Below are 57,671 nucleotides of genomic sequence, written 5' to 3' on the forward strand. Positions count from 1 at the left end.
GGTGCATTTTTTTTTCGTCTAATTCGCGATGAATGTGGGTAACGCCCGAACTGAGTATGGCGGGGCGCATTTTGGCGTTGTGGATAACATAGCGATAGCGGCGATGGGTAGCTGAAAAACGTGCGTGGAAATCATCAGCCACATTTTTTGCCCATGTAACGGCAACAGAGTTTGGTAAATTAGCATTTACACCTAACGTCCATGCACGCTCTGACCGTGGTGCGTCACAGTTAAAGTGAACAACTTGGCCAGTGGCGTGAACACCTGCATCAGTGCGTCCAGCGCATTGCACCTCAATAGGCTCATTGGCCACCGTTGATAATGCTTTCTCAAGATGCTCTTGAACACTGGGTACCTCCCGCTGGCGTTGCCAACCGTAAACAGCAGCCCCATCGTATTCAATCCCTAAGGCAATTCGCCCCATGTCTGTGTTACCCCTTCGCTAAAAAGGCGCTAAGTGTAGTCATCTCATTAGCAACTTGCAACGACGTGACTACCTAAAAGCCCCATATAAAAAGACCGGTATACCGTAAAAGTAAACAGGCCGATATTCATTAATTTTTTAAAAACTATTGTCCGCTATACGATTTTAGCCAGTATGGACTCCGCTTCCTGCTTTTGCTCTTCACTACCCTCTTTTATTACTTCGTCAAGTAACTCTTTTGCCGCTTCCACATCTTCCATTTCTATATAAGCTCGCGCCAAATCAAGGTTAGCGTTCTGACCTGCGTCTTTATCAATATCAATAACAGTATCCTCATCAGATACGCCTGTGAAATCAGATAAACTCACGTCAAGGTCTAGCATTTGGCTGTCTGGGTCTATTGTATTTCCATCATCACCGTCATCCATTAACGATTCTACGTCTAGAAAATCTTCAGGTGGCGTTTGCGAATCACCTTCACTTTCTCCGTCACTTAATAATGCCGCTAGGTCTAAGTCAGGGTTATCAAGCTTCAGGTCGTTCTCTTGCGTTTCAGAGCTTTGTGCTTCTTCTGACAGCGGCCCATCGGGCTCGACCTCAGATGGCGTGGCGATATCTAAATCAACGTCATCTGGAATAGCAAGATCATCTAACTCGTCTGTGTCGTTCTCAAGCTCGAAGGTGTCTTCGGCTTCGTCATCTTGCTCTAGCGCGAAGGTATCTTCGGCCTCATCATCTTGCTCAAGCTCAAAGGTATCTTCAGCCTCGTTATCTTGCTCTAGCCCGAAGGTGTCTTCGGCTTCGTCATCTTGCTCTAGCGCGAAGGTATCTTCGGCCTCATCATCTTGCTCAAGCTCGAAGGTATCTTCAGCCTCGTTATCTTGCTTTGGCTCAGAATCCGTGGATTCATCTTCATCATCAATATCAGCAGGTTCAGCTAAACCGTCCGACTCAAGACTTTGAAGTAATTCATCAAACTCTGCGCTATCTAAATCGTCCAGTATTTCATTGTCGTCCACCGAATCGTCATCGTCTGAACCAGTTAACCAATCATCAAGGCCTGGTACATCGTCAAGCTCGTTAAACTCGCTTTGTTTACTATCCTGAACGCTATTTTCATCAATTGGGTTTTCTTCGTCTGAACTTGCAGCAGCAGGAGTTTCTTCATCTATTGAAAGCGCATCATCTTCGACACTTTCTTCTGATTGTGGCGCTTCATCGTCAACAACACCATCAACTTCCTGTTCAAGTTCAAAACTGTCTATGTCATCAAACGCCGCATCTAACAAACTATCGTCATATTCATCCTTATCGGAAGACGGCTCATCTTCGATAGGCGTATCTTGTTGTGAGGTACTCTCTTGCGCTGAGCTAGTATCTTCTTCGTCAACAGCATCAGTATCCATCTGACTAAACGATGGAATATCATCCATCATTTCTCTTTCAAACGCTTCAATAGCATCATCTAGTGGATCGCCAGATGTTTCACCTTGTTCCTGCGCTGGCTCTAACTCTGCTTCTTCATCTGCGGCCTCGCCTGCTGATTCGTCTTCTTCGAGCATTGGCTCTAGCTCTACTTCATCACCTGCGACTCCGCCTGCTGATTCGTCTTCTTCAAGCGCTGGCTCTAACTCTGCTTCTTCATCTGCGGCCTCGCCTGCTGATTCGTCTTCTTCGAGCGCAGGCTCTAACTCTGCTGCTTCATCTGCGGCCTCGCCTGCTGATTCGTCTTCTTCGAGCGCAGGCTCTAGCTCTACTTCATCACCTGCGGCTTCGTCGCTGTCCTGTACTGCGTCTGATTCGAGTTCCGCCAATAATTCGTCGGTTAGTAGGTCTACATCTTCGCTACTTTTCGACTCTTCCGCTTCCAGTTCCGCGAGTAGTTCGTCAGTTAATGGGTCGCTAAAGTCTGCTTCATTATCTTCGCTGCCTTCATTGTCTTCACTTTCGGTACTTTCGGCATTGTCCGTATCTACACCGTCTGAAATGTCTATACTTTCGTCATCAGACTCAGGACTAACCTCAGGCTCTTCTTCTAATTCAGCTTCAAGTTCAGCAAGTAATTCATCGGTAAATGGGTCTTCGAATTCACCATCATCGCTTTCAGACATTGGTTCCGACACATCCGAAGGGGCGCTTTCTTCTGACGGGGCGTCAGACGTAAGAGGCTGTTTTTCCGCTGAAGGCTGTTTTTCCGCTAAAGGCTGTTTTTCCGCTAAAGGCTCTTCACCATCCGGTTCAGCAGCTTCATCCTCGGCCTGTAGCTCTGCAATAAGATCGTCGGATAGTGGGTCGCTAAAATCAGCATCCAACTCTATCTCGTCACTATCAATTATCTCATCGCTATCAAATTCATCTAAATCATCAGTGATAGCGTCAAGGCTTTGAATAGACTGCGGCGAAGGAGACGTTGTCGTTATTTCTTCATCAAAATCGTCATCTTCATCATCGTCACCGAGACCGCCCATCATCTCTATCTGCTCAATTTCATTAAGCAAATCGTCGGTTATTTTGTCTATTTCTTTGTTCTGCTGATTAATCTCGTCATCAAGCTTACTCAGCATATCCTCGTTAATGAGGTCATCATTACTATCTAATTCATCGGTAAGCCCCGCGTCAACGCCATGCTCTTCTAGCAAGTCGTCAATACTTATCTCGGGCTTATCATCCTCATCTTCCACACTCGGAAGCGAGGTTAGGCTTTCGCTTTCTTCTTTATCATCAACGTCGTTTTCAACCTCTTCCACAGAGCTTGCTAGTAACGCGTCAATATCATCTTCATCAACGTTACCTGATTCAGATGCTTCATTGACCTCATTTAAAATCTCATCAGGGTCTATATCATCGACATCCGCCAGTTCGTCGGTATCTGGCTCATTCGCTTCTTGGCTCTGCACATCGTCGAGTAAGTCATCGATATCGAAGTCTTCAACGTCATCGCTTGCTAATTCATCGTCAGATTCGCTTGATTCCTGCTCGCTACTGTCGTCGCCGCTCTCTTCGAAAACATCGTCATCGCCTGATAAGTCGAAACCTTCTAGGTCATCATCATCGTTATCATTTAAGACTTTATCTGATAAGTCATCGTCATCGAACAGGCTGTCTAACTCACTTTGGTCCAACTCGTCGTCACCGGCCTCAAATAGATCGTCGCCGCCATCATCTGGCACCAACATGTCGTCTTCAAGGTCTGCAAACGTTTCAAGTTCGTCATCCAAGCTTTCCTCTAAATCAGATGTCAGTACGTCATCAAGTAAATCATCGTCGTTAAATAAATCATCGTCTGACAACTCTGCGTTATCGTCTAAATCTGGCGCAAGAGCACTTGAAAGATCGCCGATATCCGCGTCAGGCACAGGTACATCATCACTTTCGGAAGTAATCGTAGGGCCGGGCGAAGGTTCTTCTTCCGGTTTGCTATTGCGTTTCAATAGCCACATGATTAAGCCACCCACGAGCAATAGCGAGAGCAGCGCCGAACCGGTTATTAAACTAATTGGGCTAGTTAGTGCTGAAAGAAAAGATGACTGCTTCTCTGCTTCGCGCTGTGCTTGCTCGGCCTTAATCATATCCAGCAACTCTTGCTGCAGCGCTACCTGCATATCAAGCTGTGATTTTACGTCGCCTTCAACTTGCCCTCGTAGTGATTCTAGCTCCCCATTCACTGCTTCAACGCGCTCGTACAGCCGTCTGTTTTCGTTAAGAATGGCTTCTACGTTTTCCAATGAAGCAGCAAATTGCATACGCAACTCATCGAATTGACGTGTTTGCTCTGCATCTAAACGGGTTATCTTCTGCTCAATGTCAGTTTGTGTTTGGGTAAGGTCTTGCTGATTAACTAAAGGAGACGCCGGTTTAATGTTTTTGACACTGCTGCCAGGCTGGTTAAGCATTTCTGCAAATGCCCTATCGTCCTGTTCAGCGCGCATTTGGGCTTTTTGCTTATCAATACGAGCTATGTAGCGTTCTGATGGCAGCTTCAAAACAGCACCATCAACCAATAGGTTTAAATTGCCGTTTTCAAAAGCGTTGGGGTTAAGTTCATAAATGGCAGCCATCACCTGATAAACACTCAGGTTATTATTCTGGCGGTAACGCTCGGCAATTCGCCACAGAGTGTCGTTGGCATCTATAGGGCCATATTCCAACCCTGAAAATTGGTCGGTAGCGTCCTTAGGACCTTTTAGAAAGGTAACACGTTCCTGTGCATCTACAGTAATAATAGGGCCAGACAAACATAGTGTGAGTAAAAGTAAGCCCGTCAAATGCAATTTCATAGCAGTCCTATATGCCCTCAAGCGTCTTTACCACCCGTGACCTGTGGGCGGATTTTTTAGCCAATCAGTACTGAAGAAAATATTGGCTTTTATTTTTATTCTGAAGCCACCTTGTCGTGTTTCTCATCAAGTTGGCGTTTAACAGTTGTTATGACCTTGGCGGTAAGATTTTTTTGCGCTTTTAAGTGTTCTTACACTTTGCCTAAGTGTCTGACTGTCTATTGTTTTTTAACGTTGTTTTGTTCCTAACTTTACAAACTATAAACCAGTTATCAAGGGTGATCTAGTTTGACGACAGTATTGCCTTACTATGCCCCTTAAGTTAACCGTCTATGTTACTTCAATAACATCCCTTTCATTGCGTATCGGCAAGCACAGAAAAATATTTACCTTTTCCTGTGCTTAGCCGAACAAGCGGCTAAAAAATTAACCGCTTTTACTAACTATAGATAGTCGCGAATCAAGGTCTCTGCGATTTGAATGCTGTTTGTCGCTGCGCCTTTACGGATGTTGTCAGAAACAACCCATAGGTTTAAACCACATGGATGGCTAATATCGTTGCGAATTCTTCCAACGTGCACGATATCATTGCCGCTCGCGCTGCTTACCTGAGTAGGAAACTGCTCGTTTCCGTCATAAACAGTAACGCCGGGAGCATCAGCTAATAGCTCTTTGACATGCTGCGCATCAATGGGTGAGCTAGTTTCTAAATGGATTGCCTCAGCGTGCCCATAAAACACGGGTACACGTACCGCTGTCGCGTTCACCAAAATACTTTGATCGCCCATTATCTTCTGCGTTTCCCACACCATTTTCATTTCTTCTTTGGTGTAGTCGTTGTCTTGGAAGACATCGATTTGAGGGATAACGTTAAACGCAATCTGACGGCTGAACGCTTCATTTTTAACTTCTCGAGCGTTTAGCAAGCCAGCGGTTTGTTTAGCCAGTTCTTCCATTGCTTCTTTGCCAGCACCCGATACTGATTGATAGGTACAGACGTTAATGCGGTCGATACCTACAGCATCTTGAATAGGCTTTAACGCAACCATCATTTGAATGGTCGAGCAGTTAGGGTTGGCAATAATGTTTCTATTGCGAAATTCTGCCAGTGCATGCGCGTTAACTTCTGGCACTACAAGAGGGATATCTGGCTCGTAACGAAACTCTGAAGTATTGTCGATAACGATACAGCCTTCCTCTGCGGCTAGCGGGGCAAATTTTGCAGAAATACTGCCACCCGCTGAGAAAAAGCCGAACTGCACTAATGACCAATCGAAGTCATCAGCATCTAACACTTCAATGTCTTCGCCTTTAAACGATACGGTACTACCAGCTGAACGTTTACTGGCAAGCGGATACAAACGGTTTACCGGAAAGTCTCGCTCTTCTAATAGTTCAATCATGGTTTGGCCCACTAAACCTGTGGCGCCAAGTACCGCGACGTCAAACGCTTGCGACATAATGCTTTATGCTCCTAATTTATATATAACTAAACCAAGCTTACCTGAAAGCCAAGCTCGGTGAATGTGTTTTGAATTTGCTTACTGGTGTTCTGTGGCAAGTGTAACGCATAGGCGCTGCACTCGCGACGCACTCTGTATTGCTTGCGCAGTGCCGAGAACGTATTCGCAATGTGTGCGTCTGGCGTTTCATCATGGCCCGACGTTAACGCAAATGCGTTTCGCGTTATCTCATCGTCTATGGCAACGTCATACACATTGTGGAATACGGCAATGAGATCATCAACCGACAACCGCGTTGCCTCGGGCGAATTTAACGCAGCTTTGATCGGGTTGGTCTTCTCTAAAAAGTCGCTAAGCGCTTTGTTTGGTGCTGTACCCACTACCTCACAAATTTGTTCGTAAATCATTTGCGTACCGCGAACTTTGCCTTCTACAGAATGACCCGCAATATGTGGCGTAACAAACCAAACATAATCAAATAGTGCTGTGTTTATGGCAGGTTCATTATCGAATACATCGAGTACTACCGTTGGCGATTTTTCCCCTTGAAGTACGCTAAGCAGTGCTGCTTCATCGATAACCTCGCCTCGGCATGCATTGATAAGCAGTTGGTTTGACGTTAATCCTTCCAGAAATGTCTTGTCGATCATCTGATAGGTGGGATAATCGCCGCCTTTAATAAAAGGCACGTGAAGCGAAATAACGTCGCACTGTGCTATTTGTGCTAAATCTACAAATGACTGCCCGTTATGCTTCGTTTTACCAGTACCGGCTAACGCTTGCTGTAGCGGAGGGTCGTACAAGCAGTGTTCAATGCCAACTGCCGTTAAAATACGTGATAGTGCAGTCCCCACATTACCAGCGCCTACTATTCCCACTGTCGCATTATATAAATCAAGCTTTTGGGCTTTTTGCGCGTGCAGCAAAGCACTCAACACGTATTCGGCAACCGCTACGGCATTACAGCCTGCTGCACTGCTATGCATAATACCCACGCTATCTAAATGCGTTTTATCTAGATGATTTATCCCCGCCGTTGCCGTAGTAACAAACTTGAGCTTGCTAGCGCTGATCAGCAGTTCAGGGGTAACCTTGGTGGTAGAACGTAGCGCAAGAATATCTACATCGCGCAGCATTTCAGGCACAAGAGATTGCCATGCATAGGTTTCAACCTCACCTACGCTATTAAGGTAATCGGTGCCAAACGGAATGGTATCTTCAAGAAGTATTTTCATGGCGCTAAGTGTACCTTAACTTAGGCTTTTAGTAACCCAGCGCCCTTGATTTATCTTGTCGGTGATTCGTTTAATTTACGTCATTTTGATGCACGTTTGGCCGCAACATTAAAGAGACGGCCGAAGTTCATACAATCCTTTAAAACGGGAACGCTTAGAGCAAACCGCTTTAGCTCACGTTTTTTGTCCACTTCATCCGTTGCGATCATCGTATTAGATAACGTTAAACTTCACGCCGTTACTTGTCATATCCAGGGAAACGGCGTTCAACGCGTCGTTTAATACCCGGCCATGCTAACGAACCACCAGCCTGCCGGGTGACTTGATCGGCCTGCATTCGAATGCCATCTAGAATTGCCGAATGAATTGGAATAAGCGGTTTGCCTGTGGCCTGCGCTTTTAACTGAATTTCACAGGCGCGCTGCATAATAAACATAAACAAGAATGCATCGGGAATATTGTCTGCACAGGTTAAAAGCCCGTGATTGCGCAAAATCATAAATTGGGTATCGCCAAGGTCGCGAACCAATCGCACTTTTTCTTCTGGGTTTAGCGCCACGCCTTCGTAGGCATGATAGGAAAGCGACGCCAGCGGAAAAAGCGACTGTTGCGAGTATGGCTGCAACCCTTCTTCTAAAATGGATACCGCCACACCTTCTGCTGTGTGCAAATGCAACACACATTTTGCATCGTCTCTAGCCTCATGTACAGCGCTATGAATAGTAAAACCTGCTGGGTTAATGTCGTACTCACTTTCCATTACCTTGTTACCGTGAAGATCAACTTTAACCAAGCTTGATGCAGTAACTTCATCAAACATTAAACCGTAAGGATTAATCAAGAAATGATGGTCAGGCCCAGGAACACGGGCAGAAATATGGGTGAAAATAAGGTCGTCCCAACCATACATAGCAACTGCGCGATAACATGCGGCAAGGTCAACACGGGTTTGCCATTCTTCACTGCTAACTTTCGACTTTACTGAATCTGTCATAGCTTTACTCTTTTAATGTACAAATTAATTTCATTTGAGGCGGGAGAGCCCTAGGTGGAAGGCTCGCTACCTTGAGCGTTTCAATAAAACTTCCACTTACTTTTTCTTACCGCCTACATTACGCGCAGTAATTGCTATACACTGTCGGATATACGACATTGTAAGAAATTTGTTAAATGGAAAAATTTAAACCTGTTCTCGCTAGCTCTACATGGTTCGGCGCGCTTCCACCCTATTTGCAGGAAGCCATGTTCGACAAGATGCGTCTAAAACACCTAAAAGCTGGGCAGCAACTGCATGCCAAAGGTGAAGACGGTGTCGGTTTTTATGGGGTATGCGAGGGCCGTTTAAGAGTTGTTACAGTGGGCGTAGATGGTCGAGAGATGCTATTTGCGCTACTGGGCCCCGGCACCTGGTTTGGTGAGATATCGATGTTTGACGACCTCCCTCGTACTCACGACAACTTCTGCGAGACAAATTGCACCGTGGCGATTATTCAAAAGAACGCGTTTAAAGCACTGCTTGAGCAATATCCTGAACTCTACCCGCATTTTACTCGCCTTTTATGCACACGGGTGCGCAGTGCTTTTCAGTTTATTGACTCGAGCGCAGGGCTTAGCCTTAAGCACCAACTGGTAAAACGGCTTTTAATGCTTACCACCAGCTACGGTCAGCACTTACCAAGAAACAATGCGATTACCCTCACCCTTTCGCAAGAGTCTTTAGCGCAAATGATAAACAGCAGCAGGCAAACGGTTAATCAGCTTTTAGGTGAGCTTGAAAGTGAAGGTTTACTGAAACGGCATTATGGGAAAATCACTATTCCCGAGCCAGAAACTCTGTTTAGTCGTTACCAGTTTAATTGACCGAAATAATTAGCGGAATCGCTCATTTACTGTAGTGATTGTTGCTCGAAATAAATGAGCAGACATTTAATGAGTAATTTGTTTCTCTATTTGACTTGGCACTTTCGCCGCATTACTAGGTCTTTCCTGAGAGTTTCAATCGGATAGATGCATAGAGTATTTCATTTGTTGATGAAGCACCCTAATGACGAAAATACCATCATCGACTTTTTTATAGAAGACCATGTGCCTATGAACTGGCAGTTGAAAGTAAGTCTTTCTGATATCCTCTGCTGAAGTACCGATACTAGGGTTTTCCGCCAAAATAACGAGAGCTTCGTGTAGGGCAACAAGATAGGCTTCAGCTTGAGTTACGCCATGAATATTGGCTGAATAATCGTAAATCACGGAGATATCTTCCTCTGCTTTATTAGAGAGGGTATATTTATTCATTCTGAGGCTCGGGTTTTCTTAGCTTGAATAATATCTAAAACATTCTTATCACTTTTCCCACTCAATTCACCTTCTATGAGAGCTAAGCTAATTGCCTCTCGCTCACTCTGATTGCGACGTACTAAATCGCGAATATAATCACTAGCATTAGCAAATTTGCCAGTTTTTACTTGTTCATCAATCCACGTACGCATTTCGTCAGGAAGCGACACATTTAAAGTTGCCATTGTCTATTTCCGAATGTTCACCACCCTCAAATTATGGCAGATATTGGCAAAGACTGCCAATGAAGTGATAAAAGTTTGGCTTAACAGGTGGCTCCAGAGCACTTCGTTAAACGACTAGTTTAGCGCCACTCGAAACACTGCACTTAATCAAAATCCGACCTTCTGCTTCACGTACACGTCGGCCCCTCAAAATCACTGGCTTCAAAAGACAAAAAGTGGCCTAACACTCAAATCAGCCATGACCGGTATCGAGCAATCTTATGTTGTTTGAGAAGTAGCAAGTAGCAAGTAGCAAGTAGCAAGTAGCAAGTAGCAAGTAGCGCAAGGATTGCGTAAAAGCAGCTGTCGAACAAAAATCGTGTGTTATATTTGAGTCACTGCCTTATTATGCGGTTTAATAGCTTTTGCGTTTTTCTACAGCGTATTGACGTTTGCTCTTCGTCGGAAAAAATTGAAAATAAGTGATAACAAGGAATCGTTAAAATGCCTAATCTTGCAGCGCGTCTAGTCATTAGTTTACTACTATTGATTGGTTTAAGCGCCTGCCAACCATCTTCAAAACCTGAAAAGCCTCTTAATGGCCCTTCACAACAAACACTCGAGTTTGACCGGCTATTTACCCAATTCGATGATATTAATAAGCCAGGGGCCTCAGTTGCAGTAATGCAGGATGGAGAGATTATATTTTCAAAAGGTTATGGCAGCGCAAACCTAGAATACGATATACCTGTTACGCCAGAAACTATGTTTCACGTTGCATCTGTATCGAAGCAATTTACCGTATTCGCCATTCTTCTACTTGCTGAAGAAGGTAAGTTAAATTTCGATGATGACATACGACAATACATTCCAGAAGTACCGGATTTTGGTCACACTATAACCTTACGACACTTAGCATCACATACAAGCGGCATGCGTGATCAATGGAATTTGTTGCGTATGGCTGGTTGGCGATTAGATGACGTAATCACTACCGAACACGTACTAAAAATGGTAGCAAAACAGAAAGAGCTAAACTTCAAACCGGGAGAAGAGTTTCTGTACTCAAATACCGGGTTCACACTATTAGCAGAGGTTGTTGCACGTGTTAGTGGTAAATCTTTTGCTCAATTCACACAGGAAAGGCTGTTCACGCCATTGAATATGAGTAACAGCTTGTTTTACGACGACCATCAAAAGATCGTTAGCAATAGGGCCTACTCATACGAACGCAGCGGCAATGGTTACAAAAAAAGTGTGCTGAACTTTTCAAATGTAGGTGCAACAAGTTTGTTTACGACAGCAGAAGATCTGCTGAAATGGTCGGCTAATTTCACCGAACCGACTGTGGGTAGCCCTGCCGTAATCGAGCAAATGAATACCCTTGCGTCCTTAAACAACGGAGAAACATTTGGTGGTGCATATGGGCAATTTATTAGCTACTACAAAGGTACCAAATATATTCAGCATAGCGGCGGAGACGCAGGATTTCGTTCGTATTTGGCTCGATTTCCTAAACAAAATTTAGCAATAGCAATATTGAATAATGGCGCAGATGCAAGACCTTGGGAATTGGCTCTGCAAATTGCTGACAGGCTTATAAAGAAAAACAACCCTCCCCCTCAGAACGCGATTGCTGACGCATTTCTGGAGTCAATCTCACCTAAACAAATATCTGATTCTCTTGAGTTAAGTGAAGACATACTAAATGCCTTTGTGGGTCACTATTGGTATGAACCAGAAACGTACTCACGAGAGATATATTTAGAAAACGGTAAATTAATGTATTCAAGGGGCCAAGACGACGTAAGCGCCCTCGCTCCTATCAGCAAAAACACATTCAAGATGCTGAATGTAGAGGGAGAGATTTATGTTAAATTTACTAAAAATGACGAGAAAAGCTTAATGACAGTGAAAGTAGACAATGTCGATACGTATGTGTCGGTTGCCTATACACCAGTCAAAATAACCAAAACCTGGTTATCGCAATTCGCCGGCAGTTACTTCAGCCCTGAACTTTCTTCCACTTATCACTTTTCACCAGAAAATAAACAGCTGAAAATTTCTCATCACCGTCTAAGCGACCATTATATTGCGCCAGTCAAAGATGACTTTTTTAGCTCACAAATTGGCGATATCCTATTTGAGCGTGATGTTCACGGCAAGGTGAATGGCTTTAGGATATCTAACGGTCGTGTTCGCAATCTTTACTTTAGAAAGCTATAGATAACACCAATAAAAAAGGGCATAAACACAAACACTCGTGGTGTTCGGGTTTACGCCCTTTTTGTTTTCAAGCTTCTTAAATGAAGCTAAAAACTTATTAGTTCTAACGGTTTTGCTTAACCATTATAACGCTGCATAACCAGCGTTGCGTTAGTGCCGCCGAAGCCAAAGCTATTTGACATCACTGTGTTCAGCGTTGCTTCACGTGCTTGGGTAACAATATCTAAGCCTTGTGCCGCGTCGTCCAGCGTGTCTATGTTAATTGATGGCGCGATAAAGTTATTTTCCATCATTAACAAGCTATAAATAGCTTCGTTTACACCCGCTGCGCCCAGTGCGTGGCCCGTTAATGATTTGGTTGCACTAATAGGTACGCCCGCTTGGCCAAACACTTCTTGAATCGCCGCAAGTTCTTTCACATCGCCTACAGGCGTAGACGTGCCGTGGGTGTTCAAGTAATCGATTGGAGCATCGATATTTTGCATCGCCATCTTCATACAGCGAATTGCGCCTTCACCCGATGGTGCAACCATGTCGAAGCCATCTGATGTAGCACCGTAACCTACTACTTCACCGTAGATTTTTGCACCGCGTGCTAGTGCGTGCTCAAGTTCTTCAACAACGACCATACCGCCGCCGCCAGAGCTTACAAAGCCATCGCGTGCTGCGTCATAAGTACGTGATGCAACCGCTGGGTTGTCATTATATTTCGAGCTTAGCGCGCCCATCGCGTCGAATTGGCTTGATAGTGACCAATGTAGCTCTTCACCGCCACCGGCGAATACTACGTCTTGCTTACCAAGTTGAATAAGCTCTAGTGCGTTACCTATACAGTGGGCACTGGTGGCACACGCAGAGGCAATTGAATAGTTCACGCCGCGAATTTTAAACGGTGTCGCTAAGCAAGCTGATACCGTCGAAGCCATACAGCGAGGCACCATGTAGGGGCCCACACGCTTAACGCCTTTTTCGCGAAGAATATCCGCAGAAAGCACTTGGTTTTCAGAAGACGCGCCACCTGAGCCAGCAATAATACCTGTACGCTCGTTTGAAATATCGCTTTCTTCTAGTCCAGAGTCTGCAATGGCTTGCTGCATTGCCACGTATGCATAGCCTGCTGCATCGCCCATAAAACGCATTGCTTTACGGTCGATGTGCTCTTTTAAATCGATTTCGATGTCGCCCCAAACTTGGCTGCGAAGGCCCATTTCGGCGAACTGTTCTGAAAATGTAATTCCAGACTTACCCGCTTTAAGTGAAGCAAGTACGTCTTCTTTATTTACGCCGATGCTTGATACGATACCAAGACCGGTGATAACTGCTCTTCTCATAGTTTACCCTTTGCGTTGTTGCGGCTTATGGTAACGATTTTGAATGGTAAAGTGGTCTGCTCTGCCAATAACCAAGCTCAAGTTAGCCAAACTTCAGCGTCGCAGTACCTGTTTCAATTCTGGGCTTAAGTGTACAAACAGGTGGTTTACCACTTCCCTTCTTTTTCGTTTTTACCGTCTTTGTCTAAGCTTACCTATTAGGAATAAGTCCAATGTAGCACGAATGCACAGGGTCATGACCAGCGTTAATTTATACCTTCACAAAACCTTCAAAATAGCTTTAGTGGTTTCTTTTATTGACTAAATTGAGCTCTAAGTTTGTTCTTAAATATTTTACCCGTATCTTCTCTGGGCAGAGCATCGAGTATTTGCAACATTTTAGGCCACTTGAACCGCGCTAGCTTGCCACCTAAATACCCGTGTAGGGTATCAATAGAAAGCGTATTGCCGGGTGAGCATTGAACAGCCACCACGACTTTTTCGCCATACTCAGCATCAGACACACCGAATACCGCACAGTCTGCAACCTCAGGCATTTCTATGATGACGCTTTCTATTTCAGCAGGAAATATATTGGCGCCACCTGAGATGATCATGTCTTTTTTCCTATCACAAATATATAAGTAGCCATCTTCGTCCACATAACCCATATCGCCTAATGTCGTGAATTCACCAACATGTAAGTCACTCGGCGTGCCCGTAGTATTGGTATATTTGAATGGCGCGAACATAGAAAGATGCGCGTATATAACGCCAACGTCCCCTACTTCACAAGCCTCTTTATTGTCGCTCAGTATTTTAAGTGCTGCACCGGGAATGGGCTTGCCCACAGAATTAGGCTTCTCTAATGCCTCTTGAGATGAAATTAAGGTCATAAAGCCTAATTCGCTAGCGCCGTAAGACTCATAGAAAATTGGACCAAACCAGTTAATCATTGCTTCTTTCACGTCGCCTGGCAGTGCAGACCCCGTTGATAAGGCAAAACGCAAGCTTGAGGTGTCGTATTTGCTTCTTATCGACTCGGGCAGTTTAAGTAGCCTCACCATCATAGTGGGAACAATATAAGCGTGAGTCAGTTTAAACCGCTCTATGTCCTGTAAAAAGCGTTCGGGGTCGAATTGAGGCTCAATGTATACATCAATATTACCCGCTGCCAGACAGCAGAGCGTAAGCGCGTGTGGTGCACTGTGATAAAGTGGTGCCGAGACGAAAAAGCGATCACCTATTGATAGCTGCATTAATGCTTCAGACAGCCCCTTAAATATCAAATACGGGTCTGGCCGCGTTAGGTCTTCATCTCGCTTAATACCTTTAGGTTTTCCGGTACTGCCAGATGTGTAGGGAAACATGCCTTTAAAACGTTTTGGCGGTTTACTGTGCCGCTTTGCGTTTGGGGCAGCTAATAGCGTATCAAAGCACTGGTACTGTTCCCCAGCTTTCGGCTCGGATGCTAACAGTGAATTATCTGTAAGATGATAGCGCTCTAAAATGCTTTTTGGCGTTTTAATCGTGTATATCGCTGACAAGGTGGGAACGAGTGACAATGGTTTGAGGTCATTCTCACCCTTTAGTAAATCGCGATGAGCGAACAGCACTTTAGCACCGCAGTCGTCCAGAATAGGCACAAGTTCGACAATAGGGCTGTGCCAATTAAGTAAAACATAGCGCGAGCCCACATATCGACATGCCTCTACTATTTCGAATATGTCGACGTGGTTTCGCATAAAAATGGCTACCACATCGTTATCGCACACACCTTGCTCAGCAAGTGCATGCGCGATGATACGTGCACGTTCATCCATTTCGTCTCTAGTGCGTTTGCAAATGCTTTGACCACATTGGTGAAACACGCCCGCCATATCTTCTCCCTGAACAATCTTCAATAGACCTACGGTCAAACTTAACAAATTATTTACAACAACAATCAAATAAACGTATTGTTTTTACTGATAGATTGTTATTTGCAGAAGCAATAAGAAAAGAAGAGTTTTAAACAGGTACAAACTTTTGCGGAAAAACAAAAAGGTGACAGGTAGAATACGCGGCCAAACGTTCGAAATTTAGATAAAACTGAAGATTGCTGTGTTATTAAAAAAGCCAAGAAACATTGCTCTACGCATTTTCCTAAGTGCGGTGCCCCGACTTTCTTTCGTGGTGGCTGCCTTTATCATTGCTTCTGCAGCGACTGTCTCAGCAACAGCTGCGCCTATCGCCCTCCCCGCGCTACCAGAGCCAGTTTCAAACAATGCCGTAGCTTCTGTCACCATAGACGACACACAATATGTATTTAGTTTTATGGGACTGGGTAAAGGTAAAACCCATAACGATGTTCACAACCGTGCTTGGCAGCTTGTTATCAACAACAACGATAAACCTTTGCAGTGGCAAGCCCTTCCCCCAGTTCCATCCAGCCTTGCGCTAAAAGGCCGCTTGGCATCCGTAGCCGTGGGTGTTAAAGACAGCGTTTATATTTTTGGCGGCTACACGGTGGATGAACATCACAATGAAATTAGTACGCCAGATGTTTATAAATATTCGCCCACAACTGGGGAATATACGCTTTTGGCGCCTATGCCCGTCCCTGTTGATGATGCAACTGCACTGGTTTACCAAGACCGTTACGTGTACTTAGTTTCTGGCTGGCACAACGATGGCAACGTAAATCTTGTGCAGGCCTACGATACGCAAACCGGTCAATGGCAACAGGCGAGCCCATTCTTAGGTAATCCGGTATTCGGGCACGCTGGCGGCATCGTTAATAACACTATGGTAATTTGTGACGGCGTATCGGTAACACCGCACAGCGATAAACGCCGCAGCTTTGCTGCTGAAACCGCCTGCTTTAAAGGTGTAATTGATAAGCAAAACCCTTTGAAAATTGATTGGCGCACACTTGACCATCCAACGGGTACTGCGCGCTATCGCATGGCCGCAGCGGGCGATGAGGCCACCAATAAAATCTATTTTGTGGGTGGCTCGACTAACCCCTACAACTACAATGGCATTGGCTATAACGGCGAGCCTTCAAATGCGGATAGCGCAATTTGGACCTTTGATATTGCAGAAGAAACCTGGGTTATATCAAAAACAGAAGCTGTAGCGCCTACCATGGATCACCGCGGATTAATCGACATTAACGGTACATGGGTCACCATTGGCGGTATGCTTGGCGCACAGCGCGTTACTAGTAAAGTCACCTCGCACTTTTCAGCACTCGCAGAGGCGTCTTGTTCACTAACACAACAAACTAGCTCTGACGTTTCAAGTCAATCGTCGGATGGGCAAGCTGATGAACGAGTAAAAACAACCCCCAATTTAGAGTGCCAACACCAAAACAACATAAACGGAGAAAAATAAACAGTGAAATCTAAGCATGCACAGGTTCATTTTAATGAGAGCGGTACGCCTGTCGCCGACCATTTTGACGACGTTTATTTTTCTAACGACAGCGGTATAGATGAAACCCAACACGTTTTTGTAGCAGGCAACGACCTTCTTGAACGCTGGCAACAGTGGCGCAACCCTACTTTTGTCATCGCTGAAACAGGTTTCGGAACTGGGCTGAATTTCTTAGTTGCCATGCGTGCTTTTAATGAATTTAAAGCAACGAACCCGAATCATCCGCTTAAGCACCTTTACTTTATTACCACAGAAAAGTTTCCACTGCCTCAACAGGATATGCAACGTGCACTAGAAGCTTTTCCTGCCCTTAAAGCAGAAGCGGAAGCGCTAGCTGAGCTTTACCCCATGGGGCTCGAGGGCTGTCACCGCTTGTATTTCGAACGCCACTCAACAACGCTCGACCTGTGGATTGGTGATGTTCATGAACTCTTACCCCAGTGGCACGCACCTATAGAAGGGTTGATTGATGCTTGGTTTTTAGATGGTTTCGCACCTAGCAAAAACCCTGACATGTGGACCGATGCTCTGTTTAGCCAAATGGCTCGCTTGTCAAAAACCGGCACAACCTTTGGCACATTTACCGCTGCGGGCATCGTAAAGCGTGGGCTTGCTGGCGTAGGATTTGACATCAAAAAGCGTAAGGGGTTTGGCCGTAAGCGCGACATGCTGACCGGCGTTTTTAACACCGCTAACGACAGTGTACAACATAAGCTTCGCCTGCCAAATGGTCCATACTACCGCTACGTTAATAGTGCAGTTACCGAGGCGAGCAAAGTTGCAGTGGTTGGTTCAGGCCTTGCGGCAGCCACGGCGTGCCTTGCGTTAGTGAAGCGCGGCATTAACACCACGCTATATTTTGATGGTGACACCCTTGCAAGTGGTGCGTCTGGCAACCCGCAAGGTGGGTTTTACCCCCAGCTTCACAGTGAAGCAAGCATTGCTAGCCGCATTCAGGCACACAGTTTTTTATATGCGCGCCAAGCCTACGACCATATTATTAAACATGTAAAAAACAATGGTCTAGCCGACGTTGCCCATGATTTCTGTGGCGTAATTCAACTAAGCTTTAACGACAAAGTAGCAGAGCGCCAAAATAAACTTGCGACAGCCGATGTATGGCCTGAAGCTTTGATTAAGCCCGTGGACAGTAAAGAAGTGAGCGATATCGCTAACCTAGCCCTTCCTTACTCTGGCTTGTACATTGGCTTGGGCGGATGGCTTTCTCCTCCACAGCTAGTTAATGCCATGATTGAAGAAGCACTTCAAAGCGGCAAACTCACGCTGAAACTCAATCACACCTATGTATCGCATAAAGTGATTGAGGGAACGCCACACAATCAAGAAGGTGGCGCTTTACCCGGCGTTCTTGATGCGGATGATGTGGAAATAGCTTCAGGCGAGGCCGTTAACGGGGCAGTAAGACAGCAAGTACAAATTCGTTTTAATGTTAGTGAGCCTGAAAAATGTGGTGGAAATGAAACGGCGTGCGCTACTGCCAATGCCGGTTTACCCCAAGAGAAGCCGGCACTCAGCGGTAATGAAAAAAACGTTATTGCCGATCACCTTATCCTTGCGTTGGGCGCAGGGGCAATAAATTCAGAAGATTTTAACAGTCTCTCTCTTCGCCCTGTTCGCGGCCAAGTAGAAGCCATTCCTACGCAACCTCCTATCGACGGTCTTAATACGGTTTTATGTCACAAGGGCTATATGACTCCGGCATTAGAGGGTAGGCATGCGCTAGGTTCAACCTACGTGAAAAACGACTTAACTACGGAGGTTCGAAACGAAGAAACTGAAACGAACCTTGCCACACATGAACAGGCACTGGCAAACACCAGCATAGTTCAGGCATTACAACACGACGGCAAAGCAAGGGCGGCTACGCGTTTGGGCTCGCCTGACCATCAGCCTGTGGTTGGTGCTCTGCATAACTTTGACGTGATCAAAAGCCAGTTCGCCATGTTAAGCGTAGGTAAACCACTGACAAGCGCGCCGTTGCTGCCTAACAGCGTGGTCAGTACCCTAACCTGTTTAGGCTCACGTGGTTTAACTACGGCGCCATTGATGGCTGAGGTACTAGTAAGCAGTTTATGCAAGGAGCCATTGCCACTAAGCAATGACCTTCTCAATGCGGTGAACACAAGCCGCTTTATGACAAGAGAGATGATAAGAAGCCAGAGCTAGGCTAGAGAATATGTTACGCACTGTATAGCGTACTTAGTTGAACGTAGATAGATAGCGGTTATGCTAAAGAAATGAGTAACGCTATTAGGTGGGCGTTACTCGATAGGATTATGGCGAGACGGCCCTCGCCATTTTGTTTAAGTCCATTACGATAAACGCAGGAATATACACGTTTGCGCTTGCCACAACTTGCTTGTTCTTTAGCGACACAATACGCGCATTAACACGCACACCGCGTTCATCCTCGATAATAGTGCCGGTTACCACATGGTCCATTTCAACCTGTTTAGCAAGGGCTGCCCCATCACGAGTTAAAACGAAATCGCCTACAGGTGTAACGGTAATCCCACCTGCCAGTTTAAAATCGACAATCGCTAATCCAAAATCTTGAAGTTCGGCAATTAAATATTCAGAAAGTTGATTCCCAAGCACTGTGCTGTTGTTGAGCGACTGATTAAGCCGAACAAAACTCGCCACACCTACCATGTCTTGTTGAGTTAACCGGGTTGTATTTTCCATTAACTCCATGGCCAGCTGCGAGGCGTAATCGTTCAGCCGCTTGTGGGTTTGGGACGGTGAGTACCCATTATGTAGCGGGTCTTTATAGCCGGGCTCTACCGCAACATGCTGCTGATATTCTCTATCTCGCGAGTCTGGTGTGTATTGTAAGCCTGAACGGCTGGGCACAGGGACCGGCTCTTCATGATGGGTAATTTCGCCATCTTCACCTAGCCAAAAAGAACCTATGGATTTGGTGCTTGTACAACCGCTAAGCGACAAACCACAAAACACCAGCGCGCAGGTCAGTCGCTTTTTAAGCGCTACATTGAGGTTACGGCTAAACATCATGTTGCTGCTCCTAGCCTCGACTTAACTTTACGCCATCGCGCATGCCGTTTTGCTGACTACCGTCACTTGGAATAAGTGCATCTACCACGTAGAACGGCACTAACATTTGTGCGGTTGCTACGACGGCACGTGACTCCATGCCTAAAATACGCGCGTTAACCAAAACGCCACCTTGATGCTTGGTCATGGTTCCGGTTAGCACATATTCAATAGGAAGGCTGCTGCTCAATTCCAAATAGTCTCGGCTTAATACAAAATCGCCATCGTCAGTAATGCGAATATACTCGGTGGCTTTGAAGTCGATAACCGGCACGCGGAATTTATGCAGTTCGTGAACAAAAGATTCCGCCATCTGACGGCCTAGCAAATCCGTTTTCTGCAAGTCAGTGTCTAACAATGCGAAATGGGTTACACCGATAGGTGTCTTGTTATTCACATATTCCATATTCGCAATTAAGTCTTGCGCCATGTTCTTCACATAGTCGCCAATGTGCTTGGTTAGAGGTCGACCTTTATACGCGCCCTGTACGCTCGAATACAAAGGAGGTTGACCAATGGCGCCATACGCGTCCATACCCTGAGATTGGGTATCATTGGTACTTTCGACTGGCTTTGAGGGAGCACGGTCAGCGGCTGTAATATCGATAACATTCATGGCCGGGCGCTGAGGCGCTTGTTCTGCTACCTCTTCCTCCCCCATCATCATAGAGCACCCGCTAACGCTTAGCAGTGAGGCACAGAGCGAAAGCGCCGCGTATTGATTTCGTCTTTTCATGGGGTTACCTCGTACCTTCAGTTCTGTATAACTTGCCGTTTCGGGTTGTTACTTGCTCTTCTCGCCAAAACAGTTCGGCAGGGAAAAAGCGTGTTGCCGCAGCGACAATGTTTTTATTTCTAGCGTTGATAATTCGAGCGTTAACCACCGCACCAGACTCTTGGTACACCATAGTGCCGGTAATATAAAAATCGACGCGCTCAATGTTGGAAAGCTGGTCGATATTGCGCGTTAACACTCTGTCGCTTTCGTTACTAACAATTATATCGTTCGAAAGCTTAAATTCTTGAGTAGAAAAGCCTCTTTTCGTCGCCTCAGTAATCATTCCCTGTTCAAGTTGATGGCCCAACAACATTAACGGGTGTTGATGGTCGGCACTGTATTTCATGGTATCGGCAGGTACAAAGCCGACTACCGCATAGCGAGACTGGCGCGCTGGGCCCACATCCTCGAAAAGCTCGTTGGCCAACATGTATGTGTGATATTCCACATTGCCTAAGGCAGTTACCTCACTGGTATCGATTTGCGCAAATTGACTCTTAGGTTCGTCAGATGAAGAGCAACCAGAGAGTAAGCCCAAGATAAGCGCGGTATATGCCAAGGCTTTCGCGACCAAGCGACCATTTTCTGTCAGCAAAGCGTGAGAGACAGGTTTTGTCATACTTTTCATTACACGTGTCCAGTGAAAAACGTCAAATTTCTATCGGAAAGAAGCAAAAACTCATCGAAAAACAGTGATCAGCTACTACGCAAACCGACATTTTCAGTGTCTTTAAACAGGCTTTTGCAAAATTCACACCAAAGAGAGACTACAAGCAGCATTGACCGTTACATTGAAGGTTACATTGAAAAAAATTGCTGATAACCAAGTGACGTAAAGCGCCTAGTTTCAGGAGATGTACTTTTCTCAGTGTTAGAAGAACTTGATGTTTATCGTCAGGCCGTGCATGAAAAGCGGAGGCGACCTGCCGCCTTAGGACAGAAAGCTGCCGATAATTAAACGGCTAGCTACCTAATTCGGTAATGTGAAGTAGTTCGCCCGACGGGCCCCATAGATAGAAAATGCTTCCCCAATGTTGTTGCTCAATTGATGAAATTTTCGTTTTATGTAAAGAGCGCGAGCACAATTCAAAAGCGTCCTGAATGTCTGCCACACAGATTTGTAGCATAAAGTTATTCGCCAATTCAGGATTATAGAAGCGCTGAAGAAAGAAGAGACAATCACCATTTTCAAACAGTGTTAGATCTTCATTTACGTATTCTGCATTAAATCCAATCTCAGAATAAAATGCTTTAGAAATGTCGTAGTTTTTGCTTGGAATAAAAGTCTTAATATCTATGACGTCCATATCTTAAGATCCCTTAAGCTTCTCTGTTTCATTATTTTTAACCGTGGCTAAATGGCAATAACAGCAAGCATGTCTTCGCCATCTTCATCTAAACCCACTTCTTCGAAACCAAAACTTGAATAGAAGGTTTTGGCGACAGGATTCTTAGGGTTATAGCATATCTCAATAAATTTGAGCTCAGAAGTTTGCTTTATAAGCGTGATAGCTTGAGATAAAGCAACTCTGCCAATTCCTTTATTTTGATGGCTCTCATCAATCATAAAGCGCCAAATAGACACCTTAGTTGGCGTTTCCTGAACCCACATCAAGAATCCTACGGGCTGGTCGTTGCAATAAATGGCTTTACAGGTATGGTTATCATTATAAAAAGACTCAACCAGCGACCACATATTGCACGCAACAAGCGCTTGCTGATCTTCGGCCACGTCCAAGTCACAAACCTGCTCATAGTTAGATTTGTTTATTTCTTCCAGTGAAATTTTCATCCTGTCTTCGTTTACGCTCGTTTTATTTCAATACGCATTATACGCCGAACTTTATTCAATTAATCAACAAGCGATTATAGCCACGTCTAAAGTACGAGCCTTAGAACCAATGCCGAAAGGTACAACCCTAAGCCAAATACTGCATGGTTTAAAACGCTGTGTAGGCGAACAGCGTTAGGATTAGGCGTTTTCGACGCAGCAATTCCTGCGCCCATACCAGGCTGCAATACGAAAAACGGTGCAACTACTGTGGCTATACCTAGTGCTAAAGCTGGCCCAGCCGTGGGTTGAAGCAACCAAGTCTCTCCAAATAAAAGAAAAAGTAACACCGCATAGCCAATACCAATCACGTAATGCGCTGTCCAACCAATGATCTTCTCACCACTCACAGCATCGGCGTTTGCAATAGAAGTATGGGAGAACCGTCCTTTTCTCATATGCCCTATCCAACGCCCTACCATGCCCCAATTTGTTGGAGCAATACTAAACAATTGTTGCCTTAGCAGCGCCCACAAATCCATCACTAGGGTAGCCCCAATACCAATTAACACGATAAAAACAATATTCTGCATATTAACACTCAACAGCTAGTTTCAATTAGTTAGAGATGCTAGCCTACAACTTCAAGTTAACTTTAAGTCAAGCATTCCTTTGGAAAAATGTATGGAAATATCTCAAGTTGCCAAAAAATCCGGAGTTTCAGCATCCACGCTGCGGTTTTATGAAGAGAAAGGTCTTATCACTTCTATTGGTAGGCAAGGTATACGTCGCGTTTTTAGCCCGAATGTACTAGAGCGGCTTGAATTAATTGCATTAGGTCGCGCTGCAGGTTTTTCTTTAGAAGAAATTGCGGGCATTTTGGGGAACGAGGCAAAGCCTGAAATTAATCGTGAACTACTACTGAGAAAAGCCAACGAACTAGACAGAACAATAAAAAAGCTCACAGCCATGCGCGATGGTCTGAAACATGCGGCCGCCTGTACAGCACCAAGCCACTTAGAATGCCCAAGATTTCGTCGTTTGATGAACCTTGCCGGTACGGGGGCAATAAAAGGTTTAGCAACTAGCAAAAAGTAAAATGCCCGCATTTAGCGGGCATTTTAATGTCATCTAAAACAATTTAACCGTAGTTGAAACATAGTACTCATTGTTTCAAGCTATCGATAAAATCCTGTTGCGGTGGCGTTTGCTCAGGAGGCAGCAACACAATTTTACCCACGTGCTTTTTCTCAGAGAAATCTTTTTGTGCTGTTACGATATCTTCTAGCGGGTAAGTTCTCGCTAACATAGGTTTTATTTCACCGCGTTCTATATATGAAACAAGATTCGGGAAAACCGGCTCGTCCCACGCAGTACAACCAATAAAGGTAAGATCTTTCAAATAAAAGCTGCGCATATCAAGCGTGACTATTGGCCCTGCGATGGCGCCGGAAGAAGCGTAGCGACCACCGCGTTTCATTACCACTGACATTTGAGTGAATCCTTCACCTGCAACGTTATCGACAACTACATCTACGGACTTTTCTCCTAACACTTCAACTAGGTCACTGTTACGTTCGATAACGCGATCTGCACCTATTTCCATAAGCACGTCCATTTTATTTTTGCCTACAACGGCAGTAACTTGTGCACCACGGCGTTTAGCTAACTGCACAACAGCAGAACCTACACCGCCGGAAGCCCCAGTCACCAAAACATGCTCCCCTTTAGATACGCCGGCTCGGTGAACCATATTTTCAGCAGTGCCATAAGCGCAAGGTATAGTTCCGAGTTCGGCATCCGACCAATCGCACTCGACGGCGAACGCTTCACTTATGTGGACTCCCCCTTTGTCAACAACAGTATTAGCCAGTTAAAGAATAAATGCGTGCTTATGTACGAGCTCTAATAGGGAAGCTATCCCAGGCTCTATGATATTTACGCGAACTTGTTGTCAAATCTCGATAACGAGCTCGAAGCTCTGAGCGAAGCACTGACTAAACAAGCTGATTTTCATCTTTTTTGAGCATTTTTGTTGTTGGGCAAAACCTCTATTAAGCAGCGAGTAGTTCTGCTTTGTATTCTGTGCCATTTGTAAGCATCGCGAATGCCGTTCTTACTGTTTTATTTGCTAGCGCGACCGCTGTACAGCGCTTACCTCTGCGTTCAACCATCTGCTGGATCCACATCTCTTTTTTGGTTTTTGCTGGTCGTCTCATCGCCTGATTAACTGCTGACATTGCACCGCTAACTAAGCAACTTCGTAGCATATTATTTTTAACGTACTTGCCCACCGAGCCCAATTTTACTTTACCGCCCGACGAATGTTGAATAGGCGTTAAACCAATACAGGCAGATGCATCGCGACCTTTTTCAAATTGCCCCATCTCTCCACAGCCCAGTGCCATATAAAGATTCACAGCGTTTAACGGACCTACACCTTCTAGGGCCTGTAGCGATTTACATATTTCGTGGCCGTTTGCTGCTTTTTCTAAATATAAATCGTACTGCTTTATCGACTCAATACCACGCTGGAGTTGTTGCCAGCTAGTACTGAGAGCTTGCCTAAAAACCATGGAAAAGCCATTTTCAGCATCTTCCAGTACGCCTTCAACAACGCCACTTAACCCTCCCTGACTAGGCGAGATTCGGATATTAAACTCTAGCAATAAAGATTTAATTTGTTGCTGCATTGCGACTTTATGCTTAACGGCCAACTCTCGCAGACGAACCAAGGTTTGTAGCTCTTGCTGCTCTTTTGATTTGCCGTTAATAAACGAAACATCGGTGAGTTGAGCAGCTTGCGCAACCGCTAAGGCGTCGTTTTTATCTGTTTTCTGATTTTGCCTAACACTAGCAACCAATTTTGCTGAAATTAATCGAGCATCATGCCCATATTCCAACGCTTTTTGCTTCCAGTAGTTTGATGTACTACATGCTTCAAAAACAATTGTCATTGGTTTTGACGACGCTAGCCAAGAACCAAATTCTATCGGTGTCATCGCCTGATTAGACTGCACCTTGTTGCGTTTACAAACGCAAACCTGAATTTCTTCTTTCGCTAAATCAACACCTGTGATTATATTGTGCATGTTGGACTCCATAATATTTTTTGTGTGAGAACTAAAATATTAACCCAGCTCACTGAGTTGGGGGAGTCCAATTATCTCGCCGTTATTTTTACGTACTGGGCGAAAGCACCATCGAAGTCTGACGCCATCCAAATATTTTCTAGTGAGTCCCAAGAATCTTTACGAATGCAAGAACGTATTAAAATTCGCTCTCCGATACGTGTAGGGTCCACGCCTTCCCCAACCGCCACGATTCGACCACAACAGTCAGTCCCTTGAATAAACGGAAACGGGGTTTGTTCATTCCATCCACCGTCTAACTCTTCTGCTGCGCTTGATTTCTCTTCGTCATTCTCGTCCAACGCGTCAGTGCCTTGAGTGACTTTAGAAGAATACCAACCTAATCGAGTATTAATTTCTGTATTATTGACACCAGCTGCTAAAACCTGAACTAGCACCTCGCCAGCAAGTGGTTTTGGCATGGGGACATCGGTGTAATTTAACTGCTCATAACCACCGTTCGCCATGGTCACCAAAGCCTTCATAGTCGTATCATCAGGTTTTACATCGAATCTTTGCTTGTCGCCAAGCAAGCTAGTAATACTCATAATCTCTCTTAAGTTTAGAATTAATAACAATTAGTACGCTAAAATAACGTATGCCTGTCGCTCATGCAAAGTAGCTACGCTATTCAGCTTTATATTTAAACGGTTGAACAGTCCCTTAGATTTGCTGAGCTTAAGGCTTTCTCCATCGCGCTTTGATCCCTCGGGTATCAACGTGAATAAACGGCCCCCGGTGAGGTTTTGGGCCGTATACCCCTAGACCGCCAATTAAGCCTTTATATTCACTACGTTTATTAAGCTCGGCTATCATTCTAGCCATAACGTCAGCATCTTTGATACTTACCGCGCCGTCTTTGTTTAGGTCGTCCATTCTGTAGTTACCGTCATTATCTACAAAAATGTCGGCGGCATCGCCATAGACATGTCGGCTAAATTTAACGTTGCCGATAGCTTTGTTGTACTGGGGAGTCCTGTAACCGCTCATGATCACCATGTTCGATACATTGATACTGTTCATGTTCATCTCTCTTCTAAGCATTTCCAGCTTTAACAGCAGAGACGGGCGAAGATATACAAACTTAGGGTAGCCAGAGCGCTGTTTACTGGTGAACTCCTTTAACTTGAAATGAGGAGATAAAAGTAGCTCTTGGTTTTCTTCTGTTACTTCAATAAACCCTTCAGGTTCAACATAAACATCTTTGTTTTTAATTTCACTTTCATCTGGATAAGGCCCGATATGATAATACTTTAATCGTCCGCCTTGGACTTCCTCGGCAGGAACCATAACAAACACATTTAACGACATATTGACCTGTCCGTCTTCGCTTCTTATTTCTAGGCGCTGCTCACCAGGGACATCTTTCGCCTGCCAATGCCATGTCATAGACTCGGATTTTTCAACCATTACACCGTTTTCAAACAACTGATAGGTTTTGTCCGGTTGTGGATAAATAATTTCTAGCTCGGTAACCTCTTCAGGCAATACAAATAGCGAGAAAGCGTTGTAAGGCACCACAATATTATCAATTTTTAAACTAAACTCCGCGTCTTCTAAGTGAGCTTTGTTTTCAACTACAACTGGCTCATGTGGCGCAGCACGAGCGGCCGTTTGAGAAGCTTTACCCTGAACCATTTCGACGGGTTTCGCATTTACGTTTTGCGCGGTCGAGAGCATTACCAGGGCCACTACCGAAGCTTTTAAGGTGCTCACTATCATCTTCATATCTTTCGTTACCATCATCACTTACCCTATTTTCACAAAGACGCTACCTGCGTTAGCGCTTCGGCATCGCGTCTATCGCGCTGATAAATATCGTTTCTAAAGTTAGCCTTACCGTTTTCATCGGCCCACGCGGTCCAGTACACCAAATGAATAGGCAAAGGCTCTTCAAGGTGAAAGGTTTTAGACTGACTTAGCTCGCGAGCCGAAATAACATTATCCATTAAGCTATCTACGCCCTGCTCTTCCGCTATAAGTTGGGCTAAAGAAAAAGGGTCTTCTAATCGAATGCAACCGTGAGAGGCGGCTCTGTTCGTTTCTTTGAACCATTGCTGATAAGGGGTATCGTGCACGTATACAGCGTGTCGGTTTGGAAAAAGGTATTTAACCTTGCCTAACGGATTTTTTTCGTTGGGGAGCTTTACTAAAAAATGGTCGAACTGATAAGGCTTCATGTCTTCCCAATCAATCGTATTGGGGTCAACCAACTCATCATCAACAAAACTGTCTTTGCGAATAACAATGTTGTTTTCTTCTAAGTAGTTTGGGTTATCCGCCACTTTTGGTGCTATTTCTTTCGTGGCAATAGAAATCGGGATACGCCATTCTGGGTTAACTACAAATTTTTCTATGTGATCGCTAAATGAAGGCGTCGCCCAGCTTGGCTTACCTACTACCACGTCTTTAGTGGCTTTTACTTTACCGTTACTAATATATCGAAGACGGAACTCGGGAATATTAACTAACACATAAGCGTCACTGTCTTTTTCTTCAAACATTTCCAAGCGCGTAATGTTTAGCGCTAGTTGCTGCGCTTTCTTTTTTGCTGTCACATTTAGCGCTGCAAGGGTTTTTCTTCCAACTACACCATCTACTAGAAGGCCGTGACGGCGTTGAAAATCTTTCACAGCGTTTTCAACGTCTTTATTGAAAACGCATGGCGCGGAGTTAACTGCTGTTAATGCATGGGTGCAGTTTGTATTTATTGAGGGGTATTCTCTGCCCAAACGAGAGATCAATGCAGTTATCGCTTGAGCCTGCTCTTCACTGTAAATGGGCGTTTCATCAGCCGCAGCTTTTCTTAACGCGCCATTTTTAAGAAGTAAGTCTTCATTTAAGGCTTTCCAGCCACCTTGCTGGGCGATAGAGGAATAAAAAGCATAGGCACTTTTCATTTGCTTTAACTGTGCTTGTAAGGCAGAAGCAGTACTAGCCTCTTCCAATGCTCTTGGCGTTGAAGTGGAAACGGCCGAGGCAACACCTACCAAGGGTAACCAGAAAGAAGCAGCAGCAACAATGAGTTTTTTCGTTATGCTAGAAGTTCGCTTTTTAGGCGCTGAGAAGCGACCAGAAGAGTTCACTTCCAATTGATGACTATGGCACAATTGAACAGTATGCTTGACGGCTCGATGTTCGGTTTCCATTTCTTGTTTCCTTAGATTCGCGGACAAACATAAGGTCGCAAAACGAGTGCCAAGCAATAAGAAAAACCACAAACCATTGAAAGTTATGAGTTATTTTGAAATTTAAAAATGAAAAGAATTTAGATAACAGAAATATTATGTGTAGGTAATTCAGCTTTTCAGTAAGATTTTTACGGGAAAAGGTTAGAAAATAGCCGTAAATTTTACAATTTGTGTTTAAGCCGCCTCGCGGTTAGATAGTTATCGTTGTTGCATTCGGTAGCAAAGCGAGGTGCTGAAGCCTTATTTAACATTGACACATAAACAGAAAACTTCACAATAGTTCTACTTCTTATCCACTCGCGATCATTAATGCTGTATCTTTCTGAATTTCAAACAAAGCTTTCTAATCAATATATTACCCCTGCATTTTCGTTAGCACTAAATAATGAAAAACCACCCTCGCACTACCTTATTGCAGGTAGAAATAGTAGCGGGAAGTCGCTTCTAATTTCTGCGCTTGCGGGTAACGGTAAAGTAGAAAGCGGTGTTCGCGAGTGTAGTTCGGTTGTTGCAGAAGTATCGGTTTTTAGGCAGCAGACGTTAATTGAAGAAGAAAAGCAAAAAGACAGTGCGGATATTTTAGATGTAATCGCTGAGCCAACAAAAGTTCGAGAGTTATTCTTACGCACGAATGAGGATTATCAAAATCACCTTTATTACAACGAGCTAACCTCCGCTCTTAGAATTGAGCATTTGCTAGATAATGCGTTTCTTTCACTGTCGACGGGAGAAACTCGCAAGGTAATTATCATGCTGGCGTGGTTGAACGATGCCGCAATTATTTTGCTTGATGAACCTTTTGAAGGCTTAGATGTTGAAGCGATTGATGCATTTAGTCGCTTTCTTGTTTCTCAACAGCAAGCCACACTGGCGTTGACCGCCAACAAGCTTGCAGACATTCCTGAGGGCCTTCATGCACAACTCATTGTTATGGATGATCTAGCTATTACGTGGAAATCTGACGGCACACTCAACTATGATGACTTGCGCTCAGAGTTAAGCACTTGGTTTGCGCTGGAGTCTGATGATATCGATGTACCCGCAGCGCTTAGCGCTAGTGATCAAAACCGCAGCGACCCAAACCGCAAGGACCAAAATCACAATAAGCAGAACAGTGAGCTTGATGCACTACCCCATACATTGATCCAGCTAAATGACGGCTTTATGCGTTTCGATGAACGTACTGTATTTGAAAAGCTTAACTTTACGCTTAATAAAAATGACCATTGGCAGATAACGGGCCCGAACGGGTCAGGTAAAACCTGTTTGCTTCAAATGTTTACTGGTGATAATTCCCATTGTTATACCAATGACTTAACAATGTTTGGCATAAAACGGGGAACTGGCGAAAGCATATGGGATATTAAGAAGCACATTGGCATTATGTCGAATTCGCTGCACATGCAATACAAAGTAAACGCAAGTGTTGAACATGTAATCATATCAGGCTTTCACGACAGCATTGGTCTATACACCCGCCCAACGTTGGCTGAGCGAAACGTAGCAGGACAATGGCTTGCTGTTCTGGGTTTACAACAGAAGAAGAACACACCGTTTCAGTCGCTATCGTTTGGCGATCAGCGATTAGTACTAATTGCACGTTCTATGGTTAAGCACCCCGCCGTGCTTATTTTAGATGAACCCTGCAATGGCTTAGACGACTTTAACCGCCAAAAAGCGCTTAAGCTTATTGATAAATTGGCTAAGGCTGGCACCAGTACTCTCTTGTATGTTAATCACAATCCAGAAGAGTGCATTCCCAGCATTCGCAACACGTTAAATATGAAAGACTATAATGTTTGAGATAGTATAAGCACCACCGCACAAGGCACTTAAATCAACGGTGGTAGTGCATTAGTTACTAAACATGCCCTTTTTCATATAACACTACAACGGCTAACGCAAAGCTTCTTCACACAAATCGTAAAACCAAGGAAATAATAACGCCAGTTACGATAAGCTGAACTAAGCAAAAACCCATTATATCTTTGGCTTTTAAGCCCGCTATGGCAAGTACGGGTAATGCCCAAAACGGCTGAATTAAGTTCGTCCAGGCATCGCCCCATGCCACCGCCATTGCTACCCTATTAACTTGCGCACCCAGTTCAGCAGCAGCGGGTAGGATTACAGGGGCTTGCACCGCCCACTGTCCTCCTCCCGAGGGTACGAAAATATTTACAATGCCTGCACTTATAAAACTCCACACGGGCAACGACTCTGCAGATGCAAAACTAATTAGCCATTCTGACATGGTCTGCGCTAATCCAGATTGCACCATAACCGCCATGATCCCCGCGTAAAACGGAAACTGTATTACAATCCCGCTGCCGCCCTGAACGGCTTGCTGCAAGCTATGTAATACATTACGTGGCGTACCATGAAGGACAATAGCAAGAAAAAGAAATAGCGTATTAACGATGTTTAGGTTTAACCCGCCGCCAGAAATAAAATAGTTCGTAAGATAAGCAAGCCCAGCGAAACCGACAAGTAAACCAAGAGCTTTGCTGTTTTCGAGTCTATCAGCGGGTCTTTCGTTTGTCGCCGAAGTTAAGGCATCGTCTTGTAGCTTTGCACTATCCACAATCACGCTTTCAGATTTAGGAGGTAGCATTAAACGATTCACAAGGGGAATAACTACAAACATAATTGCCAACAACAGTAAGTTGAAGCCACTAAAAATAGTCTCGCTGGTACCAATTACGCCTATTTGTGCCTCTGAAAAATGGCCCGGTGTTGCAATAGTTAACGGTACAGAGCCCGCCAAGCCGCCATGCCATACGATAAAACCTGAATATGCGCTCGCCACCAATAGTCGATAATCTACCGACACTTTTCTTGCAAGTGCTTTGGCGAACAACGCGCCTACCACTAGCCCGAAGCCCCAGTTTATCCAACTGGCTGTAAGCGACACTAAAGTAACCAGTACAATAGCGCTTCCTGGGCCTTTAGCTAAACGGGCGAGGTTTTCCAGCAGTGTCTTGACTAGCGGCGTGCATGCCAGCATAAACCCGGTTACTAACACTAAGAGCATTTGCATTGAAAAGGTTAGCAGCCCCCAGAATCCATCTCCCCACTGTTGAACTGTGGTAAGTGGAGATTGGTCTTGAATGACCACCGCAAAGACAAGCGTTATGAGCGTTAACAATAAAACGAAAATATAGGGGTCGGGCAGATATTTTTCGACGAGTTTTACGAAGGGTTTTGATGCACGATTTAGCATTAACGCTCTCACAACTTGTTAAAAACTTGTTGCATATTAACGTATTTTTTGATTTGAGGAGTGTTTTTATTATTTTAAGCTAGCCACTTTTGTAACGTGAGGATTACTTTCTCTTGGTCAATAGGTTTAGTAAGAAAGTCGTTCATGCCCGACTGAAGGCACTTATCTTTATCACTTTGCATAGCGTTAGCAGTAATAGCCACAATAGGTATGCTTTGATAGTGCGCACCGGCTGCCCCACTTCTTATATGCTTTGTTGTTTCAAAACCATCCATTTCAGGCATTTGGCAGTCCATAACCACGAGTGAATAAGGCTTTGCCTGTTGCGGCTGCTGTAAAAACGCTAAGGCCTCTTTACCGTTGTTTGCCACATCTACTGTGAGCCCTTCACCTTCGAGTATCGTTGTTGCTACTAGCTGATTTATCGCGTTATCCTCAACTAACAGTACCCGCAAACCCTCAGGCGAATTGTGAGGTGTAGCGTTATGGCTGGCCTCCTCTACAGGCGCACTGCGCCCAAAATCATCAGCCTTATGTTCTATTTCGTTGGGGACCTTGGCCAATATGTGTCTAAGATTCTCGGTGGTGAGGGGTTTCGGGAAAATTGATGCGATCCCTCGTGTTCTAAAGTGCTGCGCACTTTCGATATCTTGAAGTTCAGTCATTACCACTATCCGAATATCGGCAAATCTTGGTTCTTCAAAAAGCGCCATAGCAAAGTCTTTACCGCACATATCTGGCATTTTATTGTCGATAATAACTAAAGTGATTGGCGATGAAGACTTCAAACTGGCCTTACAGTGTGCAAGCGCACCTTTGGATGAATCTGCCACTGAAGTTTCTACACCCCAAACATTTAACTGGCGTTTCAGGACTTCTCTATTTGAAACGTTGCTGTCAACTATTAGGCAGTGTGTATGCGGGGCAACATCTGAAGGCGCCACGCCTTTAGCGTCATTAACCTTGTTCACTTCAAAAATAACTTCAAAGCAGCTTCCCTTTCCTACTTCGCTAGAGGCCTTTACATCACCACCTAACAGTTCACAAAGCTTTTTGGTAATTGATAAACCAAGTCCAGTTCCGCCATAGCGCCTTGTCGTCGATGCATCGACTTGCGTAAACGCTTCGAACAACTGTGCTAGCTTACGCGGCTCTATGCCTATACCCGTGTCTTTGACAGCGCAGCGCAGTACATATTGCCCTTCATTTTTTGAAGGTAATAGTGCTGCGGTAATACTCAATTCGCCTTGCTCGGTAAACTTCACTGCGTTGCTTAATAAGTTAGTGAGAATTTGCTGAATTCGTGTGGGGTCGGAGTTAACTTTTGATGCGTCGACTTTAGAAACATCAACAATAACCGCTAAACCTTTTAACTGAGCCGTGTGCGCAATAGATTGCGCCAAGGTCTCGATTAAACTTCGCAAATCAAAATCAACCGATTCAATTTCAAGCTTGTTAGCTTCTATTTTTGAAAAGTCTAAAATGTCATTGATAAGTACTAGCAGAGAGCTGGCGCTTGAACTCGCTATGTTAACCCGTTGCCCTTGTTCAACGGTTAAGTCACTTTTCTTAAGCAAGTCGAGCATACCAATAACACCGTTCATCGGTGTTCTTATCTCGTGACTCATATTGGCAAGAAATTCTGATTTTAGCTTGGTTGCTTCTTCAGCTTTTTCCAGCGCGTTTTTAAGGTTGTGGGCCTGTGCTTCGAGGGATGCCGTTTTTTCTGAAACCTGTTGTTCAAGCGCATGAACAAAGCGCTTCTGTTTAGTTATTTCCGTTTGGTGTAACCGGGTGCGCAAATACACTACCAGTATTATTACGCCAATAAGTAAGGCGCAATATAGTGTGTATGCCCACCACGTTTTCCAAGGAACCGTAGCTACGTGTAAGTTCACGAACAGATGATTTTCGCCCCACTCTCCATTTGGCTTCATTGCTCTTACTAACAATGTGTAGGTACCACCGTTTAAATTGGTAAAGGAAACCTTATTGTGGTCTCCCGTATCTATCCACTGCTCGTCATAACCTTCCAGTTTGTAGGCAAAGTGCGGTTTTTGCGACGCTGAAAAATCCAGTAAAGCAAACTCTAAGGAGAAGAAATAGTCTGTATATGAAAGGTAGATATCGGTGACATAGGATAGCGGTTTACTAAGCCGTATTTCTTGGCCCATTTTATTAAAACCTGTCAGCACTATTTTTGAATCGCGAACTTCCCGCTGCCCCTTCTGATAGTTAAAATACTCTATTCCCCGCTGGCTGCTGGTAAAATAGGTATTTTGAGCCGCGTTAAGCAAGCTGTTTGAGTAGTAATTTTTTCCTGCTAACTCGGTTTTACTATTATAGTTGGTCGCTTTTTTAGTTTCGGGATCATAGAGAAATATTCCCTTGTTAGTCGTAAGCCACAAGGTGCCATTTTCACCGTCCGCTAGCCCGCGAATAAGCGTTGTCGGTAGCCCGTGCTGTTCATTGAATTGCTGAAACGTTTTGGTACTCGGTAAATAAAGATTTAACCCTTTTTGTGTAGCAATCCATATCTGCCCACTTTGGCTTTCGTGTATATCTTCAATTATGTTACCTAATAGGCTGTTTTCTCGCTCTACGTCAGCAAAATAAGTAACAAACTTGTCGCCATCACGAGGCCACACGCTGACGCCCTTGCCCGTGCCAACCCACATATTGCCAGCACTATCTTTAAAAAGGTTATGAATTTCAGGGTGAGATAAACCTTGTGCTTGCGTTAAGTGCTCAAAACTATTGTCACTGAAGCGATAAATATACACGCCATTTTTGTAGGTACCTACCCACAAATCGCCGTTATCATCTACTGCCAATGCTCTAAACTCCTGAAACCGACGATAATTATTGTCAGATTTAGGGTACTCTATACGTGTTACTTCGCCTGTTTGACGATTTAATCTCGCTAGGTAGTTGTCCTGCGCAACCCACAGGGTATCGTTATCGTCTTGGACGACTATAGGTCGTTCTATCACCCCACTTTCAGCATACCCATCAAAGGAAGCAAAAATCGAAGAAGCGTTTTTTTCTAAGCGCTGCTCGTTTACACGCCATGTGTAAATCTCTGCTTTGGCAGTAACAATGAGTACATCGCCATTTTCATCGAGCTCAATCCCATTAGGGGCAACAAGCGCATCGCTATTAATAAGCTTCACTGTGCGTCGTGGAGACAACTTAAAAATGCCGTGAACTTCACTCGTTATCCATTTCGTACCGGTGTGGTCTTCAAATATGATCCTCAGGCCATTTGTGTAGCCAAAATCCATTTTCTCGACCACGTTGCCAGTGCCTGTATGGCGATATAAACCGTTTGTTGTTACAAACCACACACTCCCTTCACTGTCTTCAAGCATAGAGTTCACTTGGCCTAACTCTTTTCCATCGCTCGTGGTTTGTGAAACAAACTCCCCGCTTTGTGGCAGAAAAAGAAAAGGCCCATCTTGTGTAGCAACAAAAAATTGGTTTGATGTGGTTAAAAGCAGGCTTCGTATTTCATTGGCGCCTGTGGCCGTATTGTTATCTTTATCTGGGAAGAAGTGGGTTGCTGTTAAGGTTTCTTTGTTCAGTAAGTTCAAGCCGAAACTGGTTGCTACCCACAAACTATTTTCGTCATTATCAAGCATGTCCCAAATACGATTATGCGATAAACCCGCTGAATTACCCTCTGTTTTTTTAACCCGCTGAAATGCGTTCTCGCCAAGATACTTATTCAAACCCTGGTCGTAAGTACCAAGCCAGATGTCGCCATTTGTATCGTGAAGTAACGATTGAATTCGATTAGAAGAGAGTGTTGTTTTGTCGCCTAGAACGTGTAAAAAGCGCTGAAATATACCGGTCTTTGGGTTGTACTTATTAACGCCGCCTCCCCAAGTTCCTACCCATATGTTACCGTCTTTGTCTAACATCAGGTTGCCAGCGTCATCATGGGATAAAGTGTTTATTTGCTCTGCGTTAGACTCGAAAAGCTTGACCTGCCGACCGTCGTAGCGCATTACGCCGTTTTCAGCTGTACCGAACCACAAAAAGCCTTGGCGGTCCTGAATAATGGAATATATCTCAGAAGAAACAAAACCATCGTCAGCGGTAAGCAGCTCGACGGAGTATTCGTTCATAAGCTTGTCGGAATTCGAGGAATAAGCGTGTGGGGTACTCACCAAATAAACGAATGCACATAGTAGAAAGTGGCGAAACAGGAGCCGATAACGCGTTATATTTTGCAAAGAAACATGCTCTTACTAGAAAAAGAAAAGACGAAGATATACGTTCGCAATATTAGATGATCCCTTTTAGCTTATCCATTCTACCAAAGGTGCATATATTGACCTAGCTTACCGTTTTTATTGATTTGAATCATGTAATCTATTCTTCGGTTTGCAAAATAATTGCTGTTTATCTGATAACACGGTAAATAACCATACCGACAACAAAAAGAGTCATCATGTCTAAATCCTACAAAGAAATCACAGAAGGCCTTAATCCTTATCTTGCAGAGGTGAAAAAAGGTGTACCTGAAGTAATGAAAGGCTTTTCGGCTATGGCTAAAGCAGCGACTGCCGACGGCGCACTGGATAAAAAAACAAAAGAGCTCCTTGCTCTTGCTATTGGTATAGCGACAAGGTGCGATGGCTGTATTGGTTTTCACGCTAAAGCGCTGGTTCATTTAGGTGCAACAAGAGCTGAAATTGAAGAAGTCTGCGGTATGTCTGTATACATGGGTGGCGGCCCCTCGTTCATGTACGCGGCAGACGCTCTGCGTGCTTTCGATGAATTTAGTGAAAGTGAGTAAGAAAAAAGGGCCGATTATTTTCGGCCCTAAAATTCAATTTAAGGTTTAGGTCGTTACAGTGAATTCATACTTTGTACACTGACAGGACCAAGCTCTGCAGCTTCAACTTCTGCTTTGATTTTTTCAGCATCGCCGATGATGATCCACGTTAGTTTATCTGGGTGCAATACTTCTTCAGCCGCTTTACTGAGGTCACCTAAAGACAAGCTGTTGTACTTTTCGACCAAAGACTCTGGGTAGTTGTATTGTCTGTTGAACCTTTCACTCGACAATAGGCTGTACAGCACCGCATTGGCTGTCTCAAACTGACCTGGCAGTGAGCGAACTTCATCAAGTCGTGCTCGTTCAAGTTCCTGTGCCATTGGCGGCTTATCACCTATGTAGGCATTAAGCTCTTTCTTAAGTTCTAGCAACGACGGGCCTGTTTTATCGGTTTGAACCGGAGCATAAACCATAAATGGACGTTGACCTCGAGCATCTTGTAAGAAAGTGTACGCACCATAAGACCAGCTTTTATCTTCACGTAAGTTCATATTAATGCGAGCAGTAAAAGCGCCACCTAAGGTTAAATTCATGGCCTTGATGGCAATATTGTTTTCAGCACCAGTCGGTGGTGCTAAATGCGCAGCAAGTATAAGAGACTGCTGTGCTCCAGGACGGTCGATAATAATTGCTTGGCCTTGATCAGGCATTGATGCTTGGGCAATTTGCTTGGTGCCCTTGTCACCTGCAACTTTCCATTTGCCAAACTCTTTTTCGAGCATTGGCTTAATCGCGTCTAATGTGGTGTCGCCAACAACAAATATAGTCGCGTTATCAGGGCGAAGCCATGTATTCTTAAAGTTAACTAAGTCGCTTCGCGTAATTGCCTTCACGTCTTGCTCGGTTCCGGTACCGGTAAATGGAATACCATAGGCATGGTCATCACCATAGATAAGCGGTGGAAGCAAAGTAAGGGCAATACTTACAGGGCGAGTTTTTTGCTGTGCTATATTACTCAAAATAAGCGCACGTTGACGTTCAATCTCTTCTTCTTTAAACGTAGGTGATTTTAAGATATCACCGAGAAGTTCCAAAGAAAGTTCCATATTTTCCGTTAGCATCGACATGCTAACTGTCGTGGTATCTAAATTTGAGCCAGCGTTTAAATTAGTTCCTAACTGTTCAAGCTCTGCTGCTAGTTCTAAGGCATCGTATTTACCCGCGCCTTCGTCGAGCATCTGCGTGGTAAAACTTGCAAGGCCCAGCTTGCCACCTGCATCAGCGGCGTAGCCTGCGTCAAATTGCACCGCTACATTCACCAGTGGAACCGTCGAGCGTTTTGCAAACACCACATTAACGCCGTTAGAAAGCGTAGTTTCCGTAACGTCAGGGAAGCTTAACTGTGTTTCTGTATCAATTGATGGCAAACCTGAACTGCGATCAACACCTTCAGCAAGGGCTGCATGCTCAATGAAAGGTACAACCGTAATTTGGTGCCACCCTTCTTTTAGCCATTTATTCGCTGCCGCTTTAACGCCTTTAGGTGTTGCCTGTCCCAGCTCATCTAATTCGGTTTTAAAATAATTAGGATCGCCAGCAATAAATTCACCAGTAGCAAGCGTATCGGCTTTACCGCCGAAACCACCCACTTCTTCAAGACCACGAATAATTGAAGCTCGACGTTTAGTCGACACCAATTTGACTTCATCTTTACTTGGACCTTTACGCAAAAACTCACTAATGACTTTGTCGATTTCTTTTTCCACTTTAGCCACGTCAACGCCGTCTTTCACGTCAACCGCAACGCCAAAAATTGATGCCATTTGCAGCTCGTAATTGAACACTGAAGCATTGGTTGCGATTTGTTGGTCGTAAACCAGTTCTTTATAAAGACGAGAATTTTTGCCATCCCCCAGCGCGCTTGCCGCAATAAACAAATCGGTTGCGGTTGAAGATGTATTCTCAGGCGACACCCAAAGGCGATAAATACGTGATTGAGGCACTTTGTCTTGAATAATTTCACGGGTATTTACGCTGCGTTTCGGCACCCATGCTTGCCATTTAGATAGCGCAGGACCCGGCTCAATATCCCCAAAGTACTTGTTTACCAGCGGCTTCGCTTCTTTGGCGTTAATATCACCGCTTAACACTAAAATTGCGTTATTGGGGCCATAATATTTATTAAACCAGCCCTTTACGTCGTCTAAAGACGCTGAGTTAAGGTCTTCCATTGAACCAATCACCGTGTGGTGATAAGGATGCCCTACAGGAAATAAGCCTTCAAAGATGTGGGTAAACACGCTTCCATAAGGCTGATCTTCACCTTGGCGCTTTTCATTTTGTACAACGCCACGCTGTTCGTCTAACTTCTCTTGTGTTACCGCACCTAAAAGATGCCCCATGCGATCTGATTCCATCCACAATATGCGGTCAAGGGCTGGAGTAGGAACGGTTTGGAAGTAATTTGTGCGGTCAAAATTTGTGGTGCCGTTTAAGCCAGTAGCACCGGCTTCTTGAAGCGGACCGAACCATTCGTCGTCATAATTTTCGGTGCCGTTGAACATTAAGTGTTCAAATAAATGCGCAAACCCAGATTTACCCTCAGGCTCATCTTTGGAGCCTACTTTGTACCACACCGCCACAGCTACCACTGGCGCCTTGCGGTCTTCATGGACAATTACAGTTAACCCATTATCGGTAGTAAACTTTTCGTAGTCGATATTTATGTCGTTTTTAGCAAACGCTGAGCTTACCAGCGTGCTACTTACTGCCAATACACCTACGCTTACTTTTAAGCGCTTGGTGAGGTGTTTAAGTACACTCATTTCGTCATCCTTAATCTTTTTAATTGTGCTAAATACCACAAAGCGGCGCTATGCCTGCCTTAAAGATAAATCAATCTGGCAGTTAATAAAGGATTATGAGGTTGAAAACTGTAACGGATTGTAAAAAGAGAAAAAATATCGAGCGTGGAGATTTAAATGTCTAGGCTCAAGGCTAGAAGTCGCAATTATATTGCGACTAGTCGTGCCCAAAGCGCTTTAACTTGCTTTGCATCCTCGCTTTCCAGTTCATTGTTTTTAAACGCACTTTCAAGGCTTGATAGCATTTTTTCGTTTAACAATTCCAATGAAGCGTCTTCACGCATTTCTAGCTGTCGCGCTTCTACCGCGAAGTGGCCTTGCAAATAACTTGCAATGAAAAGTTCATCGTCACTGCCGTGGTTCACCACGTCATCAAGTGACGCTTCAATTTCAGCGATAGCTTTCACTACCCCTTGAGGGGCTGCAGCAGGTGGTAACACGTCTTACTCCTTCCTGTTGTTGTATATCAGTTTTCGATTTCTATATTTCAATTCGAGATGAAATTGGTTTGCACCAAACGCCAATCGTTTAAACAGCCTGGCAAAGTACTTTGTCTTTGTAGCCGGTAATAACCGTAAACGCACCTGCCAATTCAGCGTCAAGCGCGGCGTCGCTTGAATCTAAGCGAAGCGGTTTGCCGTTTAATGCCTGTAGCTTTTGCTTTGTAGCCACAACAAGCATGTTTTGTTTGCCAATTTGGCGAATAAAAGCCGGGCTTAACTGTTGATTTCCACGCCCTAAAATATGACCCTGACCACCAATCACAGTTAAAATGACTTTGGTCGGTTTGTTTTGAGTCAATGAAACAAGTTCATCAGCGGTAACGTCACTTGCTATTAACTCTCCTTGCTTAACCACATCCACACCTAGCAAGGTGTTGTCTAAGCCAAGAAACTCCATGACAGCGCCTACCGTGGAGCCTGACCCCATGACAAAGTACGTATCGGGTTCATCATCCATAATCTCGCTTACATAGGCAGCAATATCATCAAGCACCAGTGCTTCATCTTCTTTGCCGCCCATTTTTACCGCTTGTACGTAAGTTAACTCGGCCGGCACGCGCATTTCACCATAGTGTTTGGCAATAACTTTCCCTTCGCGAAACGCGTTTTCGTCAATATCTCGGACTTCAGCGTCCATTTCGCTTACTAGTTCACCGGCGATCATTTGGCTTACTACCTGCCCCGCTGCCGCTGGCGATACACAGTAAACGCCTGAGTGAATTTTACAGCCCGCTGGTACACCTAAAACCGGTATTTGAGTGCCAACCACACTGCAAATATTGCGCGCGGTACCGTCGCCTCCGGCAAATAGCAGTAAGTCGACTTGAGCATCTACCATGGCTTTTGCCGCGCGCTCTGAATCTTCACCTTCGGTTTGTTCAGCGTCAGAGGCGTAGATTACCTTGTAAGAAACACCCAAGGATTCACACACCGTCTCACCCATGTCACCGGACGCTGTGAATACGGTAAATTGACCTGACAGCGCTTCAAGAATACTGAGCGCTTTCGCCATTTTTTCATTGGCTTTTTTCTCGGCTCCCATAGCCAGCGCTTTTTCACGAATTTCAGCACCATCGCTGCCTTTTAACGCGAGCGCGCCGCCTATACCGGCAAACGGGTTTACCACAACCCCAAGTTTAAACAAGGCTGGGCTACTACTACCAGTTTCATTCATGCCGCATCTGCTCCTGTTGCTTTAGCTTGCCTATCACCGTTAAATGTTGCCGATAAAGCCTCTATGAAGCGCTTTGCTCGTGGGGGAAAGCCGTGTTCGTTATAATGAGCACGCTGAGCCGCTACGTTTCGCGTAAAGCCTTCTCTATCAGGCTCTGCCCCATTCAAATTATCGGTACTTACCTGAAACTTTCTGCCGGCGGCTTCTGTAAAAGCCCACTCAATGGCTTGCGGCTTAATTTCCACTTTTTCAAAGTCTGCTTGTTGGGCCTCGTCTCGCCCATCGGGGCAATACCAATAGCCGTAGTCCTCGAGCTGTCGGCGCTTCTCACCGGCAATACACCAATGCGCGATTTCGTGTAACGCACTCGAGAAGAAGCCGTGTGCAAAAACTATCTGGTGGTAACCCGTATCGTCGCCTGCCGGGATATAAATGGGCTCATCGTCACCTAACACCAATCGGGTGTTGTAATCTTCAAAGGTGCTATTAAATAATGAGATTAACGTGGGAACATCATTGTCTATTTCAGCGCTTGCGATTTGTGCGCCGCCTTTTTCTTCAATGGTGATATCTTTGATAGCAATGTCTTCAGGAGAAATTTGACTACGTTGGGTGTTCATTACGTCCAAAAAAATATTAACAAGCAAGCTGAGTTGGTGGCGCAAGAGTATATCAGTAAAACTTTGTCATCTCACTTGAAAGCAGCGCTTGCATGGGTCAATCTAGGTTTACAACGGACATGAATAAAAAACGACGTACTACGGAGTGCTTCACTTGGCGCAAGATATAGCAAAACATATTCACAGGGTAAATGCCCTTCGCGATTTAGCCAATCAGTTAGGGGTGATGTCAGTTATTCATCAACTGCAACACTGGCAATGTGAGCGCCTGTTAGTATCCCACGACGACTTAGCGACGCAAAGTCGCTATCAAAAAGCCATGGGGTTCTTCGTTGAAGAGCTATACGGACCCAAAGATTTCAGCCAGCGAGATGCCGACTTGGTTCGGGTCATTCCCAAGTTAGCCAAAGTGTTGCCAGACAAAGCCATGAATGCGATGGATGACGCGTTAGCGCTAAATGCCCTGTCTTTTGATTTAGACATGGAAATGGCCCAGTACCTTCAAACACATTTTCCCGATGAGCCTATTAATCGGGATAATTACGCATTGGCTTACCGAGCCGTTGGCCGAATGGACGACCGTAAGCATCAAATCGATATCATTTCACATTTGGGCGATCAACTTTCCGATGTGATAAAAGTTCGTGGTATCGGTATGTTGATTTCACTGTCTCGCCGCCCCGCTAAACTTGCGGGCTTGCTTGCGCTTCATGAATTTTTAGAACGGGGCTTCAATGCGTTTAAAGCGCTGGGCGACGTGCAAAGCTTTATTCAACCCGTGCTGGTACGAGAAAAAGCATTAATGCAGGCGCTATTAGATGAAAACGTAGCGCTGCCTGAAGATAACCCGTTACCTAACGTGTAACAGAGTTAGTCTAATCGCTGACTTATACCGCTTTCTACTGAAAATTTTAAGCAACAAGGAAAAAATTTGAGCCACACTAACCTAAACTGGGTGTTAGAGAATCCCTACGTTCAGCAATGGCACATAGATAAGACGCACATTGACCACTATCAGCATGTGAATAATGTAGCGTACCTGTCTCAAGTAGAAAATCTGGCTTGGGCACATTCAAATTCGCTGGGCTTACACTTTGCAGATTACCAGGCGCTAAACCGAGGCATGGTGATTAAACGTCACGAACTCAATTATCACCTGCCTACTCATCTTGGCGACATCTTAGAATGCGCCACTTGGATTGTGCATTGTGATAACAAACTGACCTTGAAACGCCAGTTCCAGTTTATCTGCCCCAAGCGAAACAAAACGGTTTTTGATGCCGTGACAACCTTCGTATGCGTAAGTCTTGATACTGGCGCGCCAAAGCGTATGCCGAAGCAATTTATAGATGTTTACGGAAAGGCGTGTATAAAATAATGAAAAAATGGCTGGCTGTTCTGCTTACATTATTTCTGTGTGTGTCGTTAGGCATAAACGTTTACCTATGGCTTAGCTTAAAGCAGCATAACGGTACAGCTTATGGGATAGAGGCTAGCTATGAACACCTTTTAGAAGACGAATCAGCGTTAGACAGCGAAGCACACCTAAAGGGCAAGGCAGAGCCCTTCAATAAAAGACGTTCTCCCACCTCATTGTTGAATGCTAACGGCGCTAATACGCTATCAAGTGAAGGTGAAGATCGGCGCTCAACTTCAGCACAACTTAACCAATACGATGTAGATTCACTGACTACCCTGCTCAACAACGGACAGTACGCGTTGCTCGCTACTGAGCTATCGAACTTTTTAAAAAATGACCCGTTCAACGAATCGCTGCTGTTGCTAGAAGGTGAGCTGATTGAGTTAACAAAGCCCCTCCCCACGGCGCTCGTGCATTATTACGACGTGGCTGAACTTCCTCTTTCAAACGAAACGCTATCGCTTATCGATACAAAAATAGCCACCCTTTATCAGCAGGCGCAAACTCAACTCAGTCAAGACGAACAATGGGAATTAGTCGCCCGACTAAACGAGCCCTTATACCAGCGAATACCCGATGCTAAACATTACACCCTTAATTTGGCCGAAGCGTACGCCTACCAGCAAAAACTTACGCTAATGGAGGATGTACTCGCCGCTCTGCCATTAAACGACAGAGACGCCAATATCATTCGCGATAAAGCCTATGAAATACGTGATATGGCTAGCGCAGACACCACGCCGAACGATAGCGAAATTGAACCCACAAGCCCGGGAACTGCTCGATATCAAACCCGCGTGACCTTGGAACGCATTGGCGATCAATACCGCCTTGAGGCAAAGGCCCTTAACCAAAAAGCCACGATGATTTTAGATACCGGTGCCAGTACCACCGCAATATCCTCACGGCTATTTGCTCGATTAGGGCGTATGCGTAACCTCACGTTTATTGGTAACTTCAACGTGAGAACCGCGTCGGGAACGATAGAAGCTTCACTTGTTCAAATACCGCGCTTTTACTTTGCGGGATACGAGTTCAATGATGTTTCCGCCATTGTTTTACCTGAAGACGCCCTTCCCGATACCGATGGCCTGTTGGGCATGAATGTGTTGGGTGAGTTCGACTTCGCCATACTGCCAAAGACGAATGAATTGATTTTAAGTGAGAGAAATTAAGTTTAACCAAACGGTGTACTTTCATCAAAGTACACCTATTTAAACCACACTGAAAAGTCGTTTATTTGCTAACTTCAACTAACGGAAACACCTCAAATACCACACCTTCATGGCCTGTTTCCATAAAATTGCGGATATTGGCGTGATCGTCACCTTCGGGGTTATTGAGTACGTCTTCACGATAAAATCGCCCGAACAAGGCCAGTGTTTGTGCTTGACTAAGGTTTAAATACTGACCGAGTGCGAGTAGTTTGCATGAGCCGTTGTTCTGATTTGCATCGTTTGACACATCGCCATTGGTGAAAGCGGTTGGCGTGAAGGCAAAGGCGCTATCAACGAGCGCGATAACGTCGTTAAACTCGATAGCTTCAGGAGAATTGCTCACTGCTTGAACAAGGTCATTGGTGTTGCTGAATGTCATGGTTATCCCAATAGAAAAAGAGAAAGATAATAACAGATCTATATCACTGCAACAGATAGCAACAGCCTCACCTTCAATATTTACATATCGAGTAGGGTGAGGCTTGCGCCTCATCCCTCTCACAGAACCGTACGTACGGGCCTCGTATACGGCTCCTGCATACTTCATATCACTTGCTAAGTGACACAATGCTAATTTGCNATCTAGTATCGTGCGCCCTATGGACATCGTTCATTTTCTAACATTGTGGTAACTTTCATTGCAGGGTTTGGCGTTCTAGCACTGAGGCAATCTACCAAATTTGACTACAATTACTTCCCATATACGGCCTGTCTCACCAGACATCACTATTCCTAGCGCACCGATTCGACTTGTCCCGCTGATCAGGCGGCTTGTGTATCAATGATAAAAAAACTCACAACTCATCAGAGTCTTAAAGTCTGCTTCCCCCCTTCGCAATCCATTTAAGCTTTTGGCTAAAATGGATCCTATCAAACACAATGCTGATAGTCGGCTTGGTTTTACCCTCCACACCATTACTGGCTTTCATCGGCCTAGCCTTACTCACTACTACGGGTTCATCTGCCACCTCACACTCGCAACATTCTTGGATCACTCCTTGAACGATACGTCCAACCATTTGATTGGATCCAATGCCAGGCTTCCCCAGTTACTGCACTGGCTCCCTGTTAGAAATTCCACCCTCAAACACAAAACAGGTCTGACTGAGTATCGGGCTTCGCGCTATTTTGCACGCTTACCCACCTGCCTTGCCGAATCAGGTTCACTTTCATTGTGTACCTCTAACTTCCTATGGCTTCCTTCGGACCCTGTCGTTGGCCAACAACGCCCTTGCCATTCGGATTATCTTCCCCTCAGTCAGGGTGATTCAGGTTTCTTTCAACCTGACGGGTTTGCCAGCTTCGCTGGGCAAACAAAAAAGCGCTTCATACTGAAGCGCTTTCTACTATGCTAGCGTTTTACACTGCTAACGTTTTGTAGCTTATAAATTAAACCGCTGCACACACGCGCGTGCCTTGGTCGATGGCCCGTTTTGCATCAAGCTCTAACGCTTCGTCGGCACCGCCAATCAGGTGATATGGCATGTTTAAGCCTTCAACGATATCACGCATCGGCTCTTGTCCTGCGCAGATGATGATGTTGTCTACCGGCAATACTTGGCTATTGCCCTCTACCGTAATGTGTAGCCCTTCATCATCAATTTTGTCATAGCTTACGCCCGGGATCATGGTCACGCCTTTGGCTAGCAAGCCTACGCGGTGCGCCCATCCCGTTGTTTTGCCTAAACCCGCGCCAACTTTTGTGGTCTTGCGCTGAAGGAGGAAAATTTCTCTTGGCGAGGGTTCTGGCTGCGGCTTAACCCCTTCAATACCTGCGCGGGCCGAGAAGGTCATATCAATACCCCACTCTTTCATAAACGCAGGAATGTCTTGGCTTGGCGTTTCCTTACCATGAGACAGGTATTCAGCCGTATCAAAACCAATCCCGCCAGCACCGATAATGGCGACTTTATTGCCAACAGGTTTCTTTTCTTTTAACACTTCAATGTAGGTCAGTACTTTCTCATGCTCAATACCTTCAATCGCTGGCGTGCGTGGTTTAATACCCGTGGCAATCATCACTTCGTCAAACCCTTCATCGTTTAGCGCAGCCGCATCAACATAAGTATTCAGTTTAAGCGTAATGTTTTTATGAAGCTCAATCTGGCGCTTGAAATAGCGCAGCGTCTCGTAAAACTCTTCTTTGCCCGGAATTTGTTTTGCAATATTAAATTGGCCACCAATTTCGCTAGACGCATCGTAAATCACAACGTCGTGACCGCGCTCGGCAGACGTCACTGCCGCGGCTAATCCTGCTGGGCCTGCGCCCACTACCGCAACACGCTTTTTCGTCTCAGCAGGCTTTACGTTAATTTCCAGCTCGTGACAGGCGCGGGGGTTTACCAAACAGCTAGTCATTTTACCGTTAAATACGTGGTCAAGGCAGGCTTGGTTACAGCCAATACACGTGTTGATTTCATCGGCTTTATTTTGCTGCGCTTTGCGCACAAAGTCAGGGTCAGCCAAGAACGGACGGGCCATAGACACCATATCTGCATCACCACGAGACAGCACTTCTTCAGCCACTTCAGGCGTGTTAATACGGTTTGACGTAATAACCGGAATTGAAAGCGCTTCGCGAAATTTAGCGGTAACCCACGTAAATGCCGCACGAGGTACTTTGGTGGCAATGGTTGGAATACGCGCTTCGTGCCAACCAATACCGGTATTAATGATAGTTGCACCTGCTTTTTCTATTTCTTTACCAAGCTGTACTACTTCTTCGTAAGTAGAACCACCTTCAACAAGGTCAAGCATCGACAAGCGGTAGATAATGATGAAGTGCTTACCTACGGCCTCGCGCACGCGGCGCACGACTTCAATAGGCAAGCGGATGCGGTTTTCATATTCGCCGCCCCACTCATCCTCACGGTGATTTGTGCGTTTTGCAATAAACTGATTAAGGAAATAGCCCTCAGACCCCATGATTTCAACGCCATCGTATCCCGCGCGCTGAGCTTGGGTCGCTGCAGTAATGAAATCTTCAACCTGCTTTTCAATCTCTTCAGCCTCAAGTGCTTTAGGCTTAAACGGGTTAATAGGCGCTTGTACTGCAGAAGGTGCCACAAGCTTAGGGCTATACGCATAGCGACCCGTATGCAGAATTTGCATACAAATTTTGCCACCAGCAATGTGCACTGCATCTGTCACTTCTTTATGGTTTTTAACCGCTTCGTCGGTGTCTAAACGAAACGTTGACGGATGCGTAGCGCCTTCTTCATTTGGCCCAATACCACCGGTGACGATGAGACCTACGCCGCCTCTGGCACGTTCGCTATAAAAGGCCGCCATACGTTTGTGGCCGTCGGGTAACTCTTCTAACCCCGTGTGCATAGAGCCCATCAGAACGCGGTTTTTAAGAGTAGTAAAACCTAAATCTAACGGGCGAAATAAATGAGGGTAAACGGGATGATCGGTAACGGTCTGATTCATGATACATTCCTGAAAGTCGTTTTGGCTTGGTAAAAGCCGTTAAAAAGCCTGTTTAAATATTTTTATCTAATGCGCTCTTTCTCTGAAGGCGCGTTATGATTTCACTAATTACATACAATACGTGTGTAGGTTTGAGTTGCGCACCAGCGTTCACCTTCCCTTATAGTAAAAAGGCGACCATCGGCTACCACCGTTGCGCAGTTAGCGCGCTTTCAAACCTAAACCTATGAATTCATTTTTTTGATAGCGGGATGCAATGGCGGGTACTCCGGCAACGTTTTTGTTTTCTGTGCTTCCATAGCTTTAAACACATCTTCCATTTGGAACATTCCCGCTTGCCATGTGGCCATGTACGTTAAGCTTTCAGCTACCGTATGTTCGACTGCGTAATTAATCATCGTCTTGGTGCCTGAAACCGCTAGTGGCGAATTCATCGCAATCTGCTGAGCTATTTTCATTACGGCTTCTAGCATTGAAGCCTGGTCGTCAAAAACTTTATTTACAAAACCGAGTTGCTGCGCTTCTGCGGCACCAAAGTTACGCCCGGTGTAAGCCAGCTCTTTCACAACACCAATAGGAATAAGCTTAGGCAGTCGCTGAAGGGTGCCTACGTCCGCCGTCATGCCTAACTGGGTTTCTTTTATGGTGAAAAACGCATCTTGAGTGCAATAACGCATGTCGCACGCACTAAGCAAATCTACCGCACCACCGATAGCGCCACCTTGAACCGCCCCAATAACCGGCATACGTGCCTGTTCAATGGCGGTAAAGCTATCTTGTAGCAGCATAACCATACGGCGCATGCGTTCTGCTCTGCGCGATGGGTCGCCCTTAAAATCTTCTTTCATGTTCAGAAACACCGATAAATCCATACCGGCAGAGAAATGCTTTCCTGTAGATGAAATAACAATAACGCGGGCATTGGCTTCATCATCTATTTCACGAATAGCCGCTGGCAGCTCTGTCCAAAATTCAGGGATCATGCTGTTCATTGCATCTGGGCGGTTAAGTACTACGTGGGCAATATGGCCCTCTTGTTTTATTTCTAATGTAGAGTACTTCATGGTTTGCGCTGTCTCCTTGGGCTGTTCCTGTTAACAAATTTGCAAACTAGACAGCGTCAAGATAAAAGGCTATGTTGACACTGTCAAGATAAAACGTTATCTATTCGGCTTAATTTGAAAACGGACACATTTGATATATGGCTAATGCAGTACAAAGCTATCATCACGGCGATTTGCGAAGTGCGCTGTTAGAAGCCGCCACGGCGCGGTTATCTCAGCACGGTGTTGATAGTTTATCCCTTCGAAAACTGGCAGAAGACGCCGGAGTCTCGCGAACTGCACCCTATCATCATTTTAAAGATAAAAGCGCCTTGTTAAGCGCCATCGCGGCAAAAGGGTTTAGCGACTGGCATTCAACGGCCAAGCGTATATTTGAGCAAGAAGACAAAACACCGCAAGCGCGTTTTCGTGAGTTTGTTCACGAGTACATCGGCTACGCCGCCGACAACCCCGAAATGTATGAACTCATGTTTGGTCGCACTATTTGGCAGAACCAAGCTGCGACAAGCGACCTTAAAGAAGTGGCGTTTCCGTGTTTTCAGTTTCAGGTAACTATGACACGCTATTGGCAAGAAAAAGGCTTGCTGCCAAATAATCAAAATGCTCTTCGTTTAGCCCAGGTTACGTGGGGCACGTTACATGGTATTGCCAGACTGTTGATAGACGGTATTTATGCCGACAGCAGCCACATCGAAGAAATGTGCGACTGTGCTGCCGACCTTTTTATGCAAAAAACTAATTAGCTTTACGCCGACTCCGCATTTCCAATAGAAACGGGCTGGCCCTCGTGCGCCGCTTTAATAAATTCCGCAGCGCGCTCTGCAATCATAACGGTAGGTGCGTTGGTGTTGCCGCCGATTAAGCTTGGCATTACCGAGGCATCCACAACCCTTAAACCGGCCACACCGCGAACCCGTAACTGATTATCCACTACCGCCATTTCGTCGTCATCGCTGCCCATTTTGCAGGTACCGATAGGATGATAGATGGTCTCGGCTCGCTCTCTTAAAAACTCTAGAATTTCGTCATCGGATTGCGCTTCCTCTCCCGGATACAGTTCGCTTCCTTGGAACCTATCAAAGTCGGGGGCGGAAAGTAGTTTTCGTGCTATACGCACGCCTTCAATCATTACTTGTTGATCTTCAGCGGCGGATAAATAGTTTGGATCGATAAGCGCTTGATCAGCCGGGTGATTACTTTGAAGCGATATAGTACCGCGACTTTTTGGGTACAAACAGCATACGTGCAGCCCATAGCCGTAACCAAAAGCCAGTTGCCTACCATGGTCGTTCAATATCGCCGGTAAAAAGTGAAATTGAATATCTGGCCCCTGCGAGGCTAAACTTGAACTAACAAAACCGCCTGCTTCTGCGATATTCGATGAAAAGATGCCATTTCGTTTGAACGCATAGTCGGCAGTGGCTTTCACATAAGAGGGTAACGCGCCAAGTGCCACCGCATAGCCTTCTCTGGCCTTACAGGTATATTGAACAATCGCATCTAAATGGTCTTGTAAGTTTTGCCCCACGCCCGGCAAATCTTGGTGTACAAAAATGCCTTTATCTTCTAGCTCATTTCTTGGGCCGATACCCGATAGCATCAGAAGTTGTGGTGAATTAATCGCACCGCCGCATAGGATGACTTCGCTTTTAGCAAAATAGCGACTTACCGCGCCTTTTTCTCGCACCTGAACACCAATGGCCCGCCCTTCTTTTAGCAGCACTTTTTCTGCTGCGACCTTGGTAAGCACGGTTAAATTATTGCGATGCTTAGCTTGGGTTAAGTACCCTTTCGCGGTTGAGCAGCGCTGACCGTTAGCTTGAGTGACGTGATAGAAGCCGATCCCTTCGCGGTCGTCGCGGTTAAAGTCAGTAAGCTGTTTATAGCCAGCAAACGAAGCGGAATTTTTGAAGGTTTCAGACAAAACGCTAGTATGACGCAGCTTACTCACGTTTAGCGGTCCACCAGTTCCATGAAATTCATCCGCCCCTTCTTCAAAGTTTTCTGAACGTTTGAAGTAGGGTAATACGTCATCGAAAGACCAACCTTCAGCGCCCTCTTCACTTGCCCAGCGGTCGTAGTCTTCTTTTTGCCCTCGAATATAACACATGGCATTCACTGAACTACTGCCGCCCAACGTTTTGCCGCGAGGCCAGAATAACTCTCGGTCGTACAACTCTTTTTGCGGGGCGGTGTGGTACCCCCAGCCAATACCTTCAAAGCGACTAAGTATCGATAAGCCAAACGGTATGTGTATAAGTGGGTTAGTATCTTTCGAGCCAGCCTCCAGTAGCAAAATATCCAGCGCAGGGTTTTCAGACAAACGCGTGGCAAGCACCGCACCTGCTGAGCCGCCACCAATAATGATGTAATCGTATTTGCTGAGTACTTCGCTCATTTCGCCAGCTCCTTAAGCCGAAACCAAATAAATGTTAATAAAACGTTGTGGTATGACCAGATTAGCAAACATTGTTTCATCAAGAAAAGATTTAAATGGTAAGATTTAAAAAATCTAACAATCCTGATAACTTAAGTAGAAAATCGGTATCTACACTACGTTAAACTGTCTAGTTACAAGCCACTGCCTAGCAAAATTAGGCTAAGAATACACCTTGACCAATAACTTATCGTTTAAAGACAAATGCAAAGTATACCTAGCACAATGGCTTGTGAAACTGGGCAAGCTTACCCACGACGATTTTACTAAAGCTGAGCTTAACGCCCTTGTAAAAGATAGCTTTCCCTATACCTTTGTTTTCGAAATCCCTATCGGGGCCGGCACCGTATCCGTCCTTGAAGGCAAGGTGACGCTAGACAATGAAAGCAATCGAATTGGGCTGCAGTGCTTGTCAGCGGTAAAAATTGACGTAGCCGCTACCACTATTTATCGCGCTCACGTCGTATTTACCCTTTCTGCCACACCGGTTTACGACAAAAACATGAGTACGCTATACCTTACCGGACTTACCACCGATAGCGTAACGCTAGTGAACGATGATTACGCCTTAATTAAAGACACCCAATTTTTACTCACTCGTTTCTTTCCAAAAAGTGTTAATAGTCTGCTTGGTGGGCCGCTAAAATCAGCGCTTTCCTTATTTAGCGCAGGCACATCCGACATGGCGGCTGATTATTTGACACTCTATCTGTCAGGTTCAAAGCAAGCGGTGCTGGACTATCACGTTCCACACATTGACAGCGCGTTAAAAAAGCAAATTACTCAAAAAGATTTAACTCATACCATGCGAGATAACCACTGGCGCGAGGTTCTCTTTTCTAAACTCGGCCAAAACGTTCGGGTAGAAGAAGGCGTTTTACGCTTTTATCTACGTCAATAGTACTGTTTTAGCGGATGACTAATGGTCTGAGACTATGGAGACCGGTACCGTATCCACCTGCTCACCAATATCTTCTATATTCAGCCTAGGGTTATCAACACTGGCTTCAAGCATATCGAAAGCTTCTTCTACGTAGCGAGCTAGGGGCTGCAAGGATTCAATATTTTTATTGCAGCACACCAAGCCAACATTCGCCGTTCCGGCGTATGTCATCAGCGTGATATTGACACCGCCACCCGGTGTCATGGTGGAAATGGGGTAACACGCTAATAGCTTGGCGTCTTTTAAATAGCGAAAATCTTTAGGCCCGGGGACACTAGATATGAGTATATTTGCTATCGGTTTTACCACGCTTGATAGCCTGAGCCATTCAAAAACCAAGGCTAGTGATTGAATAACGATGGTATAGCCGCTAAATGCTGCCGGACGGGCGTGCTGTGCTGCATGTTTCACAATGCGGTGATTCACCACAATTTGGCGTAAACGAAGGTAAGGGTCGGTTTCGCCGTGGGCAAGTTGAACCGGGACTATCGCAATTTTGTTCCCAGTGGTTTTCTCACCCGGTTTTCGCAAATTAATGGGCATATTAGTAAAGAGCGCTTTTTTAAATACTTGACCGTGGTCTTGAAGCAGTTTGTGAACACCAATGTCAAACGCACAAAGTAATACCTCATTTGCCGTGGAGCGGGTGCGCCGGGCTAACGCTTTTACGCGCTTAAAATCTAAATCCATTGTAGCCACTGCCCGACCGGCCTTTACTTGCCCTGTGAGCACGGTTTTAGTGCCGGTAAACGGTATAGGCATATAGTGAGGGTTAACTCTTAGTATCTTCATAAAAATGCGGATAAAAATAATTAAGAGATCGAATGCCGTTTTTAGCGCATAACCCACCCCCACTAAGCGCTTGTAAAAGCTTGCGGGTTCCCGTCGTTTGTTTCTTAGCCGCTTAAGTGCCCATACTGGGGTGAATTTAGATTCATGGGAATGAGACACGTACCCTGATTGAAACCAACGCACTAGCGTGGCACCGTCGCCATACATGTGGTGTACTCTTGCGTAAATGGCAAAAGAGTCGCTGTTTTCATCAAAAATAAAGTGGTACTGCCACAACGGTTTGTCAGGGTCTAAACGCGAAGCATGAAGTCTTGCCACAAACCCATCCAAGGCTTCTCTGTTAGTAACATCAGCTACTTTGTGAATTTGAACGTGATAGTCCATGTTCAGTTTTTTTACCGGCGCAAAGCCTATTGGATAGCCCAATACTGTTTTTACCGCACAGTTAAACGGTGATGTAGCACGAGCAAAACTTCTTATTTCTTGAAACAAATTGGGGACATACTCAGTGCTTTTTGCTCCTTCAGGCAATGCGAGAAGCTGCAAGCACGCAACGTGTTTGGGGTTCTCGTCAGACTCTGTTATCCAAAATGACTTATCTAAGAAACTGAGCGTTTTTGCCATTTTTATTCCTTTAAGCGAAGTCGAGGGGCGAGTGAGTAGCAGAACCTCTCACAAAATCTTGAGAATTAAGGATTTGTTCTAACTGCTTTTTTTGCTCATCTGACAGTGCCAACCTAGGCAGCACACTTACCATCATAAGCGAGAGTGCATGATAGCGCTGCATTGTGCTATCCATATGACTGTTTAGCTCATCAAACTGGCAAGATTGAGTAATAATCAAAGAGATCAAATCTACCAGCAGCGCTCTGTCCGTTTTTGACGCAATTAACATGTCCCGTTGGGACAGCGAGTCAAACAGAAATGCCAGCTGTTTGTTTAAACGGGTGATAATGTGCTGACGAGGTCGCACTATTGCGGGGTATTTTTCCGCCAGATCTGCTGGGCTACGATAGAAAAAGCGAAATACGTGAATACTATCGATGAGCAGATATAGGTAGACCATGATTTCTTCTGGGTGAAGCGTATTGAGTTTGTCGCGGTTGAGTACTTTCTGCATTTGTTGTTCATGCATCTTCATTAACGCACTGACAAGGCTATCTTTCCCTTTAAAGTGGTAGTAAAGATTTCCGGGGCTAATATCTAACTCAAGCGCAATATCTACGCTGGTCACGGTATTCTCACCGTGTTCGTTAAACAAAGTAAGCGCGGTGAGTAAAATTTTTTGCGCAGTTTTCATAAGTTAGCCCATTTGAGAGGTTTTCGTTAGCTACATAAACACAAAATATAGCTGTGCGCCCCCTGCCAACATACCTAAAATCGCTCCGGTCACTATAAGTTTCCATTCGTCTTGTTGATAGGCTGGTCGCAATACGCCTTCGAACTCTTCAACGCTCAGCGCCTGCATTCGTTCACTTAAATCGTGCCCAACCTGCAGCGCGTTGTTGGCATAATCGAAGGCATACAACAAATATTTGTCTGAGTTATCGAATATCTGGCGGACCGCTAACGCTTTCATCTGATGATAATTTTCAGAGCCAACGCCAAGCGCAAAATAAGGCTGCGCTATAGCCACATAACGTTCAATGGCGTCATTCACGTGAAGTTCAATAAGCTCTAGAAGCTGCGCCGACCCCGAGCCATGTAAAATAACATGGGTAATATTTTTGGGCGTAATCAGCTTTTTCTCGATAATGGCCGAGTAAACTTCTGACACCTCTTTTTGGCGCTTTAAAAACATTCCCTGAATTGTGACTGGGCCAATTTTTCTGGGTCGTTTGGGCTCGAAGATTATTTTTATCGCGATCCAATTGGTGGCATACCCCACGAGTAAACCGCCCAAAGGTAATATCCACCAGGCTTGAAAAAGGTACCAGAACACCATTGTCGGTAAGCCAAATAAAAAACCAAAATAAAGCCCTGAACGCACGATAAATGGAAATTCTTTGCTGCCTGCGGTGAGAAAGATTTCGTTAACTAGCTCAGGCGCATTAACTAACTGCTCTACGACAAGTTCTTTGATATCTAAAATTTCAGATACGTTGTGTTGGAAGTCGTCCACCATTTTATGAACAACATTAGGAATGTCGTTTTCTATGCGCTGATAAACCAGGTTTTTACCCTGTACGGGCAACGCTGCCCATAACTGGGGAGCCGACTCTGCCATAACGTCGTTGATCACCTTACGGATAACTTGGCTCAAGCGACGCTCGATCGCTTTCGTTAGCTCATCGGCGTCCAAGCGCTGTGCTAATTCTTCAACGCTCAGCAATTTACCTAAAACCAGCTCAACCTCAATTTCTGCCATTTGACGACGCTTTGCGGGGATAAGCCCCTGCCAGCCAAAGAAAGGTTTTATGCCAACAAACTCGATGGGGTAAAACATCATCTTTACCGCCAAATAATTTGTAAGCCATCCAACGATAGCGCTAATTAAAGGAATTGATAGCAGGCTTAGTGTTTCAACATTCCATTCCATACTGCGAACTAGTGTCCGATTTATTATTCTCTTTGTCAGGCTACTGAGTGCTTATGAATTGGTCAACGTAAAAAGTGAAATTACTGCCAATTGTTGATTGAAGACAAGCAAATGAAAGTCTAAACGTTAGCTGTGAAAAGAAAGTTAAGTAGTAAGGTTTGTGACTTTCGCCAGTAAGAAGTTAGTGTGAATGTTTTTTGTATTAGGTAGTGGTTTCTAACTTTAGCCAATAGACTTAGTCAGTAATGTTGGAAGATTAGCATTCGCGGCGTGTATTGATACTGTGCACGAATCTAAGGACTTAAATATTATTGTTACCCGTTTTTAAAGCGGTATCGCGGCATGTAGACAAGGCGAATGTTCGAAGGTCTCTCGGCCGAAGTTAAACTTAATAGGTACTCTTCATGGCAGTATTCGACGTGCGGTTAAAAAAGCTTGAACATGATATTGAGCATGCGAGCAATTACGATGAGTTCGAGGCTGCGTGCTTAGCACACGACGCGCTATCTGGTGCACAAGAGTGGAAAGCAGAAGACGCTAGTGATGACTACGATTATAAGCTTATCCGCAAAAGAGTTCAGCGACTTCAGTTAGCCAGGGGAAAAGGCGATATTCACGCCCTGATGTCTATTCTTCACGAAGGGCTTCACGGCAACTTGGGCAATATTGCCAATCCATTACTCATTTTGCACTGTAAAGTGGGCACCAAGTATTTAATTGAGCAGTTCATTGACGAAGTTACCCTTGCGCTAGAGCAAATTTTCCACGCTGATGAACAACAGGTAGATTTTTACGAAAAGTTATCTTTCTTTGAAGAAACTGCCCATGCGTTTGGCCGTAGCTGCCTGATGTTATCTGGTGGCGCAGGTTTAGGCTTTTTTCATGCTGGTGTTGTAAAGTCACTTAACGAAAAAAACCTTTTGCCCACCGTTGTCTCAGGTTCAAGTGCCGGCTCAATTATTGCTGCCATGCTAGGCACGCGAAATCACGACCAGTTGTTGGAAGCGTTGAGCGCTGAATTTATTTATGAAACATTTAAGCACTGGCGAAGTTTTGCAGGTTTGGGGAAAAAAGGCTTATTCGATAGCTCCGTGCTTGAGAATGCATTAATAGAACTCTTTGACCTTACTACCTTTGAAGAAGCGTTCAAGAAAACAGGGCGGCACATCACCGTAACCGTATCTCCCGCCGATTTACACCAGCATTCTCGGTTATTAAATGCTAAAACCTCACCTAACGCGATCATAACGCAGGCGGTACGTGCCTCTTGCGCCGTCCCTGTTATTTATAGTCCAGTTCAACTGCGTGCTAAAACCCCGGCCGGCGACATTGTGCCTTATATTCCTAACCGTCGTTTTGCCGATGGCTCACTGATGGCAGACCTTCCGTATGAACGTCTCGCACGGCTATACGGTGTCAATCACAGCATAGTAAGTCAGACCAACCCCCTTGCCGTACCGTTTATTTCTTCTAATCGTATCGATCCGAACTCGTTATGGGATATGTCAGCTCGCCATCTTGGACAGCTTGCTAAAACCAACAGTATCTTTGCCATTGATATTATTGAGCGGCTCACAGGAAATAAAGAGGCCAAACTGGCGATTCATAAAGTTCGTTCTATTATTGATCAGCAGTACGTCGGCAACATCAATATTTTGCCCAAGCGTCAAATTAGAAATTTATCGCAAGTATTGTCTAATCCAACCCGAGACAGTATTGAACAATTGATTGTTAGCGGAGAACGAGCGTCGTGGCCGCAACTCCATGTTATTAAAAGAAATACCAAAATTAGTGAAAAATTACGGTATCATTTAGGTCAACTGAAGAAACGTGAAGCAGTAGAGCTAGGCCATGTTGTAAA

General features: G+C 45.0%; 46 protein-coding genes and 1 pseudogene (2 of these 47 only partly in view). 13 read left to right on the forward strand and 34 right to left on the reverse strand.

Translation table 11 applies throughout. From position 1 onward, the window contains the following. The 5 genes and pseudogenes from truA to MADE_RS12055 all read right to left on the reverse strand — a co-directional run. Positions 1 to 424: pseudogene (gene truA, locus MADE_RS12035) on the reverse strand (tRNA pseudouridine(38-40) synthase TruA); its annotated part reaches 353 nt to the left of the window's first position; the annotation flags it as partial. A 155-nt stretch (positions 425 to 579) separates the two neighbouring features. Then, a complete protein-coding gene (locus MADE_RS12040; RefSeq protein WP_012518836.1) occupies positions 580 to 4,701 on the reverse strand; it encodes a FimV/HubP family polar landmark protein in 4,122 nt (1,373 codons plus the stop codon). A gap of 443 nt (positions 4,702 to 5,144) precedes the next feature. Beyond that, entirely contained in the window at positions 5,145 to 6,161 is a 1,017-nt protein-coding gene (locus MADE_RS12045; protein ID WP_012518837.1) for an aspartate-semialdehyde dehydrogenase, read from the reverse strand. A 29-nt stretch (positions 6,162 to 6,190) separates the two neighbouring features. Continuing rightward, entirely contained in the window at positions 6,191 to 7,399 is a 1,209-nt protein-coding gene (locus MADE_RS12050; RefSeq protein WP_012518838.1) for a 4-phosphoerythronate dehydrogenase, read from the reverse strand. Positions 7,400 to 7,637: 238 nt separating this feature from the next. Then, a complete protein-coding gene (locus MADE_RS12055; RefSeq protein ID WP_012518839.1) occupies positions 7,638 to 8,393 on the reverse strand; it encodes a class II aldolase/adducin family protein in 756 nt (251 codons plus the stop codon). Between the two features lie 176 nt (positions 8,394 to 8,569). Between MADE_RS12055 and MADE_RS12060 the strand changes: the two genes are divergently transcribed. Further along, positions 8,570 to 9,259, forward strand: a complete 690-nt coding sequence (locus MADE_RS12060; protein WP_012518840.1) for a Crp/Fnr family transcriptional regulator — start codon at positions 8,570 to 8,572, stop codon at positions 9,257 to 9,259. A gap of 135 nt (positions 9,260 to 9,394) precedes the next feature. Here the strand turns inward: MADE_RS12060 and MADE_RS12065 are convergent, their stop codons facing one another. Further along, a complete protein-coding gene (locus tag MADE_RS12065; protein ID WP_012518841.1) occupies positions 9,395 to 9,691 on the reverse strand; it encodes a type II toxin-antitoxin system RelE/ParE family toxin in 297 nt (98 codons plus the stop codon). Further along, positions 9,688 to 9,918: a type II toxin-antitoxin system ParD family antitoxin gene (locus MADE_RS12070; RefSeq protein ID WP_012518842.1), complete on the reverse strand. Its 231-nt coding sequence runs from the start codon at positions 9,916 to 9,918 to the stop codon at positions 9,688 to 9,690. The genes MADE_RS12065 and MADE_RS12070 overlap by 4 nt, the downstream gene beginning before the upstream one ends. Positions 9,919 to 10,401: 483 nt before the next feature. Here MADE_RS12070 and MADE_RS12075 point away from each other — a divergent pair, with 483 nt between their 5' ends. Beyond that, positions 10,402 to 12,123 (forward strand): serine hydrolase domain-containing protein, encoded by a 1,722-nt coding sequence (locus tag MADE_RS12075; protein WP_012518843.1) that lies wholly within the window; start codon positions 10,402 to 10,404, stop codon positions 12,121 to 12,123. Between the two features lie 116 nt (positions 12,124 to 12,239). On the opposite strand, the gene fabB is transcribed toward MADE_RS12075, so the two are convergent. Then, a complete protein-coding gene (gene fabB, locus MADE_RS12080; protein ID WP_012518844.1) occupies positions 12,240 to 13,454 on the reverse strand; it encodes a beta-ketoacyl-ACP synthase I in 1,215 nt (404 codons plus the stop codon). Positions 13,455 to 13,747: 293 nt separating this feature from the next. Next, entirely contained in the window at positions 13,748 to 15,313 is a 1,566-nt protein-coding gene (locus MADE_RS12085) for an AMP-binding protein (RefSeq protein ID WP_012518845.1), read from the reverse strand. Between the two features lie 223 nt (positions 15,314 to 15,536). Here MADE_RS12085 and MADE_RS12090 point away from each other — a divergent pair, with 223 nt between their 5' ends. Both MADE_RS12090 and mnmC2 read left to right on the forward strand, forming a co-directional pair. After that, a complete protein-coding gene (locus tag MADE_RS12090; protein WP_015067535.1) occupies positions 15,537 to 16,811 on the forward strand; it encodes a Kelch repeat-containing protein in 1,275 nt (424 codons plus the stop codon). Between the two features lie 3 nt (positions 16,812 to 16,814). Further along, entirely contained in the window at positions 16,815 to 19,040 is a 2,226-nt protein-coding gene (gene mnmC2, locus MADE_RS12095) for a tRNA (5-methylaminomethyl-2-thiouridine)(34)-methyltransferase MnmC2 (protein WP_012518848.1), read from the forward strand. 108 nt (positions 19,041 to 19,148) lie between these two features. Here mnmC2 and MADE_RS12100 read toward each other — a convergent pair whose 3' ends face one another. The 6 genes from MADE_RS12100 to MADE_RS12125 form a co-directional block, all read right to left on the reverse strand. Next, on the reverse strand, positions 19,149 to 19,889 hold the full coding sequence (locus tag MADE_RS12100) for a FlgO family outer membrane protein (protein WP_012518849.1): 741 nt from the start codon (positions 19,887 to 19,889) through the stop codon (positions 19,149 to 19,151). Between the two features lie 10 nt (positions 19,890 to 19,899). Beyond that, positions 19,900 to 20,664, reverse strand: coding sequence for a FlgO family outer membrane protein (locus MADE_RS12105; RefSeq protein ID WP_012518850.1), 765 nt, complete (start codon positions 20,662 to 20,664; stop codon positions 19,900 to 19,902). 4 nt (positions 20,665 to 20,668) lie between these two features. Continuing rightward, positions 20,669 to 21,334, reverse strand: coding sequence for a FlgO family outer membrane protein (locus MADE_RS12110; RefSeq protein ID WP_012518851.1), 666 nt, complete (start codon positions 21,332 to 21,334; stop codon positions 20,669 to 20,671). Positions 21,335 to 21,668: 334 nt separating this feature from the next. Further along, the gene (locus tag MADE_RS12115; protein ID WP_012518852.1) at positions 21,669 to 22,013 is read right to left on the reverse strand and encodes a VOC family protein; all 345 of its coding nucleotides are present in this window, start codon (positions 22,011 to 22,013) and stop codon (positions 21,669 to 21,671) included. A 47-nt stretch (positions 22,014 to 22,060) separates the two neighbouring features. Beyond that, positions 22,061 to 22,498 (reverse strand): GNAT family N-acetyltransferase, encoded by a 438-nt coding sequence (locus MADE_RS12120; protein ID WP_012518853.1) that lies wholly within the window; start codon positions 22,496 to 22,498, stop codon positions 22,061 to 22,063. An 86-nt stretch (positions 22,499 to 22,584) separates the two neighbouring features. Continuing rightward, on the reverse strand, positions 22,585 to 23,070 hold the full coding sequence (locus MADE_RS12125) for a DUF2938 domain-containing protein (RefSeq protein ID WP_012518854.1): 486 nt from the start codon (positions 23,068 to 23,070) through the stop codon (positions 22,585 to 22,587). A 91-nt stretch (positions 23,071 to 23,161) separates the two neighbouring features. Here MADE_RS12125 and MADE_RS12130 point away from each other — a divergent pair, with 91 nt between their 5' ends. Further along, complete coding sequence (locus tag MADE_RS12130) at positions 23,162 to 23,575, forward strand: helix-turn-helix domain-containing protein (RefSeq protein WP_012518855.1); 414 nt, start codon at positions 23,162 to 23,164, stop codon at positions 23,573 to 23,575. 67 nt (positions 23,576 to 23,642) lie between these two features. On the opposite strand, the gene MADE_RS12135 is transcribed toward MADE_RS12130, so the two are convergent. From MADE_RS12135 to MADE_RS12155, 5 genes are all read right to left on the reverse strand, one after another. Next, complete coding sequence (locus MADE_RS12135) at positions 23,643 to 24,230, reverse strand: zinc-binding dehydrogenase (RefSeq protein ID WP_012518856.1); 588 nt, start codon at positions 24,228 to 24,230, stop codon at positions 23,643 to 23,645. A 301-nt stretch (positions 24,231 to 24,531) separates the two neighbouring features. Further along, positions 24,532 to 25,569, reverse strand: coding sequence for an IS110 family RNA-guided transposase (locus MADE_RS12140; protein WP_012518857.1), 1,038 nt, complete (start codon positions 25,567 to 25,569; stop codon positions 24,532 to 24,534). A 71-nt stretch (positions 25,570 to 25,640) separates the two neighbouring features. Then, the gene (locus tag MADE_RS12145) at positions 25,641 to 26,156 is read right to left on the reverse strand and encodes an alcohol dehydrogenase catalytic domain-containing protein (protein ID WP_012518858.1); all 516 of its coding nucleotides are present in this window, start codon (positions 26,154 to 26,156) and stop codon (positions 25,641 to 25,643) included. 130 nt (positions 26,157 to 26,286) lie between these two features. Then, the gene (locus MADE_RS12150; protein ID WP_023559756.1) at positions 26,287 to 27,354 is read right to left on the reverse strand and encodes a YcbK family protein; all 1,068 of its coding nucleotides are present in this window, start codon (positions 27,352 to 27,354) and stop codon (positions 26,287 to 26,289) included. 14 nt (positions 27,355 to 27,368) lie between these two features. Beyond that, a complete protein-coding gene (locus tag MADE_RS12155) occupies positions 27,369 to 28,757 on the reverse strand; it encodes a L,D-transpeptidase family protein (protein WP_023559757.1) in 1,389 nt (462 codons plus the stop codon). A gap of 351 nt (positions 28,758 to 29,108) precedes the next feature. On the opposite strand from MADE_RS12155, the gene MADE_RS12160 reads away from it, so the two are divergent. Beyond that, the gene (locus MADE_RS12160) at positions 29,109 to 30,602 is read left to right on the forward strand and encodes an ATP-binding cassette domain-containing protein (RefSeq protein WP_012518861.1); all 1,494 of its coding nucleotides are present in this window, start codon (positions 29,109 to 29,111) and stop codon (positions 30,600 to 30,602) included. Between the two features lie 109 nt (positions 30,603 to 30,711). On the opposite strand, the gene MADE_RS12165 is transcribed toward MADE_RS12160, so the two are convergent. Further along, the gene (locus tag MADE_RS12165) at positions 30,712 to 32,019 is read right to left on the reverse strand and encodes a short-chain fatty acid transporter (RefSeq protein ID WP_012518862.1); all 1,308 of its coding nucleotides are present in this window, start codon (positions 32,017 to 32,019) and stop codon (positions 30,712 to 30,714) included. A 74-nt stretch (positions 32,020 to 32,093) separates the two neighbouring features. Beyond that, a complete protein-coding gene (locus MADE_RS12170; RefSeq protein ID WP_012518863.1) occupies positions 32,094 to 36,149 on the reverse strand; it encodes a hybrid sensor histidine kinase/response regulator in 4,056 nt (1,351 codons plus the stop codon). A gap of 326 nt (positions 36,150 to 36,475) precedes the next feature. Between MADE_RS12170 and MADE_RS12175 the strand changes: the two genes are divergently transcribed. Further along, positions 36,476 to 36,823: a carboxymuconolactone decarboxylase family protein gene (locus tag MADE_RS12175; protein ID WP_012518864.1), complete on the forward strand. Its 348-nt coding sequence runs from the start codon at positions 36,476 to 36,478 to the stop codon at positions 36,821 to 36,823. 53 nt (positions 36,824 to 36,876) lie between these two features. Here MADE_RS12175 and MADE_RS12180 read toward each other — a convergent pair whose 3' ends face one another. The 4 genes from MADE_RS12180 to MADE_RS12195 all read right to left on the reverse strand — a co-directional run bounded on the left by MADE_RS12180 (position 36,877) and on the right by MADE_RS12195 (position 41,966). Then, positions 36,877 to 39,630, reverse strand: coding sequence for a M16 family metallopeptidase (locus tag MADE_RS12180; RefSeq protein ID WP_023559758.1), 2,754 nt, complete (start codon positions 39,628 to 39,630; stop codon positions 36,877 to 36,879). Positions 39,631 to 39,815: 185 nt separating this feature from the next. Continuing rightward, complete coding sequence (locus tag MADE_RS12185; RefSeq protein WP_012518866.1) at positions 39,816 to 40,109, reverse strand: YfcL family protein; 294 nt, start codon at positions 40,107 to 40,109, stop codon at positions 39,816 to 39,818. An 88-nt stretch (positions 40,110 to 40,197) separates the two neighbouring features. Beyond that, positions 40,198 to 41,346, reverse strand: coding sequence for an ATP-NAD kinase family protein (locus MADE_RS12190; protein WP_012518867.1), 1,149 nt, complete (start codon positions 41,344 to 41,346; stop codon positions 40,198 to 40,200). Further along, positions 41,343 to 41,966, reverse strand: coding sequence for an elongation factor P hydroxylase (locus tag MADE_RS12195; protein WP_012518868.1), 624 nt, complete (start codon positions 41,964 to 41,966; stop codon positions 41,343 to 41,345). Before MADE_RS12195 ends, MADE_RS12190 begins: the two co-directional genes overlap by 4 nt. Before the next feature lie 154 nt (positions 41,967 to 42,120). On the opposite strand from MADE_RS12195, the gene MADE_RS12200 reads away from it, so the two are divergent. The 3 genes from MADE_RS12200 to MADE_RS12210 all read left to right on the forward strand — a co-directional run bounded on the left by MADE_RS12200 (position 42,121) and on the right by MADE_RS12210 (position 44,561). Next, complete coding sequence (locus tag MADE_RS12200; RefSeq protein WP_015067548.1) at positions 42,121 to 42,831, forward strand: DUF8198 family protein; 711 nt, start codon at positions 42,121 to 42,123, stop codon at positions 42,829 to 42,831. A 66-nt stretch (positions 42,832 to 42,897) separates the two neighbouring features. Then, positions 42,898 to 43,344: an acyl-CoA thioesterase gene (locus tag MADE_RS12205; protein WP_023559760.1), complete on the forward strand. Its 447-nt coding sequence runs from the start codon at positions 42,898 to 42,900 to the stop codon at positions 43,342 to 43,344. Continuing rightward, positions 43,344 to 44,561, forward strand: a complete 1,218-nt coding sequence (locus MADE_RS12210) for a retropepsin-like aspartic protease family protein (RefSeq protein WP_012518872.1) — start codon at positions 43,344 to 43,346, stop codon at positions 44,559 to 44,561. Before MADE_RS12205 ends, MADE_RS12210 begins: the two co-directional genes overlap by 1 nt. Positions 44,562 to 44,622: 61 nt before the next feature. Here MADE_RS12210 and MADE_RS12215 read toward each other — a convergent pair whose 3' ends face one another. From MADE_RS12215 to MADE_RS12230, 4 genes are all read right to left on the reverse strand, one after another. After that, positions 44,623 to 44,982, reverse strand: a complete 360-nt coding sequence (locus tag MADE_RS12215) for a HopJ type III effector protein (protein WP_012518873.1) — start codon at positions 44,980 to 44,982, stop codon at positions 44,623 to 44,625. Between the two features lie 433 nt (positions 44,983 to 45,415). Beyond that, on the reverse strand, positions 45,416 to 45,622 hold the full coding sequence (locus tag MADE_RS12220; RefSeq protein ID WP_012517740.1) for a hypothetical protein: 207 nt from the start codon (positions 45,620 to 45,622) through the stop codon (positions 45,416 to 45,418). 370 nt (positions 45,623 to 45,992) lie between these two features. Next, positions 45,993 to 48,035 (reverse strand): NADPH-dependent 2,4-dienoyl-CoA reductase, encoded by a 2,043-nt coding sequence (locus tag MADE_RS12225; protein WP_012518874.1) that lies wholly within the window; start codon positions 48,033 to 48,035, stop codon positions 45,993 to 45,995. 224 nt (positions 48,036 to 48,259) lie between these two features. Next, positions 48,260 to 49,099, reverse strand: coding sequence for a crotonase/enoyl-CoA hydratase family protein (locus tag MADE_RS12230; protein ID WP_012518875.1), 840 nt, complete (start codon positions 49,097 to 49,099; stop codon positions 48,260 to 48,262). A gap of 137 nt (positions 49,100 to 49,236) precedes the next feature. Here MADE_RS12230 and MADE_RS12235 point away from each other — a divergent pair, with 137 nt between their 5' ends. After that, positions 49,237 to 49,842, forward strand: coding sequence for a TetR/AcrR family transcriptional regulator (locus tag MADE_RS12235; protein WP_012518876.1), 606 nt, complete (start codon positions 49,237 to 49,239; stop codon positions 49,840 to 49,842). A 2-nt stretch (positions 49,843 to 49,844) separates the two neighbouring features. Here MADE_RS12235 and MADE_RS12240 read toward each other — a convergent pair whose 3' ends face one another. Further along, positions 49,845 to 51,497, reverse strand: a complete 1,653-nt coding sequence (locus MADE_RS12240) for a GMC family oxidoreductase (protein WP_012518877.1) — start codon at positions 51,495 to 51,497, stop codon at positions 49,845 to 49,847. A 214-nt stretch (positions 51,498 to 51,711) separates the two neighbouring features. Between MADE_RS12240 and MADE_RS12245 the strand changes: the two genes are divergently transcribed. After that, complete coding sequence (locus MADE_RS12245) at positions 51,712 to 52,437, forward strand: DUF1439 domain-containing protein (RefSeq protein ID WP_012518878.1); 726 nt, start codon at positions 51,712 to 51,714, stop codon at positions 52,435 to 52,437. Between the two features lie 18 nt (positions 52,438 to 52,455). Here MADE_RS12245 and MADE_RS12250 read toward each other — a convergent pair whose 3' ends face one another. The 3 genes from MADE_RS12250 to MADE_RS12260 are packed head-to-tail and all read right to left on the reverse strand — an operon-like array spanning position 52,456 to position 55,810. Further along, complete coding sequence (locus tag MADE_RS12250) at positions 52,456 to 53,895, reverse strand: wax ester/triacylglycerol synthase domain-containing protein (RefSeq protein ID WP_012518879.1); 1,440 nt, start codon at positions 53,893 to 53,895, stop codon at positions 52,456 to 52,458. 10 nt (positions 53,896 to 53,905) lie between these two features. Further along, positions 53,906 to 54,571, reverse strand: coding sequence for a TetR/AcrR family transcriptional regulator (locus MADE_RS12255; protein ID WP_012518880.1), 666 nt, complete (start codon positions 54,569 to 54,571; stop codon positions 53,906 to 53,908). A gap of 30 nt (positions 54,572 to 54,601) precedes the next feature. Beyond that, entirely contained in the window at positions 54,602 to 55,810 is a 1,209-nt protein-coding gene (locus MADE_RS12260) for a DUF445 domain-containing protein (RefSeq protein ID WP_012518881.1), read from the reverse strand. Between the two features lie 404 nt (positions 55,811 to 56,214). On the opposite strand from MADE_RS12260, the gene MADE_RS12265 reads away from it, so the two are divergent. Beyond that, on the forward strand, positions 56,215 to 57,671 hold the 5' portion of the coding sequence (locus MADE_RS12265; protein WP_012518882.1) for a DUF3336 domain-containing protein. The gene runs 4 nt beyond the window's last position; 1,457 of the gene's 1,461 nt are visible here — the first part of the coding sequence; its start codon is at positions 56,215 to 56,217; its stop codon lies off the right edge, out of view.

Origin of the sequence: Alteromonas mediterranea DE, from assembly GCF_000020585.3 — a bacterium.
Classification (GTDB): Bacteria; Pseudomonadota; Gammaproteobacteria; order Enterobacterales; family Alteromonadaceae; genus Alteromonas; species Alteromonas mediterranea.

Bases quoted from the DNA above. Each gene is read 5' to 3' on its own strand.
- fabB (WP_012518844.1), bottom strand. From the start codon at position 13,454: ATGAGAAGAGCAGTTATCACCGGTCTTGGTATCGTATCAAGCATCGGC.
- MADE_RS12045 (WP_012518837.1), bottom strand. From the start codon at position 6,161: ATGTCGCAAGCGTTTGACGTCGCGGTACTTGGCGCCACAGGTTTAGTG.
- MADE_RS12150 (WP_023559756.1), bottom strand. From the start codon at position 27,354: ATGATGGTAACGAAAGATATGAAGATGATAGTGAGCACCTTAAAAGCT.
- MADE_RS12125 (WP_012518854.1), bottom strand. From the start codon at position 23,070: ATGCAGAATATTGTTTTTATCGTGTTAATTGGTATTGGGGCTACCCTA.
- MADE_RS12060 (WP_012518840.1), top strand. From the start codon at position 8,570: ATGGAAAAATTTAAACCTGTTCTCGCTAGCTCTACATGGTTCGGCGCG.
- MADE_RS12050 (WP_012518838.1), bottom strand. From the start codon at position 7,399: ATGAAAATACTTCTTGAAGATACCATTCCGTTTGGCACCGATTACCTT.
- MADE_RS12250 (WP_012518879.1), bottom strand. From the start codon at position 53,895: ATGGCAAAAACGCTCAGTTTCTTAGATAAGTCATTTTGGATAACAGAG.
- MADE_RS12070 (WP_012518842.1), bottom strand. From the start codon at position 9,918: ATGGCAACTTTAAATGTGTCGCTTCCTGACGAAATGCGTACGTGGATT.
- MADE_RS12075 (WP_012518843.1), top strand. From the start codon at position 10,402: ATGCCTAATCTTGCAGCGCGTCTAGTCATTAGTTTACTACTATTGATT.
- MADE_RS12110 (WP_012518851.1), bottom strand. From the start codon at position 21,334: ATGAAAAGTATGACAAAACCTGTCTCTCACGCTTTGCTGACAGAAAAT.
- MADE_RS12130 (WP_012518855.1), top strand. From the start codon at position 23,162: ATGGAAATATCTCAAGTTGCCAAAAAATCCGGAGTTTCAGCATCCACG.
- MADE_RS12175 (WP_012518864.1), top strand. From the start codon at position 36,476: ATGTCTAAATCCTACAAAGAAATCACAGAAGGCCTTAATCCTTATCTT.
- MADE_RS12115 (WP_012518852.1), bottom strand. From the start codon at position 22,013: ATGGACGTCATAGATATTAAGACTTTTATTCCAAGCAAAAACTACGAC.
- MADE_RS12145 (WP_012518858.1), bottom strand. From the start codon at position 26,156: ATGAGTATTACTAGCTTGCTTGGCGACAAGCAAAGATTCGATGTAAAA.
- MADE_RS12170 (WP_012518863.1), bottom strand. From the start codon at position 36,149: ATGAACGAATACTCCGTCGAGCTGCTTACCGCTGACGATGGTTTTGTT.
- MADE_RS12180 (WP_023559758.1), bottom strand. From the start codon at position 39,630: ATGAGTGTACTTAAACACCTCACCAAGCGCTTAAAAGTAAGCGTAGGT.
- MADE_RS12120 (WP_012518853.1), bottom strand. From the start codon at position 22,498: ATGAAAATTTCACTGGAAGAAATAAACAAATCTAACTATGAGCAGGTT.
- MADE_RS12215 (WP_012518873.1), bottom strand. From the start codon at position 44,982: ATGACATTCAGCAACACCAATGACCTTGTTCAAGCAGTGAGCAATTCT.
- MADE_RS12255 (WP_012518880.1), bottom strand. From the start codon at position 54,571: ATGAAAACTGCGCAAAAAATTTTACTCACCGCGCTTACTTTGTTTAAC.
- MADE_RS12210 (WP_012518872.1), top strand. From the start codon at position 43,344: ATGAAAAAATGGCTGGCTGTTCTGCTTACATTATTTCTGTGTGTGTCG.
- MADE_RS12165 (WP_012518862.1), bottom strand. From the start codon at position 32,019: ATGCTAAATCGTGCATCAAAACCCTTCGTAAAACTCGTCGAAAAATAT.
- MADE_RS12240 (WP_012518877.1), bottom strand. From the start codon at position 51,497: ATGAGCGAAGTACTCAGCAAATACGATTACATCATTATTGGTGGCGGC.
- MADE_RS12230 (WP_012518875.1), bottom strand. From the start codon at position 49,099: ATGAAGTACTCTACATTAGAAATAAAACAAGAGGGCCATATTGCCCAC.
- MADE_RS12195 (WP_012518868.1), bottom strand. From the start codon at position 41,966: ATGAACACCCAACGTAGTCAAATTTCTCCTGAAGACATTGCTATCAAA.
- MADE_RS12100 (WP_012518849.1), bottom strand. From the start codon at position 19,889: ATGATGTTTAGCCGTAACCTCAATGTAGCGCTTAAAAAGCGACTGACC.
- MADE_RS12220 (WP_012517740.1), bottom strand. From the start codon at position 45,622: ATGGTTGGACGTATCGTTCAAGGAGTGATCCAAGAATGTTGCGAGTGT.
- MADE_RS12260 (WP_012518881.1), bottom strand. From the start codon at position 55,810: ATGGAATGGAATGTTGAAACACTAAGCCTGCTATCAATTCCTTTAATT.
- MADE_RS12190 (WP_012518867.1), bottom strand. From the start codon at position 41,346: ATGAATGAAACTGGTAGTAGTAGCCCAGCCTTGTTTAAACTTGGGGTT.
- MADE_RS12040 (WP_012518836.1), bottom strand. From the start codon at position 4,701: ATGAAATTGCATTTGACGGGCTTACTTTTACTCACACTATGTTTGTCT.
- MADE_RS12055 (WP_012518839.1), bottom strand. From the start codon at position 8,393: ATGACAGATTCAGTAAAGTCGAAAGTTAGCAGTGAAGAATGGCAAACC.
- MADE_RS12155 (WP_023559757.1), bottom strand. From the start codon at position 28,757: ATGGAAACCGAACATCGAGCCGTCAAGCATACTGTTCAATTGTGCCAT.
- MADE_RS12105 (WP_012518850.1), bottom strand. From the start codon at position 20,664: ATGAAAAGACGAAATCAATACGCGGCGCTTTCGCTCTGTGCCTCACTG.
- MADE_RS12225 (WP_012518874.1), bottom strand. From the start codon at position 48,035: ATGAATCAGACCGTTACCGATCATCCCGTTTACCCTCATTTATTTCGC.
- MADE_RS12085 (WP_012518845.1), bottom strand. From the start codon at position 15,313: ATGGCGGGCGTGTTTCACCAATGTGGTCAAAGCATTTGCAAACGCACT.
- MADE_RS12065 (WP_012518841.1), bottom strand. From the start codon at position 9,691: ATGAATAAATATACCCTCTCTAATAAAGCAGAGGAAGATATCTCCGTG.
- MADE_RS12140 (WP_012518857.1), bottom strand. From the start codon at position 25,569: ATGCACAATATAATCACAGGTGTTGATTTAGCGAAAGAAGAAATTCAG.
- MADE_RS12235 (WP_012518876.1), top strand. From the start codon at position 49,237: ATGGCTAATGCAGTACAAAGCTATCATCACGGCGATTTGCGAAGTGCG.
- MADE_RS12135 (WP_012518856.1), bottom strand. From the start codon at position 24,230: ATGGTTCACCGAGCCGGCGTATCTAAAGGGGAGCATGTTTTGGTGACT.
- MADE_RS12160 (WP_012518861.1), top strand. From the start codon at position 29,109: ATGCTGTATCTTTCTGAATTTCAAACAAAGCTTTCTAATCAATATATT.